The sequence below is a fragment of the Flavobacterium sp. MDT1-60 genome (genome assembly GCF_014844035.1).
Lineage (GTDB): Bacteria > Bacteroidota > Bacteroidia > Flavobacteriales > Flavobacteriaceae > Flavobacterium.
This window is the reverse complement of sequence record NZ_CP062159.1, coordinates 4,440,341-4,498,011: the sequence shown is the minus strand read 5'-3', so window position 1 is coordinate 4,498,011 and position 57,671 is coordinate 4,440,341. Positions and strand designations below refer to the sequence as shown.

The 57,671-nt window shown below is 33.6% G+C and carries 44 protein-coding genes (2 of these 44 running past the window's edge); 25 read left to right on the top strand and 19 right to left on the bottom strand.

Going from position 1 to position 57,671, the window contains the following annotated elements:
- Positions 1 to 81, bottom strand: the beginning of a protein-coding gene (locus IHE43_RS18930) for a DnaJ C-terminal domain-containing protein (RefSeq protein WP_192185347.1). Its footprint begins 840 nt before the window's first position; the window shows 81 of its 921 coding nt (coding positions 1-81); the start codon lies at positions 79 to 81; its stop codon lies off the left edge, out of view.
- 330 nt (positions 82 to 411) lie between these two features.
- Here IHE43_RS18930 and IHE43_RS18925 point away from each other — a divergent pair, with 330 nt between their 5' ends.
- Positions 412 to 1,125, top strand: a complete 714-nt coding sequence (locus tag IHE43_RS18925; RefSeq protein WP_192185346.1) for a hypothetical protein — start codon at positions 412 to 414, stop codon at positions 1,123 to 1,125.
- A 96-nt stretch (positions 1,126 to 1,221) separates the two neighbouring features.
- On the opposite strand, the gene IHE43_RS18920 is transcribed toward IHE43_RS18925, so the two are convergent.
- Positions 1,222 to 1,749 carry a hypothetical protein gene (locus IHE43_RS18920; RefSeq protein WP_192185345.1) on the bottom strand — a complete coding sequence of 176 codons (528 nt, stop codon included), beginning with the start codon at positions 1,747 to 1,749 and terminating at the stop codon, positions 1,222 to 1,224.
- Positions 1,750 to 1,965: 216 nt separating this feature from the next.
- Here IHE43_RS18920 and guaA point away from each other — a divergent pair, with 216 nt between their 5' ends.
- The 4 genes from guaA to IHE43_RS18900 all read left to right on the top strand — a co-directional run bounded on the left by guaA (position 1,966) and on the right by IHE43_RS18900 (position 8,060).
- On the top strand, positions 1,966 to 3,495 hold the full coding sequence (guaA, locus tag IHE43_RS18915; RefSeq protein ID WP_026981989.1) for a glutamine-hydrolyzing GMP synthase: 1,530 nt from the start codon (positions 1,966 to 1,968) through the stop codon (positions 3,493 to 3,495).
- Positions 3,496 to 3,556: 61 nt separating this feature from the next.
- Positions 3,557 to 5,473: a LysM peptidoglycan-binding domain-containing protein gene (locus tag IHE43_RS18910; RefSeq protein WP_192185344.1), complete on the top strand. Its 1,917-nt coding sequence runs from the start codon at positions 3,557 to 3,559 to the stop codon at positions 5,471 to 5,473.
- Positions 5,474 to 5,568: 95 nt separating this feature from the next.
- Entirely contained in the window at positions 5,569 to 7,659 is a 2,091-nt protein-coding gene (locus tag IHE43_RS18905; protein ID WP_192185343.1) for a LysM peptidoglycan-binding domain-containing protein, read from the top strand.
- On the top strand, positions 7,659 to 8,060 hold the full coding sequence (locus IHE43_RS18900; protein ID WP_192185342.1) for an OsmC family protein: 402 nt from the start codon (positions 7,659 to 7,661) through the stop codon (positions 8,058 to 8,060). The genes IHE43_RS18905 and IHE43_RS18900 overlap by 1 nt, the downstream gene beginning before the upstream one ends.
- A gap of 283 nt (positions 8,061 to 8,343) precedes the next feature.
- On the opposite strand, the gene IHE43_RS18895 is transcribed toward IHE43_RS18900, so the two are convergent.
- The 12 genes from IHE43_RS18895 to IHE43_RS18850 form a co-directional block, all read right to left on the bottom strand.
- Positions 8,344 to 10,200 carry a beta-galactosidase family protein gene (locus tag IHE43_RS18895; protein ID WP_192185341.1) on the bottom strand — a complete coding sequence of 619 codons (1,857 nt, stop codon included), beginning with the start codon at positions 10,198 to 10,200 and terminating at the stop codon, positions 8,344 to 8,346.
- A gap of 87 nt (positions 10,201 to 10,287) precedes the next feature.
- On the bottom strand, positions 10,288 to 11,667 hold the full coding sequence (locus tag IHE43_RS18890; protein WP_192185340.1) for a Gfo/Idh/MocA family protein: 1,380 nt from the start codon (positions 11,665 to 11,667) through the stop codon (positions 10,288 to 10,290).
- A gap of 28 nt (positions 11,668 to 11,695) precedes the next feature.
- Positions 11,696 to 13,015: a DUF3472 domain-containing protein gene (locus tag IHE43_RS18885; RefSeq protein WP_192185339.1), complete on the bottom strand. Its 1,320-nt coding sequence runs from the start codon at positions 13,013 to 13,015 to the stop codon at positions 11,696 to 11,698.
- A gap of 150 nt (positions 13,016 to 13,165) precedes the next feature.
- Positions 13,166 to 15,055: a M1 family metallopeptidase gene (locus IHE43_RS18880; RefSeq protein ID WP_225585212.1), complete on the bottom strand. Its 1,890-nt coding sequence runs from the start codon at positions 15,053 to 15,055 to the stop codon at positions 13,166 to 13,168.
- Entirely contained in the window at positions 14,979 to 15,341 is a 363-nt protein-coding gene (locus IHE43_RS23730) for a hypothetical protein (RefSeq protein WP_225585210.1), read from the bottom strand. The genes IHE43_RS18880 and IHE43_RS23730 overlap by 77 nt, the downstream gene beginning before the upstream one ends.
- A gap of 50 nt (positions 15,342 to 15,391) precedes the next feature.
- The gene (locus tag IHE43_RS18875) at positions 15,392 to 18,487 is read right to left on the bottom strand and encodes a DUF5107 domain-containing protein (protein ID WP_192185338.1); all 3,096 of its coding nucleotides are present in this window, start codon (positions 18,485 to 18,487) and stop codon (positions 15,392 to 15,394) included.
- A 227-nt stretch (positions 18,488 to 18,714) separates the two neighbouring features.
- Entirely contained in the window at positions 18,715 to 21,720 is a 3,006-nt protein-coding gene (locus IHE43_RS18870) for a glycoside hydrolase domain-containing protein (RefSeq protein WP_192185337.1), read from the bottom strand.
- Between the two features lie 44 nt (positions 21,721 to 21,764).
- Positions 21,765 to 22,754 carry a c-type cytochrome gene (locus tag IHE43_RS18865; RefSeq protein ID WP_192185336.1) on the bottom strand — a complete coding sequence of 330 codons (990 nt, stop codon included), beginning with the start codon at positions 22,752 to 22,754 and terminating at the stop codon, positions 21,765 to 21,767.
- Between the two features lie 64 nt (positions 22,755 to 22,818).
- Positions 22,819 to 23,982, bottom strand: coding sequence for an aryl-sulfate sulfotransferase (locus tag IHE43_RS18860; protein WP_225585208.1), 1,164 nt, complete (start codon positions 23,980 to 23,982; stop codon positions 22,819 to 22,821).
- 47 nt (positions 23,983 to 24,029) lie between these two features.
- Positions 24,030 to 24,227, bottom strand: a complete 198-nt coding sequence (locus tag IHE43_RS23725) for a hypothetical protein (protein ID WP_225585207.1) — start codon at positions 24,225 to 24,227, stop codon at positions 24,030 to 24,032.
- 98 nt (positions 24,228 to 24,325) lie between these two features.
- On the bottom strand, positions 24,326 to 25,837 hold the full coding sequence (locus tag IHE43_RS18855; RefSeq protein ID WP_192185335.1) for a RagB/SusD family nutrient uptake outer membrane protein: 1,512 nt from the start codon (positions 25,835 to 25,837) through the stop codon (positions 24,326 to 24,328).
- A 37-nt stretch (positions 25,838 to 25,874) separates the two neighbouring features.
- Positions 25,875 to 28,958 carry a TonB-dependent receptor gene (locus IHE43_RS18850; RefSeq protein WP_192185334.1) on the bottom strand — a complete coding sequence of 1,028 codons (3,084 nt, stop codon included), beginning with the start codon at positions 28,956 to 28,958 and terminating at the stop codon, positions 25,875 to 25,877.
- Positions 28,959 to 29,655: 697 nt separating this feature from the next.
- Here IHE43_RS18850 and IHE43_RS18845 point away from each other — a divergent pair.
- Positions 29,656 to 30,294 carry a sugar-binding protein gene (locus IHE43_RS18845; protein WP_192185333.1) on the top strand — a complete coding sequence of 213 codons (639 nt, stop codon included), beginning with the start codon at positions 29,656 to 29,658 and terminating at the stop codon, positions 30,292 to 30,294.
- Between the two features lie 75 nt (positions 30,295 to 30,369).
- Here the strand turns inward: IHE43_RS18845 and IHE43_RS18840 are convergent, their stop codons facing one another.
- Entirely contained in the window at positions 30,370 to 31,410 is a 1,041-nt protein-coding gene (locus IHE43_RS18840; RefSeq protein ID WP_192185332.1) for a LacI family DNA-binding transcriptional regulator, read from the bottom strand.
- Positions 31,411 to 31,642: 232 nt separating this feature from the next.
- Here IHE43_RS18840 and IHE43_RS18835 point away from each other — a divergent pair, with 232 nt between their 5' ends.
- The 9 genes from IHE43_RS18835 to IHE43_RS18795 all read left to right on the top strand — a co-directional run bounded on the left by IHE43_RS18835 (position 31,643) and on the right by IHE43_RS18795 (position 43,205).
- The gene (locus IHE43_RS18835) at positions 31,643 to 32,734 is read left to right on the top strand and encodes a galactokinase family protein (RefSeq protein ID WP_192185331.1); all 1,092 of its coding nucleotides are present in this window, start codon (positions 31,643 to 31,645) and stop codon (positions 32,732 to 32,734) included.
- A 9-nt stretch (positions 32,735 to 32,743) separates the two neighbouring features.
- Positions 32,744 to 33,619 carry a sugar phosphate nucleotidyltransferase gene (locus IHE43_RS18830; RefSeq protein WP_192185330.1) on the top strand — a complete coding sequence of 292 codons (876 nt, stop codon included), beginning with the start codon at positions 32,744 to 32,746 and terminating at the stop codon, positions 33,617 to 33,619.
- 174 nt (positions 33,620 to 33,793) lie between these two features.
- Positions 33,794 to 35,167, top strand: a complete 1,374-nt coding sequence (locus IHE43_RS18825; protein ID WP_192185329.1) for a sugar MFS transporter — start codon at positions 33,794 to 33,796, stop codon at positions 35,165 to 35,167.
- 32 nt (positions 35,168 to 35,199) lie between these two features.
- Positions 35,200 to 37,128: a glucosamine-6-phosphate deaminase gene (gene nagB / locus IHE43_RS18820; RefSeq protein ID WP_192185328.1), complete on the top strand. Its 1,929-nt coding sequence runs from the start codon at positions 35,200 to 35,202 to the stop codon at positions 37,126 to 37,128.
- A 178-nt stretch (positions 37,129 to 37,306) separates the two neighbouring features.
- Positions 37,307 to 37,540 (top strand): DUF3820 family protein, encoded by a 234-nt coding sequence (locus IHE43_RS18815; RefSeq protein WP_192185327.1) that lies wholly within the window; start codon positions 37,307 to 37,309, stop codon positions 37,538 to 37,540.
- 455 nt (positions 37,541 to 37,995) lie between these two features.
- Positions 37,996 to 39,609: a CTP synthase gene (locus IHE43_RS18810; protein WP_192185326.1), complete on the top strand. Its 1,614-nt coding sequence runs from the start codon at positions 37,996 to 37,998 to the stop codon at positions 39,607 to 39,609.
- 83 nt (positions 39,610 to 39,692) lie between these two features.
- Positions 39,693 to 41,603: a membrane protein insertase YidC gene (gene yidC, locus IHE43_RS18805; RefSeq protein ID WP_192185325.1), complete on the top strand. Its 1,911-nt coding sequence runs from the start codon at positions 39,693 to 39,695 to the stop codon at positions 41,601 to 41,603.
- 94 nt (positions 41,604 to 41,697) lie between these two features.
- Entirely contained in the window at positions 41,698 to 42,414 is a 717-nt protein-coding gene (locus IHE43_RS18800; RefSeq protein WP_192185324.1) for a toxin-antitoxin system YwqK family antitoxin, read from the top strand.
- Positions 42,415 to 42,647: 233 nt separating this feature from the next.
- Positions 42,648 to 43,205, top strand: a complete 558-nt coding sequence (locus tag IHE43_RS18795) for a DUF4956 domain-containing protein (RefSeq protein ID WP_192185323.1) — start codon at positions 42,648 to 42,650, stop codon at positions 43,203 to 43,205.
- On the opposite strand, the gene IHE43_RS18790 is transcribed toward IHE43_RS18795, so the two are convergent.
- Positions 43,206 to 45,083, bottom strand: a complete 1,878-nt coding sequence (locus tag IHE43_RS18790; protein ID WP_192185322.1) for a PEP/pyruvate-binding domain-containing protein — start codon at positions 45,081 to 45,083, stop codon at positions 43,206 to 43,208. It abuts the gene before it with no gap.
- 142 nt (positions 45,084 to 45,225) lie between these two features.
- Between IHE43_RS18790 and mnmA the strand changes: the two genes are divergently transcribed.
- From mnmA to IHE43_RS18765, 5 genes are read left to right on the top strand one after another with little or no spacing between them, the layout of a single operon-like run.
- On the top strand, positions 45,226 to 46,413 hold the full coding sequence (gene mnmA, locus IHE43_RS18785; protein ID WP_192185321.1) for a tRNA 2-thiouridine(34) synthase MnmA: 1,188 nt from the start codon (positions 45,226 to 45,228) through the stop codon (positions 46,411 to 46,413).
- A 44-nt stretch (positions 46,414 to 46,457) separates the two neighbouring features.
- Positions 46,458 to 48,065: a S8 family serine peptidase gene (locus IHE43_RS18780; protein WP_192185320.1), complete on the top strand. Its 1,608-nt coding sequence runs from the start codon at positions 46,458 to 46,460 to the stop codon at positions 48,063 to 48,065.
- A gap of 12 nt (positions 48,066 to 48,077) precedes the next feature.
- Positions 48,078 to 49,022, top strand: a complete 945-nt coding sequence (locus IHE43_RS18775; protein WP_192185319.1) for a nitronate monooxygenase family protein — start codon at positions 48,078 to 48,080, stop codon at positions 49,020 to 49,022.
- Between the two features lie 20 nt (positions 49,023 to 49,042).
- Positions 49,043 to 49,453: a hypothetical protein gene (locus IHE43_RS18770; protein WP_192185318.1), complete on the top strand. Its 411-nt coding sequence runs from the start codon at positions 49,043 to 49,045 to the stop codon at positions 49,451 to 49,453.
- 32 nt (positions 49,454 to 49,485) lie between these two features.
- Positions 49,486 to 51,660, top strand: a complete 2,175-nt coding sequence (locus tag IHE43_RS18765; RefSeq protein WP_192185317.1) for a T9SS type B sorting domain-containing protein — start codon at positions 49,486 to 49,488, stop codon at positions 51,658 to 51,660.
- An 84-nt stretch (positions 51,661 to 51,744) separates the two neighbouring features.
- Here IHE43_RS18765 and IHE43_RS18760 read toward each other — a convergent pair whose 3' ends face one another.
- Entirely contained in the window at positions 51,745 to 52,179 is a 435-nt protein-coding gene (locus IHE43_RS18760) for a DUF4268 domain-containing protein (protein WP_192185316.1), read from the bottom strand.
- A 92-nt stretch (positions 52,180 to 52,271) separates the two neighbouring features.
- Here IHE43_RS18760 and IHE43_RS18755 point away from each other — a divergent pair, with 92 nt between their 5' ends.
- Both IHE43_RS18755 and IHE43_RS18750 read left to right on the top strand, forming a co-directional pair.
- The gene (locus IHE43_RS18755; RefSeq protein ID WP_192185315.1) at positions 52,272 to 52,922 is read left to right on the top strand and encodes a CoA pyrophosphatase; all 651 of its coding nucleotides are present in this window, start codon (positions 52,272 to 52,274) and stop codon (positions 52,920 to 52,922) included.
- 125 nt (positions 52,923 to 53,047) lie between these two features.
- On the top strand, positions 53,048 to 53,878 hold the full coding sequence (locus IHE43_RS18750) for a 1-acyl-sn-glycerol-3-phosphate acyltransferase (protein ID WP_192185314.1): 831 nt from the start codon (positions 53,048 to 53,050) through the stop codon (positions 53,876 to 53,878).
- A 100-nt stretch (positions 53,879 to 53,978) separates the two neighbouring features.
- On the opposite strand, the gene IHE43_RS18745 is transcribed toward IHE43_RS18750, so the two are convergent.
- Positions 53,979 to 54,611 carry a hypothetical protein gene (locus tag IHE43_RS18745; RefSeq protein ID WP_192185313.1) on the bottom strand — a complete coding sequence of 211 codons (633 nt, stop codon included), beginning with the start codon at positions 54,609 to 54,611 and terminating at the stop codon, positions 53,979 to 53,981.
- An 8-nt stretch (positions 54,612 to 54,619) separates the two neighbouring features.
- Entirely contained in the window at positions 54,620 to 55,114 is a 495-nt protein-coding gene (locus IHE43_RS18740; protein WP_192185312.1) for an RNA polymerase sigma factor, read from the bottom strand.
- A 428-nt stretch (positions 55,115 to 55,542) separates the two neighbouring features.
- Here IHE43_RS18740 and IHE43_RS18735 point away from each other — a divergent pair, with 428 nt between their 5' ends.
- The 3 genes from IHE43_RS18735 to IHE43_RS18725 all read left to right on the top strand — a co-directional run.
- Positions 55,543 to 56,100 (top strand): Crp/Fnr family transcriptional regulator, encoded by a 558-nt coding sequence (locus IHE43_RS18735; RefSeq protein ID WP_192185311.1) that lies wholly within the window; start codon positions 55,543 to 55,545, stop codon positions 56,098 to 56,100.
- Between the two features lie 138 nt (positions 56,101 to 56,238).
- Positions 56,239 to 57,453 carry a 3-oxoacyl-[acyl-carrier-protein] synthase III C-terminal domain-containing protein gene (locus IHE43_RS18730; protein ID WP_192185310.1) on the top strand — a complete coding sequence of 405 codons (1,215 nt, stop codon included), beginning with the start codon at positions 56,239 to 56,241 and terminating at the stop codon, positions 57,451 to 57,453.
- A gap of 12 nt (positions 57,454 to 57,465) precedes the next feature.
- Positions 57,466 to 57,671, top strand: partial view of an FAD-dependent monooxygenase gene (locus IHE43_RS18725; RefSeq protein ID WP_192185309.1) — the 5' portion only. It continues 1,351 nt past the right edge of the window; only the first 206 of its 1,557 coding nucleotides appear in the window; it begins with the start codon at positions 57,466 to 57,468; the stop codon falls past the right edge of the window.

Below are 57,671 nucleotides of genomic sequence, written 5' to 3'. Positions count from 1 at the left end.
TTTTCGATATGCTTTTTTGATTTCGGCCTCCGTAGCTGATTTTGTAATGTCCAAAATTTTATAGTAGTCGATATAATCCATTTTACAAGTCTTTTAATAAAATTAATTAAAATCTTGAAGTTATGAATAAGTGGTTAATTATCAAAACGATGTAATTATTTTTAAATAAAAAATAACGTATTGTGATTTCAATCAATTGTTTGTCAATGGATGACAGGTCAATTTGGAATTTAGAATTTTTCTTTTGGATATTAATAATGATTTTTGGCAAGTTTTTTGTTTCCAAAAATTAGCCTAATATATTGTTATAAAAGTCTTAAAGTTAAAGTGAGTAATTAAATTATGCTATTTTTGCTTTGCTATGCTATTATTTTATAAAATTATAAAAGCCGATTCGATAAAACTTTTTCAATGAAGCACATTTTATTTTTCATATTATTTTTTACCGTTGTAACAGTATCAGCTCAAACTGAATTTGGTACAAAGTACAAGTCAATTCCGGCTCCAAAATTTAGTGCTAAACCGAAAAAAATTCCCCAGCCTGAAACATTAGATCCTTCCGCTCCAGCAGCAGAGGTACCGAGTATAAAAACTCCAAATGTTTATGATAATAATACTATTACGTCTAAATCTAAATTTCAAATAGGAGAACAAAAAAGCAAATTTACCATGTCTACAGAAACCGATTTTGCCAATCCCGGTGATCGTTATGTAGCTAAAATGGAAAAAGATCTAGATAGAGCCTTGAAAGATGCAGGTCTAAGAGAAGGTAGAGGGACTTTGGTTAAGAAAAATATTTCTTTAGGAGATTTTAAAACCAAATCGAATTATTTTATTGTAAAATTTCGTGATTTCGGAGCTATTGACGGTGATTTAGTGAAAATTTCATCAAATGATCAGGTAATACAATCTCAGCTATTTTTAGATTCTAATTTTAAAGACGTTAAAATTAATCTGGTAAATGGTTTCAATAAATTAGATTTTGAAGCCTTAAATATTGGTTCCTTAGGCGGTAATACTGCTGAAATACAGGTTTATGATGATAAAGGACAATTAGTAACAAATGATTATTGGGATAACTTAGCAGCTGGATTTAAAGCTTCAATAATAGTGACGAAAGAGTAGCTTCGAGGTTAAAAGCAACAAAGGTTCAAAGTTTTTGAAAAACTTTGAACCTTTGTTGTTCTGCACCTTTGTTGCTTTGAACCTTTGTACCTCAGACTAAAACGGATCCGCAGTAACCTTAAACGTCATGTCAGCTTTTACAGTAACATCTTTAGGAAGTGTTTCCTTCAGAGTAACTTGAGTTCTAATTTTATATTTTTCTGCTTTAATGTATTGATCTAATTTTTTATCGGTACAAATCAAATCAATTTTATTTGTTGTAGACATAATATTGTCCTGATAAGCTAATTCTACTTCATCAGAATCTGTTGTTGATATGTACAAATGCACCGATTTTAAAAACGTAAATGTTTTATCCGCAGGATCAGTGATTGATAATTGAAGTGATCTCAATTTTACATCTTTTACAAGACTCGCTTTTGTTTTGTTATTCTCAAATTCAGCCGAAGAATTTGTCGTTACATCGGGCATTATAATTTCCGTAGGCAAATTGATAGGAGAAATACTTTTTATTTTTATTGAAGCTTCATTTGAGATATTAAAAGTTAATAAATCATCAACAGCATCGCAAGAACTTAAAAATAAAGATAAAAAAAGAGAAAGGGCAATAAGTTTTGTTTTCATATTTAATAGGTTTTCCTTAACTACGTTGTTTTTGTAAAAGTGGTTTTTCTTATTTGGGTTCAAAGTAACAAAGAAAAGTTGTGAAATTGCAAATTTCAAAACCTTTTGACCTTTGTTACTCTGAACCTTTGTACCTAAAATTGGAGATGTGAAAAAAAAATATTTTTTTTCACATCTCCAATTTTTCAAATTCGAATATAAAAAGTATTTTTGCGCATGCAACACAACGTACTTATTTTAGATTTCGGATCGCAATATACTCAACTTATTGCGCGTAGAGTTCGCGAATTAAATATATTCTGCGAAATTTTCCCTTACAATCACTTTCCTAGTGATTTATCACCTTATAAAGCAGTAATTTTAGGAGGAAGCCCATTTTCTGTTCGTGCAGAAGACGCTCCACATCCTGATTTATCTCAAATTCGAGGCAAGCTTCCAATGTTAGCAGTTTGTTACGGAGCACAATACTTAGCCCACTTTAGCGGAGGAGAAGTAGCAGCTTCGAACACCAGAGAATATGGTAGAGCTAATTTATCTTATATTAAGGAGAACGAAGTTTTCTTTAACGACGTTTCAGAAAACAGTCAGGTTTGGATGAGCCACAGTGATAGTATCAAAGCTTTGCCAACAAATGCAGTGAAATTAGCAAGCACGCATGACGTAGAATATGCTGCGTATAAAATTGAAGGCGAAACGACTTATGCTATTCAATATCATCCGGAAGTTTTCCATTCTACGGATGGATCAAAAATGCTGAAAAACTTTTTAGTAGATATTGCTGAAGTTCCTCAAAACTTTACACCAAACGCTTTCGTAGAAGAAATGGTGGGAGAATTAAAAGAAAAATTAGGTAACGATAAAGTAGTTTTAGGATTATCCGGAGGAGTTGATTCAACTGTAGCAGCAGTTTTATTACATCAGGCAATTGGTAAAAACTTATACTGTATTTTCGTAAATAACGGTTTACTTCGTAAAAACGAATTCCAAAATGTATTAGATCAATACAAAGGAATGGGATTGAACGTAAAAGGAGTAGATGCAGGAGATCGTTTTCTTGGTGAATTGGCTGGAATCAGTGATCCTGAAACAAAACGTAAAACAATTGGTCGTGTATTTATCGAAGTTTTTGATGATGAATCACATTTGATTGAAGATGTAAAATGGCTGGCTCAGGGAACTATTTATCCTGACGTTATCGAATCGGTTTCTGTAAAAGGACCGTCGGCAACTATTAAATCGCACCACAATGTGGGTGGATTGCCGGATTACATGAAATTAAAAATTGTTGAACCACTTAGAATGTTGTTTAAAGACGAAGTTCGCAGAGTTGGTGCTACTTTAGGAATAGATCCTGAGTTATTAGGAAGACACCCTTTCCCGGGGCCGGGATTATCAATAAGAATTTTAGGAGATATTACTCCGGAGAAAGTTCAGATTTTACAAGATGTGGATGCTGTTTTTATTGACGGATTAAAATCCTGGGGATTATATGATAAAGTTTGGCAGGCTGGAGCAATTTTGCTTCCGGTAAATTCTGTTGGTGTGATGGGCGATGAGCGTACTTATGAAAAAGTAGTGGCGCTTAGAGCTGTAGAATCGACAGATGGTATGACTGCTGACTGGGTTCATTTACCTTATGACTTCTTGATGAAAGTGTCGAATGACATTATAAATAAGGTAAAAGGCGTGAATCGCGTTGTTTATGATATAAGTTCAAAACCACCTGCAACAATTGAGTGGGAATAGTACTATTTTTCAAATTAAGGCGTTACATTTGTAACGCCTTAATTTTTTAAACCTACTATTTATGAGAGAACTTTTAACGATTTCTCTTGTCTTTATTTTGTCTTTTAACAAAATAACTGCACAAGATTCAATTATTGAACACAAAATTCAAAAAGGGGAGACCGCTTATTTTATTGCCCAAAAATATAAGGTTTCTGTTGATGAAATTTACAAACTCAACCCTGAATCACAAAGCGGAATCCAAGACAATCAAGTTCTTAAAATCCCAGTTCACTCCACGGAGAAGCAAAATCAGAAGCAACAAATTACCCACATCGTTGCTGCAAAAGAAACACTTTACGGCATTTCAAAACAATACAAAGTTACCGTTGATGCCATTCAGAATGCAAATCTTGAAATTCTTGCCAACGGGCTTCAAATAGGTCAGGAATTAGTAATTCCTCAAAATCTTGTAGATCTTCCAAAAACAGAAATTACGACATCTTTAAAATTGACACATCAGGTAGTTGCTAAAGAATCGTTGTTCAGTATTGCCAGACAATATAATGTTTCGGTTCAGGATCTTGAAACTCTCAATAAAGAATTACTTCAAAACGGATTACAAATTGGTCAGGTGATTGCCATTCCGAACAAAAGAAAAACATTAGACGGAAGAGTTCGCGTTATTAATCAGGAAACCATTTTTCATGTGGTTGAAGCTAAAGAAACTAAATTTTCAATTGCTAAAAAATATGGAATTTCAATTGATCAGTTAGAATCTCAAAACCCTGAAATTGTAAATGGATTGATAGTTGGTAATAAATTGGCCATCAACACAAAAGAGATTAAACCAACAAACGAAAGCGAAGAATTGATGTTGGCTCTTGCTGAAAAACAAGTTGTGGTTGAAAAAACAAAAGCCAAAACAGTTGAAATTGATGATTTAAAAGACAGATTGGTTGTTCAGAAAGAAATGAATCAGAAAATCATAAAAATCAATGATTTGAAAGTCAATCTGAATGATATGAATGGATCGAAAGATAATTCGGTTGAAAAATTGCGATTGGTTTTAGAAGCGAACAAAAATGTGCAGGATATTTTAATGGCCAAATTAGATTCATTAGTTAATACTATGAATAATGATTTGGTTGATTTGAAAAGGATGGATGTTTTGAATGTTGATGAATCAAAACGACTGGAAAAACAATCGTATGAAAGCATCGGAAAAACAAATGAGTTATCTTCTCAATTAAAAAAGGAATTAGCTGAAAACAGAAAAGCTTATGCCGGTTTAATGAACAAAGTAGAGAAAATTGCTGTTGAAGAAAATCAGGAATACAAGAAGAAAGTCCGCGAAAGTGAAAAGAATAAACCATCAACTTCATTGCAGAAACGTCTTTTTTTAGAAGAACTTAAACATTACAAAATAGAGCAGGAGCAAGGTGATGCACAAAATCAACTTTTGATTGCCAAGATTGATTCGTTAGATACTCAGAAAAAAATCGAAGTAAAAAGACATATTAGTAAAGCTTCATTTTATAGTATGGAAGCCCGACAATTTGATGACAAACTCGCTTTGATAAAATTGAAAAAATATCAGGACGATGCTTTAAAAAATCAAAATAAAACCAATTCCGATGAAGCTTCAAAAGCAATTTCTTTAGAAGAAATGAAAAGAGAATTGAAGGAAAATCCGCTTAAAAATGATAAAACAATAAAAGTAGAAGTTTTTGATAATCTTAAAGAAGTTTCAAATGGCTATTACTTAGTTTTAGGTATATTTACCGATGCGATACCGAGAGATAAGTTTATTATGAAACTTATTGATTCCGGGGATTTTAACGCTAGTTTTTTCTTTAATATAAACAGTCTTTCGTATTATGTTTATTCAGACAGATACCAAAATATGGAAGAAGTTCTATATAAATGCAAGAAAAAAGAGGAAGATGAGTTATATAAAGATATTATTATTGCTAAGACAGAAATTGACCTTAGATAATAATTGGAAAAAAATTAACAAGTGGCCTGAATCTTGCTTGGAACAAAATTAGTATCTTGTTTTTAAATTAAAAATTAAATTGTTTAAGCCATATTATGAAATATTATTTCGCCTTATTATCCCTTGTGTTTTTTATTACTTGTTCTGCGTTTTCTCAGGAAAAAGTGATAAAATATACCGTTTCCAGTGGAGAAACTATTAACCAGATTTCCGTAAAATTTAAGATTACGCCTTATGATATTTATGCATTAAATCCAGATGCAAGAAGTGGAGTGAAACCAAATACGGTTTTATTAATTCCGACGAATGTTAGTAAAGTTGCTGCAAGTAAAACAGAAGCAACTAACGCTAAAACAGCTGCAAATTCAAAAGAAATAATACACGAAGTTCAGCCAAAAGAGACTTTCTACAGTATCGAAAAAAAATACGGTGTTTCTGATGAAGCTTTAAAAGCAGCAAATCCCGGACTTGAAAAAACAGGAGTTCAGATTGGTCAAAAATTAGTAATTCCGGCAAAAGGAAGTGCTCCAAAAGTTAGTTCAGCTTCTGCAAAAAAAACTAAAGAAAAAGGTCCTGAAAAATATGTCTATCATGATGTTGCTGCAAAGGAAACTAAATTTGGAATTGCTAAACAATACGGAATCACAGTTGAAGAATTAGAAAAACGGAATCCAGAAATAATTTCTAGTTTGCTGGTTGGATCTCGATTGACTATAAAAGGAACAGCTCCTAAAACAGAAAATTCAGCACCAGTGACTCATGCTGCCAAACCTGCGGAAACTCCAAAAAAAGTAACTACTTATATGGAGTATCAGGTTAAACCGAAAGAGACTTTTTATAGTTTAGGAAGAACGTTTCATATTACTCAGGAAGAATTAACGGAATTGAATCCTGCACTTTCTGAAGGAGTAAAAGAAGGAATGGTTTTAAAAGTTCCATCAGGATATTTGGCACCGACTCCAATCATTGCACAAGCACAGCCAGTTGAAAAGGCAGTAGAGAAATCAATTGAAAAACCAGTTGAAAATACAGGTGGAGGAGGTATTAAAATTTTAGAAAAGGTAAAATCAGAAACCGTTTCAGCAGATCCGGAAGTGATTGAACTGACCAAAAAGAGAGGACAGACAGAACGTAAAAAAATGGTTTTATTATTGCCATTTAACTTAGCTAAAATGCAAAATGATACGACAAGTGCGGCTAATAGAATTAAAAATGATAAATTTTTGAACATGACTCTGGATTTTTATTCAGGAGCGATGATGGCAATCGATTCGGCTAAAACCTTAAAATTGCCAATTGATGTATCTATTTATGATTCAGGAGAAACTAAAACAGCATCGAATGTTTCGGGTTTAATTGCTCAGAATAAATTGCAGGATGCCAATGCTGTGATTGGACCATTTTATCAAACTAATGCGGAAACAACGGCTAATTCATTAAGCTTGTATAATGTGCCGGTAATTTCACCATTGTCAAAAGATAGTGCGAATCCAATTGATAATTTATATCAGTCTATACCAACAAATGATGTTGTTAGAAACGCTATTTTTGATTATATGCGTGCTAAAAACGGAAATATTGTTGCTGTTGTAGATAAGAAAAAAGAATCTGTAATTAGTTACATCAAACAAAATCAAAAAGGGGTTGTATTTGCTGCTTTAACAGAAACCGGAGGCTTAGATGTAGCTAATCTAAAAAGCCTGCTATTGCCAAACAGAATCAATTACGTGGTAATGGAAACCGGAAATACGGCAATGGTTAAAACAACAATAAAAGCTTTGCTTGATGCGCAAAAATCATGTCAGGTACAATTGGTAATTTTAGAACCAAATAGTACACTTGATACAGATGAAATTAGTTTTGAAAATCTAATTAAACTGAAATTAATGTATCCGTCAGTAACACGTGAAAGTGATGAGGCGAATGTTTTAATTTTTGAAAAAGAGTATCGTCTAAAAAATAAAGTGAATCCAAATACGTATGCAACTCGTGGTTTTGATGTTACTTTTGATACAATGATGCGTTTGGTACAAGGAAAAACCTATCAGGAAACGGCAGATTTAATGACAACAGAACAAGTTGACAATAAATTTCAATATTATAAAAAAGAAGATGGAGGGCACGCCAACAAAGGGGTGTACATTTTACATTACGACTCAGATTTAACTTTAAAAGTAGCAAACTAATGACATCAAAAGTAACCTATTTAGGTGATTTAAGAACAAAATCAATTCATGTGCAATCAGGAAGCGAAATCATTTCAGATGCACCACTAGATAATAACGGAAAAGGCGAAGCGTTTTCCCCAACAGATACTGTAGCCAATGCTTTGGCTAGTTGCATGATGACTATTATGGGAATCAAAGCGCGCGATTTGAATGTAGATTTCATTAATTCGACTGCTGAAGTGACTAAAATAATGAATGCTGAACCAAGACGAATTGGAGCAATTGAAATCGTTTTTGATATGCAAGGTGTTGAAGATGAAAAAAACAGAACAATTTTGGAACGCGCAGCAATGACTTGCCCGGTATTTCTAAGTTTAAGCTCTGAAATTGAAAAGAAAATTACTTTTAACTGGAGTTAATTTTTTTAATAGAATGATAAATAGGCTGTCTCATTTTTTTGAGACAGCCTATTTTATTTTGTATACTAAAGTCCCAAAGGGACGTAATGTTTATAGATTAATTATTTGTGAAGATATAAAGCCTCATAGAGGCGAAATATTATTGGCGTAAAGCCATCCTGAAGCAGCTTATGATAATTAATTTTGTATACTATTAAAATAAAAATATCTCGCTCTGCTAGAGCTTTAATACATTGGAATATTTTATTGACTATAAACATTCCGCTCCTTTGGAGCTATTGTTTTAACCTTTTTCAGGTTTTAAATCTTCGAGAATTGGTGTCGCAATAGTTTTTATTTCCTTTTGAATTTTTTCGTTTTTTTGCTCAAAAACTATAATATTGTTTTTGCCTTTTTTAAGCCAGCATCCGGGCACATAAAGTGTTTGTTGTGGCCCAACGCTCCAGTATCTTCCAATATTGATTCCGTTGATGAAAACAATTCCTTTGCCCCAATCCCGCATATCCAGAAATGTATCTCCTGTTTTATTTAGGCTAAAAGTTCCCTGATATAAAGTTGGTCGGTTTGTTTTTCCTGAATTTTTATAAGACGTCAAATCCGGTTCTTTATTCATTGGTAATTGATACATTTCCCAATTTCCGGTAATAGTTTGTCCGTTGATAATTACGGGACTTATAATTCCTTTATTATTGGCATTAATTTGAGAACCGTAATTGATGCGTCCCATGTTTTCCACAACAATGTCTAAAGTTGCATTAAAAGGAACTTCAATTTCACAATCGTACTTCTTGTAATATCGGTTTAATTCGGCCACCTTTTTTCCGTTTACATATACGATCGCATAATCACGTAATCCGTTCAGTTCTAATTTTCCGCTGATGGGTTGTGTAAATTTTTTGCTGTACCAAACATAACCATCACCTTGATTTAGTTGCTCGAATGTTTGCGGATTATCTTCAATTACCGGATTAATTTTAGCTTTTAAATCTGCTAAATCAACGGACTTGGTTAACGCGATATTGGGAATCGTGATCACAGGTATTTTTGCCGGAACAGCAGGAGTTTCAGGTGTTTTTAATAATTCTCTTAAAGCATTATATTTTGGAGTTGCCCAGCCGGCCTCGCTAATTGGTGCATCATAATCATAAGAGGTCATGTCAGGTTGAATATCGTGTTCTTTGTCATAATTTGCCCCTGAAGTAAAGCCAAAATTAGTACCACCATGAACCATATAATAGTTGAAGGAAACCTGATTGTCCAGGTATTTTTTAGTTTGACGAACGGTTTGTTCGGGTTTTTGTATTGGGAATGGTTCTGCCCAATGATCTAACCATCCCGGATAAAATTCGGCTACCATATAAGGACCTTGGTTGTTATTAAATTGATTTACTACTGCTTTTAATTTTACAACATCATCTTCGCCGTTGGCTGTTGGTAAAGCTCCCGGCAAGGCACCGCCTTCAAAAAGCCAGCTTCCGTCAGAAGTGAAAAACGGAACTTCAAAACCAACATCTTTTAATTGTTGAAAAACAGCCGCACTGTATTTTTTGTGCTCTTCAAGCGAAACATCTTTACGTTGCGCGACATAAGAACCAAATTCGTTTTCACCCTGAACCATAATAATAGGCCCGCCTTTGGTAATTTGTAAAGCTGCAACCTGATTGTACAACTCTGTAAAATAAGCTTTTGTAGCCGTTAAATATGCCGCGTTATTTCCACGAATAACCATATTTGGAACGTTTTGCAAAAACCAGGGATAACCGCCAAACTCCCATTCCGCACAAACGTATGGACCTGGACGAAGAATCACGAATAATCCTTCTTCCTGAGCGGTTTTAATATATTCTGCTAAGTTTTTATTTCCCGTTTTAAAATCCCAAACTCCCGGGCTTACTTCATGATAATTCCAAAATACATAAGTTGCCACTGCATTTAATCCCATCGCTTTCATCATTTGTAAACGATGACGCCAATAAGGCTGTGGAATTCGTGAATAATGCATTTCGCCTGAATGGATTTGTATTGGTTTTCCATTCAATAAAAAATTCCCATCACTTATGGCAAATGTTTGTTTTTGTTGCGCGGATATCGAAGATACAAGGAAGATAGAAAAGAGGAGAGTGATATAAACTTTTTTCATTTTTTTTAAAATTAAGGAGAGGTAAATAAACAAGAGAGCAAGATATGAATTGTGCTCTCTTGTTTCACCTAACTAACCAATAAATATTTATTCTGAAAACTCTAATTTTTGTAATTTGTTCCAGCCACCACGTGTGAAATCCGGAATTTCTACGGGAACGGAACCTTTATCAAGAGAAATTTCGGTTAATGGACCTAAACAAGACCATTCGGCTAAATCGTAAACATCCATATCTAACGGAAGTCCTTTTTGAAGGCAGTGGATCAAACGATAATCCATTACGAAATCCATTCCGCCATGACCACCAACTTTTTTGGCTTGTTCTTCGATATCTTTTACAATAGGATGTTTGTATTTTGCCATTAAAGCTTTTTTTACTTCTTCAGGAACAAAGGAATGTGCACTTAATTTTTCGTGATTCGGCTTAACATCATCACCTAATTCTTTTCCATCCAAAGCATAACCTTCTAACGGATATTTGTTTGCAAAACCTTTTGTTCCGCTCAATTGATACATTCTGCTATAGGGACGCGGAGAAGTTACATCATGCTGAATTTGAATTGTTTTCCCATTTTCGGTACGAATCATGGTCATCGTATGGTCTCCATTTCTGAAATCTTTTATTTCCTGACCTGATTTTTCTTTAATATAAGCAGGGTTTCCAACTGCTTTTGTATCCATAGAAACAAGGAAATTCATTTTATCACCACGATGTATATTCAATGCCTGACACGCTGGCCCCATTCCATGAGTCGCATAAACATCACCGCGGTGTTTGATGTTATAATCCATTCTCCAGTTGTTCCAGTATTCTCCCCAGAATGGCTGTAAACCGTGAATGTAAGACCCTTCAGCATGAAGAATTTCTCCAAATAAACCTTGTTGCGCCATATTTAAAGTTGTTAACTCAAAGAAATCGTACACACAATTTTCAAGCTGCATACAATGTTTTCTTGTTTTTTCAGAAGTATCAATAAGATCCCAAATTTCTTTCATCGTCAATGCGCCCGGAACTTCAATTGCCACATGTTTTCCATCTTTCATAGCCTGAACGCCAATGATAGCATGATGTTTCCAGTCTGTTGCAACGTATACTAAATCAACATTTGGAAGTGTCGTTACTTTTCTCCAGGCATTTTCATCTCCAAAAAATTCCTGTGCTTTTGGAAGTCCCGCTTTGGTTACAATTTCATTTGCCGATTGCGTATTTTTTTCTAACATATCACAAAGTGCTACGATTTCAACTCCCGGAATATGTGTCATTCTTTCTACGGCTCCTGGACCACGCATTCCAAGTCCGATGAAAGCGACACGAACTGTTGGAATTGGTGCTGTAGCTAAACGCAAAACATCTTGCTGACCTTTTGGACGGTTAGGCGTCTTTGTCTTGATCATTTGTGCCGATGCAATCGTCCATCCGAACAGAAGAAAAAAGACTATTGTGAATTTAAAAAGAGTAGTTTTCATAGGTAGCTTTATTTTCGAAATCATTCTTTTACGGTAATTTGGTAAAATCGATTTCTGGTTTTTTATTGTTTAAAGGTCTTGTAAATGTTGTTTTTGGCGTTGTATAATTATTGAAAAAACCTCCGTCTTTTAAATAGAAAGAATTTTTTTCAAGTCCGCCGGCAAAATCCATTCGGTATTCTTTTGCTCCGGTATTGTCTGTTGTAAATCGCGCCGAATTGATCTCAGACCAATTTCCTTTTTCATCGCAAATCCATTGATTATTGAATAAAACCCGACGAGATAAATCGCCTTGTTCGGGAACAAAATTTTCTAAAAAGGAATGAAATCTTTTTAAATAAGTACTCGTTTGAGGGCGACTGAAACTTGCAATTAACAGCCATTTATTCAATTCTGGCGCATAAAGATAGGCAGTATAAGTGGTATAATTATTTCCTTCCGGGATTCCTTTTAATAGAAATTTATAAGTCGTTCCGGCTTTCCAATTGTATTTCAGATAACTTTGACCACCAGAACCTTCGTTTCCGAATTCGCCAGTGTGAACGTTTTTACCTTTTTTTAGTAGTTTAATTTTATGAGAATCAGGAATACTATTTGAATCATCGGTTGAAAACGGGCTCCAAACGGAGAATAAAACTCTTCTTTCGGTTGCTGAGTTTACCTGAATTCCAAAGTAACCTTCGCCAAAACCATTGGCCATAAAATAAGAACCAATTTTGTCCTCGTTTACAGGAATGGTCATTTCATTATAATACCATTCGGCATTTATGTTTTCGGGAACCTGATAATTTAAATGTACCGATGGGCCGCGACGCCCCCAGTGATAAAGATTCCTTTCGTTATTTGGGACATATGATATTTTGCCATCATAATCTGTACTCGAAATAGTAAGGCGATTTATAGATGGAAAACGATCTCCGGTTTTACTGATTCCTTTTATTTTGATGGCAACATAACCTTCCTGGTTGATTTTCCAATTTCCAACAATTATTGCTTTTTTTGAAGTGGTAAATTTTACTTTTTTGATTTCATTCCCAATTGAAAACTCCAATTCTGATTTTCCAAAAACTTCAACAGATTCTTCGACCGTAATTTGAAAAGTTCCAGGTTTTGAAACTCTAAAATAAGCTGTGAAATATTCACTGGAATCTGTCCAGTTTTCAATTCCGTTATCCGTAATGGTATTACTTCCGTCGATATGTTTTGAACTAAAAGTATTTCCCGCCAAAGGAAATGAAATTATCGTTTTCGGATTTTCGACAAGTATTTTTTTAACCGAATCGATACCATTTGAATAGGAAAAAGATCCGAACAAGAAAGCAAGGGATGTGTAAAATAAATTTTTCATTTGCTGAATAATTTGTTTGTTTTTTGAAGGACCTCTCTAATGAACCAAATTAGAGAGGCTTCAAAAACAAACAATTCTAAATAATTAAAACTTTTGAATTTAAATTCACATACTAATTACTAAAGAATATAAAGTTCGGCTATATGCCTGTTATTTGCTTAGCCTTTTAATTAATGGTGTAACGTGTTTTTTTGTGTCTTCATCCAATGATGATAATGCTTTTTCTCCTTCTGCCGGAGCAAATTTTGTCAAACCAATTATGCCTCCTGCAATTACATTGTAAGATTGATTTTTGATGCTTTCCTCCATTAATGCTTTATAAGCTACATCACCTGTAGCAGCCAATTTTATAATCGCATTCGCTCTTGAAATTGTTTTTTTGTCATTTTTAGCAATGTCAAGCAAGGTTTTAATTACTTCCTCTTTGATTTGATTATCCTCCAAATCAATTGCCTTGATACTAAGTACTCGCAAATCATCTTGTTGATCTTTTAATCCGGCTAAAAGGATTAGTTGAGCGTCGTGGCTTTTATCTGTGATAGCATATTTTATCGCTTCAATTCGGTTGTAATACGTTGGAACATTTTTGTATTGATACAAATAATCCGCTATTTTTTTGTTGTCTATAACTTGTCCCACTAAAATTTTATCAGGATCAAGATCTACAAAGGTAGGTTGAGATGGAATGTCAAAACTGAAATGTTGTTCTCTCTGATCAATTAAAATTTCTTTTCTGATTTTTGTTCCATTCACATAATAATCCACTTTTAATGGGAGACTAAACGTCTGAACGGTACTTTCCTGAACTTGTTTTACAGCGATGGTTGCTTTACCATTTATATATCCGTATTCAATATTCAGAATAGGATTTCCGCCCTGATAATACCATTGGTTAAAATACGGACTCCAGTCTTTGCCGGTTACTTCTTCCATCGCCAGACGCAATTGGTGTGTTTCTCCCGATTTATAGGCATTTGTTGTCAAATAATGGTTTAAAGATTTGAAAAACGCTTCGTCACCCATTTGATTTTTGATTGCATATAAAATGATAGAACCTTTTGAATAGCTGATATTGTCAAACATATCATCTTTGTTTTTATAATGAAAACGAGCTAAAACAGGGCTATCTCCATTTTTTTGAGAGCGCAAATAGTTTTGTAATTTTTCATAACGTGATCTGTCTTCGCCATCTTGCCCGGCATCGTGTCCGTGCCAAAGTACTTCTCCAAAAGTGGCAAAAGACTCATTCATGGTTAAATTCGACCAGGATTCAGCGGTAACATAATCTCCAAACCACTGATGAAAAAGTTCGTGGGCAATAGTACTTTCTTGATTGTCATCAAGTAATTCTCTTTCTGTCTTTTGCACATAAGCACCGTGAACCGTTGCCGAAGTGTTTTCCATTGCACCTCCAAAATAATCAGTTACAACAATCTGCGAATACTTTGCCCAGGGATATTCGACTCCCAGCATTTTGCTGTAAAAGTTCATCATATCTGGTGTTTTCCAGAAAATTTGTTTGGCATAAGGTGTATATTTTGGTTCCAAATAATAGCTAACTTCTTTACCGTTATAAGTGTCTTTATATATTTTAAAATCTCCAACGGCCATCATAAATAAATACGGCGCATTTGGCTGGTCCATTTTCCATACATCTGTTCTTGTTCCGTTTTTATTGACTTTTTGAGAAGTTAATTTTCCATTAGAAAGCGTTGTGTACTTTGAATCGACTGTCATTGCGATTTCAGAAGTTGTTTTTTGATTTGGTTTGTCAATGGTAGGAAACCAGGCTGAAGAAGCTTCCGTTTCACCTTGTGTCCAAATTTGTACAGGCTTATCTTCTTTTCCATCAGGGTTTATAAAATACAATCCTTTTGAATCCGTAATAGATTCGCCGCCTTTTGTTTTTAGCTCATTAGGTTTTGCGATGTAATCAATGTAAACAACGTATTTTTCAGTGCTTTTATATTTTTTGTTTAAAGTAATAAAAACCTGTTCGCTGTCCTGAGTGTATTTTAATGGTATAGTTTTTTTTGCCATCAATGATCGCAATTTCTTTGAATTCCATTCCTTTGGCATCTAAAGTAAGCTGATCCGTTTCGTAAAAATGAGGTTTTAAAGTAATCCATTCTTTTCCATATAAATAACGTTTTCCATAATCAAATGAAACGTCTAATTTAGTATGAATCAAATCATGAACTTTTAATGTAGTAACTCTGTAAGTAGTTAATTCGTCTGCTTTTTGATCTGTATTTTGTGCTTCCATTTTTTGACCCATAATGACAACAAGGCTAAAAATGATATATTTTAAAAAGAGCTTTTTCATTTTATAATTTTATAAAGTTTGTTTTTGATGATGATTAAAATGTTTTCAGTTTAAAGTTTTTCTATAATTATAACTTCGCCATCTTTTTCATCTTCAGTTAAATTATTGGATGGTTTTTTAGTGTAAACCGCTAAACACCATTGAACAATTTTATTTGTCGGATATAATTCTGCCTGATGTCTAAGCCATTCTTCTGCTTGTTTTGAAGAAGAGGTTTTTTCGATAGCCCAGGCCGAAACCAATTGATTTGCCGGTAAGAAGTTCATTACTGTATTATCAATTTTTGGATTGAATGCAACGATTTTTTCTAAAGATTTTTTAGCCGTTTCAGTATGGCCAAGACTTGTAAAACATTGATAATCCAGCCAGTTTTCCAGTCTTTCATCGATATTTTCATCGTATGGTTTTCCAACTCCCAGGTTCTCCGGCCATAATTTTGCTTCGCCAATAAATTGAAGTGCTTTTTTATACTGCTTATTTTTCATTTGTGCCAAAGCCTGCATCAGTTTGGCTTCATGATACAATTGTCTTCCACTTGTTGCTCCTTCAAAAGGAAGAATTTTTAGTTTTGTTAAAAAGGCATCCGCTTCAGCGTACTTTTTATTCAGTAAAAGCGTTTTACCATATAACATTCCCACCACATAATTTTCAGTATGATGTTTGTAGAATGGCTCGATAGTAGCCAATGCTTTATCATTTTGTTTTTGGATGATATAATGTTCCGCCAATAATTTTGGATATCTCCAACTTTGAGGATCTAATTTGATTGCCTGTTGAAGGCTTGTAATTACCAATTGAGAATCATCTTTGAATAAGGAAGTTTTTGCAGCATAAAAAGCCGGATCATTTGATTTTGATGCACATTGTAAAAACAATTCTTTTGCTTTTGAAATGTTGTTGCGATTCCATTCGATCAAAGCCAAATGGTATTTTAATTGCCATTGATCATTCGTCTTAATCAGTTTTTCAAGAATTTCGGCCGTTTCACCACGGAAAGGAAAACTAATTCCGGGTTGAATTTTACTTAAATCAACTGCTTTGTTTTCTAAAAATGATTTCCAATATATAATTTCAGCACTTGGAGCCGCCACTGAAAAAACTTTCAAGGCTTCATCCGTACGGCCCAGATGCTGATACCAAATACCTAATTCAAGATAAGTCTGCTCCGGCATTTCATTTTGAATTAATGAAGTGAAATTCAATTTTGAAGCATTTGAATTGTTCCAAAGGAATTTTTCAAAACCAACAAAATGATTTAGAGGATCAACAGCATTAATTTTATCTAAGAGCGAATTTGCTTTTTCAGATTTGTTTTGAAGACGATAGATCACCGCTAATAATTGTAGACCTTCCAGATTATTCTGATTGTTTAACAAGCTTTTTTCAGCATATTCAATTGCTTTCGTCTCATCGTTTTCTGCAAAATAAATTTTACTCAACGCAGTATAGGCCGAACTTCGAAATTCAACACTTGCAGCAGCAATATCAAAACCATCCTTTGCATCCGTTACATTTCCTAAATGAAGATTTGCAAGACCGTAATAATAATTGGCTGCAGGATTATAAGTGTCGATTGATAATGCTTTGCTCGCTGTAGCAACAGCTTCTTTGTATTCCAATTTTCTGATTTGCAACCCAGCCAAATCCGAAAGGACAGGAGCGTAGTTGGGATCTTTTTTAAGACAGGCCGTTAAGAATTCTTCTGCTTTTATATAATCTTTAAAACTGATGTAGCTTTTTCCCTGCAGATATAAGCCGTAAACCGAATTATTATCAAAATCTTTTGGAACTTCTAAAGGTCTGGCCAGATTACCATCTTCAGGAGCTGAATTCCAAACCAGTTTATTATCGCCAAGAACCAGTTTTAATTTGTTTGAATCAACAGAAACGGGAATCGAATCTTTGAATAATTGTAAAGTATTTAAGGTAATTTCTTTAGAATAAACTTTTTTACCATTATCAAAAACTTCTAATTTTTCATTTAATTTTTGAAGAGGAGAAAAATAGATTTTTAACCAGCCATTTTCGTTTTTAACATTGACAGCACCGTAATTATTCGCTTTTACAAAACCTTTAGTTTGTTTTACCGGAAACCAATATTCTGTCCAGGCATCTGTTTGATAAGGTGCAAAAGAGCGTTGTTTAAAAGGCGTTAAATTACTGCCTTCGCTCGCCTGATTAAATAATCTTCCGCTTTGTACTTCAACATATTGTCCATCAGTGTCGGTCAATAATTTTTCCCAGATCATGCCTTGCTGTGACAGCCCCCATATCCATATTTTTTTACCGGGTTTGTCATCGTGATTACCATATCTTCCCATTCCGAAATCTTCGTCATGGTAATAGCCTCCAAAGAAATCATTGTATTTACCAAAAACATGATATGACTTGTAACCGCCAAAATCATTGTTTTTATAAAAGGATAAATCCTTACCGTTTTCTTTGTCAATTGGCCACGAATTATGCTCGCCATTATGTCCAATATAACTTTGTCCCGGGTAGATAAATTGTAAGTTTTGGGATGCCTTAATTCCTGTATTCATCCAGGTATAATAAGGTTGTTCAAATTCAGTTGAGTTGAACCAAAATGAATTCGTTGTAAAATAAGCTTTATCTTTTGGTAAATTGATGTCTAATTTCCATGAAGTACGCGTCAGTAAATCTAATACGCCAATAACGCAGCTGATACTTCCATCTTCTCTGGTTATTATTTTATAATCTACGGGAGTCGCGCAATTTGGCGTGTGGCCGATAATTCCGTAATTCCCTTCAACACCGCCACTTGTCCATGGACCGCGCATAGCGATATCCCTGAATTTGATTACATGATTGTTGTAAATAAAATCTTTTCCGGTTGATTTTTCAACAGCCGACCAGACTTTTCCACCAATTTCAGGAAGAATCATCAGTTTGATATAATCGTTTTCGATTTCAATTACTTTCCATTCTTTTTGAACCGGTTTATCTGTAAAACCATCAAAACGGAAATAAGGATACACTTTTGTATCTGGTTTCGGAATTGGATCAGGATCGGAAAAAGGATACGTGGTAAAGACTTTTTTATATTCCTTAAAGGTTGGTTTATTTTGTGCGGTGACAAAGAGGCTTCCAAAGAGTAAAATAGATAGGAAAGGTTTAAGTTTCATATGGAGAGCTATTTTTTTGAGGTTTTAGATTTTATGAAGTCCCGGCGGGACGTTATATTTATAGAGATAATAGTTTGTTTCAAACGAACCCCATCGGGGTGACATTTATTTGATAATTGAAATTGTAATGCCGCTCCGCTGGAGGCTATAAATATGCCGCTCCGCTGGAGCTTTTTACAAAACCATATAATTTGGCTATAAATATGACGCTCCGCCGGAGCTTTAACTTATTTAATAATTAACAACCATCCTTTTCCTTTACTTACAGGCAATTCGTCTTTTACAGTAAAAGTTTGCGCTGGTTGAAAATTAGCAACTTCAGGAGCCGTTATTGTAGCTTTTGAAGGATCGATTCCCAGTTTTTTCCAGTCGATGCTTAGTTTTACTTTTACATCAGTATCAGCCCAGCTTGCAATTGAAATTAAAGTTGAACCGTTCTTTTTGTAAACAGTAGCCAATACTTTGTCATTATTTGTTCTTACAGGACAGTTTTCACTCCAGTATCCAATCATTTTGGAACCTTTGATTCCGAATGTATCCCATAACTTCCAGATAGGTCTAGGATCGGCATTATGGCTCCAAGGCATTCTGTTTGTCATTCCGTAAACCATTCCTCTCCAAGGATTTCCTCCATCCTGCAGCATTTCGCCCATTAATCCGAAAGGAATTCCGCTTACTTCGGTTAAGAAAAAGTCAGGTTGATTTTTTTCGTAATCAAAATATTCTCCAAACCAAAGTTTATTGATGTATGGAAAGTGTTCCATGTATAAGTTTGCACTGTTGTTAAATCCGTCACTTTTATTGTACTGATTGGCACTGTGTAAATCGATAATTCCCGGATGTCCATCTTTCGTCAAAACTCTTTTGATACGTTTCATCGTGATTCTGTCAAAAGCTACATCATCCAGATAAATACCATCAATACCAACGTTTTGAGTTAACCAGTTCATCCCTTCCACATAATAATTATGCCAACGGTTCATACCGCTATTTACAATGGCAGCATCCTTAATTTCAGGTACAAACCATGCTGCGATATAATCGTCGCCAACATGTTCCTGCAACCATGAGAATCCGCCTCCTTTTCCTGGAGAATAAATTTCATGACCTAAACTTTTCAGGGCAAAAGTTTCATAAGCTTTGTTTGAAACTTCTCTTACTGTATTGTAAATTTTAACTTTTAGTCCTTTTTCATGTGCTTCATCGATATAGGTTTTCATCTTTTTATATTCAATAAAAGGATAATTAATATACGGATTGATCGCATTTGCATGGTGAATATTGACTACTGTCGCACCAGTTTGCGCGATTGAATCGATTGGACTGTATTTATGATAGAATTTAGTATTCCATTGAAAATCTGTATCTATGGTGCGGAAAGGCGTAATCAATAAATTGAAGTTGTAATATAAAACATCTCCTTTTTTCATACTTCTAGCGCCGCTGTACGCATTTACCAAAACTGATTTTTGGTTTGGAGTGATAGAAATTCCACCTTTATTTTCGTTACCCCATGAAGTTGGTAATAATAATGGTTTTTGCAGATAGAAATTAGTGTTTAAAGGACGGCTGTATTTTTCATCTCTTAAAGAAAATTGCAAACCTGAATTTACATTTCCGATCCATGCACCATCCTGGTTTTTATGGGCAACATCCCATTTCCAATCAAAATTTTCAGGACGATTTCCGCCTTTTTGACCTAACCCCATCATGTATTTTGCTGATGAAGATTGCATTGGTAAATGAATATTGATATCAGTAAAAGAAGCATCTTCAAGAGCTGTAATTTTGACAGTATAATGTACAAAACCATCAAATTCAATAGAAGCATTTACATCCATCTGAAGCGATTTCGAAGTAGAAACACTTTCCCAGGCTATAGTTCCTGCTTCTTTTTTAAGGAATTTAACCCCTGTGTTTTTCCATTGAAGCGATTCCTTCCCAGAAGCATCAACAAAATGAAATGCAATTGGAGCACTCAAAATAGCATTGGCTTTTGTACCGATAACAGTCATTTCCGGTGTGAAGAAAGTCTGAATTTGAGCAGGAAAACCATCAGTTCCTAAAATTAATTTTCTTCCTAATAATGAAATTTCAGAACCTTTTACTGTTAAGGGAGTATAAGGCGAAATAACAGTATTTCCCTGAGCTAAAGTCGAGTTTAACCATTTTAGGCGCGTCATTTTTTCAGGACTGTCTATTCCACCATTTTTAGTTACCTCGTTCGTTACTTTTATCTGAAGTGTGATTTCTTTTGATTTTCCGTCAGCAATAACAGTAGCTTTTCCTGTGTAAGTTCCGGCAGCAGCAGTTTCCAGTACGTCAACACCGCACCACATAGCCTGTACTTTTCCTTTTAAAACCGATACAGTAGCAGCAAAAATAGATTGGTCGTAACGGACTCCATCTGTATTGATACAATTGATATTCTTTGCTTCAATTACAGCTCCAGTTTCATTTTTTAAATCTGAAAACTGAACTTTTACATTGCTTAAATTTTCTAAGGCATAAACACCTAATTGAAAAGCTAAATATTCACCTTTCATTGCTGTATCAGCAAAACTATTTTGAACTCCCTTTTGAATCCATCTTTGAGGTAAATCATTTTTCATTCGGATAGAATACAATCTGTCTTCGGGAAAAATTAAAAAGGAATTGCCACTGTTTTTAGCAATGATGTCTTTGGTTTCTGCCGCAGTTGCAATGACCTCCATTGGGTAAAAACTATTAAAAGAATTTACACTCTGAATTTCTGAAACCGTGCAATTGTCTTTTAAATTAGTTTTGATTTTAGATAACCATGCAGCATCAGCTTTATTTTCAGGTTTTGCATAAACTCCTTTAGGATAATTAGCATCTCCTTCATCAATATAAGGCATGTAATAAACGTAATATGTTCCTTTTCCTGAAACTGGCTCAAAGTAAATCGTACCGTTTTCCCTATTTATGTTTTCTGTTTTTGTGTTTGGAATTTCCTTTCCATTCGCGTCCTGAACTATAATTCTTTTAAGTTCCGGGTTTTCATCTCTTCTTCGCCATTCAATAGTAGTTTTGGCAACATTATCTTTTCCGGTAAATTCAACAACAACACGGTGATTCCCTAATAAATTAGGATTCCAGCTGTCGTTGCCATCTGTATATTTTATTTGTGCAGCCAATGGAATACTGAAAATGCAAAGACATATAATCAATATTCGGTTAAGAGTTTGTCTGTTTTTTAGGTTTAGTTTCATTGTAATTTAATATTCAGGTTTAAAAGGTGTAGTTAGTTTGAAATTTAGTATACGGCTTTCCATCCATTTTTTTTCCAGTAAGCAATAATGGGTTTGTAAGGCCCGTATTTGTGTTGTTCTTCGGTAAAATTATCCTGAAAAGGACTATGTGAGTAATCGATAGGTTTACCCATTTTATTAGGATAATCGAATGTTTTTGGGTTTGGTCTTGAATGTATGGCGTCATCATTTACAAAAGCTGCAATATCCAATGCTTGTTGATCTGTTAAATAAGGTTTTCCAATCGTCACTTTATCATAAGGCATATTGCTTTTTAACCATTGTGCCTGTTTGATAACGCGGTGCATGCTTGAACCTGGCTGGTAGCCGTATTCTCCCCAAAGCGGTGGATAAGTATAACCTGATTTATCAGCATTGTATACTCCTTCGCCGTTATTTCCGTGGCAACGGGCACAATTTTCAACAAACAGTGTTTTTCCTCTTTCCGGACTTGCAGCCACATCAGGAAATTCAATTTCTAAGTTTTTAGCTCCTTTAAAATCGCCATCTTTTGGAACAAACTTGCTGATCCATTTAAAGTAAGATAAAAAGGCCACCATTTCGTCACTATCAAGCGGAAGCGGTTTTCCAGAGTGTGGGCGCATAATGCAATTATTTACGCGTTCGGCAAGTGTAAGTACCTTATTTTCTCGTCCACGATATTGTGGATAATTATCGTGTGAAGACATTAAATTGAAGGCATAAGGTTTTGTACCTGCATCCTGATGACAATTGGTACAGTTCATTTTATTGCCTAAATATTTTCCTTTAACACCATTTGGACCAATATAATAAGCTGTTTTTAGCATCAATTCTCTTCCGTAACGTACCGATTCTCCAAATTTATCGTCCGGAATTTTAGATATATCGATCGTAATATAGGAATCATCTTCAGTCGTTTTTTCTGCTAAAGTTTGAGAATTTGAAGTATTGCAGGAATTGAAAACAACAATTGGCAATGCCGAAAAAATACCAATAAGAATTATTTTTTTCATGTCTAAAATTTTTAATCTGATATTCGATATAATAAAATCTAACTTCAGGATTTTATTTTAATTTTTAATTGAGAAGAAAAGGTTTCATATTTTCTTCCGGAATAAACTGCACACGATAAGGCGGAATTTCAGACTCTAAAGCCCAAAGTAAAACTCCTTTTTTATTCGTTAAAACAGTAATATGTCTTTTTGAACAACAAACTAAGATGGCGTCTTTATCGATCATATAAGCACTTCCCATTCTGTCATTGTAAATGTCTTTGGGCAGATTGATATGAAAATCCAGTTTTGCTGTTTTACCTTTTTCATCTAGTTGAAGAGCAAAAACAGATGATTGTTTTTTATCTACACCATTATCAAAGAACATGAGGCTTCCATCTGCGTTAATATGTGCAGCATGAGCCTGAGAAAAATTAGTATCTGCAGCCATTTTCATATTGCCATCTTTTCCTAATTTCCAGATTACTTTTCCGGTTTTTGAATCTACTTTCCAAATCTGACCGTTATTGTAAAATGAAATTAAAAAGTTTCCATCTTTATCATAATTTAAACTGTTGGCATGTGTCCAGTCTTTTTTGGTTTTGAGTAAATTCTTATCTTTCATTGGATCTAAATCATCAAAAACACTCCATTTCCAAAGTTGTTTTCCTTTTTTATCCATAATTAGAATTCCGTCTCCGTTGATGGTATCTTGCTTTTTTCCTCCAATGGAAGTTAAATCGATTATTTTTTGGTCTACAGTAATAGTTACAATTTCGTTAGCCGATTTTTTGATAATTTCATGGTGAATAGTTTGTTTGAAATCGCCTTCACCTTTTTTAATATGGGTTAAAGTGTCACCTTGTAAATTGATTTCCAGGATTTCACTTCCGTAACTTGTTGGTTCGTCATTTTTTCCCAGAATGGAAATAATCGTTTGATCTTTTGTAAAATGAGCGACCTTAAATCCGGCTCCTTCAACAGTATGATACCATCTTAAGTTGCCTTTGTAATCAACAATATAAGCAACTCCCGGTGTTTCTCTTTTTGCTAAAAGCATGAAACCTTTTTTAAAATTTTGAGACAAAAGTTCCGGTTTTGGGCAATTTGCCTTAAAACGCTTTTGAAGCCATTCCGGTAAACTTCTGGACTTAAAATTATAAACTTTACTACTGTCTTTTTGCTGCCCCTGAATAGTAACCAATTGAAAATTATAATTCGTTTCAGGAGTAATATTGCAAAGTACCAAAGAGTGGGAGAGACCTGTTTTTGAAATAGGAGAATTTATTTTGCTTTTTATTCCTTTTTTTCAGCCCAATATTCGGCATATACCTGAACATTGTCACTCGTAGTAACATCGATTTGAATCTTCAATTCGTTGTTGCTATGTGTCCCAATATTGATATTTGTGATACGCGCCTTATTTTTAGAACAACCTGTCAACGCAAGCAATGCAAAAATAAAACTCCCTTTTACTATTATTTTTTTGATCATCTGAAACTCTTTTTATGAAACAGAAAAGTACTTATTTTGTTTAAAAATCAGGAATAGACAGACTCTTTTAACTATCTATTCCTGATTGAAACCTTTTATTATTGTCTGTCAGCGTTACTTAATTTTGGGTTAAGATCAACCTGACTTTGTGGGTATGTGTAATATTTATTTTGAGGTATTTTGATTAATGCAGCTTCACCAACTCTAAGATGATAAGCATTTACCAAAACATCATATTTGTTCATTCTGATCAAATCAGCACGACGTTTTCCTTCATAGAAAAATTCCCATCCTCTTTCCTGCAAAATTGCATCTCTTAAAGTAGCCTGAGTGTAATTAGCTAAAACTAATAATTTAGCATGCGATCTTCCTTTAACCTGATTGATAAGATTGATAGCCTCAGTGGTTGGGCCGCTGATTTCATTTAAAGCTTCAGCTCTGCTTAATAATACATCAGCATAACGAAGAATGTTTACACTATGACCATCATAATAGGTTGTAGTTTCATCATCAGCATATTTTCTTGTCGATACATCTTGCATGTAAAATTCGCCTGCAGGTGGCTCGGCACCCAATGAAGGTGCTTGTTTGTGTAATAGACCATCAACGCCTTTATATTCAGGAAAGAAGCATTCTTTTCTCTCATCTTCATTTCCAAAAGTATTGTAGAAATCCCAGTTTACCGTATAATACTGCCATCTGTTTTGAACAACCGGGTGATCAACTGGTCCAAAGTGGTTTAATAATTCAGTTCCGTTTGTATTGGCATCACTTAAGGAAGAAAAAATATTTTCATTACACCATTTGTTACTTTCTTTAAACAATCCTAAGTAAGAAGGATAAAGGCTGTATTCGTTTAGGTTCATTACCTGTTGTGTAAGCGCAACTACTTTTTGCCAATCGTGACTGCGTAAATATAATTTTGCCATTAAAGTAAGTGCAGCACCTTTTGTGGCGCGTCCTACATCATTAGTACCATAAATAGCATTATTTTTATAATTAACCGGTAATACATCAGCAGCTTCAGTCAATTCTTTAACCAAAAATGCATCAATTTCTTCTACAGATGAAGGCGGAGTCTGATCCAAATAACCTGGATTACCTAAGTTAGCTTCTGTAATTAAAACTACTGGTCCCCATGAATCTGTTAAATCCATATAAGCAGATGCTCTTAAAAATTTGGCTTCAGCTATAAATTGTGCTTTTTCTGCTGCTGTAATTCCAGACATTGGTACAATATTGAAAATAGCACTATTGGCGTTGGCAATCAACTTATACATGGCAAGCCAATCTTCTTTTAGTAATCCATTACTGGAATTCCACGTTCCTAATGACAATTGTCCAGGATCTCCGCCAAATTGGCAATGTCCTAAATCTGTTGCAATATCAGTCAAAGCAAAATGTCGTGTTGCCCAATAAGAGAAGTTATCGGTAACCGAAGGTCCTTTTAATCTGCCGTAAATAGAATTAACGGCTGCCATAGCATCTGACTTTGTTTGATACCCGTTGGTATTCGTCAAACTACTATAGACCGTTGGATCAAGATCCTGGTTGCACGAAAATTGTGCTCCGGCGGTAAGTATAAGTAATAATAATGTATATTTTTTCATTTCAATAAATTTAATGTTACTAAAAAAGCTTTTTAGATTAGTGAATTGCGACTTTTATTCCCAAGATAAATGTTCTTGAAGCCGGGAATGAGTTGAAATCGATTCCTCCTCCTAAATTGTTATTTGAGTGTCCATTTATTTCAGGATCATTTCCAGAATAGTCTGTGATAGTCAATAAATTTTGACCTATAGCATATAATCTGATACTGTCAATAAATTTGGCTTGTTTTAAAACACTTTCCGGAATAGAATATCCGATAGAAACATTTTTAAAACGTAGGTAAGAGGCTTCTTCAACAAATTTTGAATTCACATAACTACCATATTTACTTTTGTAATATCCATCTCTGGGTATATCAGTGTTTTCATTTGTACCAACTACCCAACGATTTAAAGCATCTGTACTTGTAGACGATTCACCAACCATTGCCGTCATATTATATACTGAATAATCAAAAGCGCCCTGGAAAAAGATATTTAGATCAAAATTTCCATATTTAAAATCATTATTAAATCCGGCAATATAATGTGGTATAGAATTACCTAAATAAGTTCTGTCATCAGCAGTGATTTTACCATCTCCGTTAACATCCTCGTATTTTGGATCTCCTGCCACAGATAATGGCTGAGCAGCATAAGTTTCTCCGGTTTTTATTACTCCGGCATATTTATATCCAAAAAGAACTCCCATTTCTTTTCCTGGTTCTAATCTTGTAAATTCCTGTCCGGAAACAGTTCCGCTTGGATTAGAAGTATTGGTACTAATGATTTTAACATTATCAGAAAGAGAAACTATTTCTTGTTTGTTATAAGCAACATTTAAGGAAGTTGTCCAGGTGAATTTATCATTTCTGTAATTAGTACTGCTAATTCCTAGTTCAATTCCCTGGTTTTTGATTACTCCAGAATTAACTCTTTGAGTACTAAAGCCCCACCATCCTCCAACTGGAACATTTAAAAGTGCATCTGTAGTTCTTTTTTCGTAAACATCAATAGTAGCAGAAAGTCGGTCATTAAAGAATCCCATGTCTAAACCGATGTCTGTTTGAGCAGTTTGTTCCCATTTTAAGTTAGGGTTTGCTAAGTTGGCCGGTTCAGTACCAGGAACAAAACTATCAGGAGCAAGTGAAACACCCCAGGAAGTCAATCGGTTCATGTAAGCATAATCTCCAATGCCATCTGCACCTGTAATACCATAACTTGCTCTTAATTTAAGTTCAGAAAAAGTATTTGAATTTTGCATAAACTGCTCATTAGATATTTTCCAGGCTACAGCCCCTGAAGGGAAAATTCCGTATCTGTTGTTTGGTCCAAAACGAGATGAACCGTCTCTTCTTAAAGTAAAAGAAGCTAAGTATTTATCATTGTAAGCATAATTTAACCTTCCAAAATAAGAAGTCAATTTAGTTTCCGTTTTCTCTGTTTCCGGTTTTAAATTAATCGCTGCACCCTGAAGATTGTAATAAGTCAGCAAATCGTTAGAAAAACCTGTACCTGCCGCTTTTACTCTTTCGTAAGTATCTTTTTGATTCGAAGTACCGATCATTGCTGTTATAGCATGTTCGTTAATATTAAATTTATAAGTCAAATATTGCTCTGTACTCCATCTAAAATAAGTTCTGTTTTCCTCAGATCCTGAGCCTTTTAAAGCAGCTCCAGCCACCAATGTACTAGGTGTATATTTTCCCTGAATAACTTCTTGCCATTCAGCACCTGCGCCAAAATGGTAAGTCAGCCCTTTAATAATTTCATAATCTAAGAACATATTTCCGTTTACCAATCTGTTGATTGTGTGATCAGTAGGCTCCAATAAAAGAGCTAAAGCATTGTCCTTTCCTTGATATTTATAGTAAGATCCATCAGCATTATAAATTGGGATAGAAGGTGGAGCAGTCTGAACAGAGAACATTGGTGATAAAATATTATCTCCAAAATCGCTGTTATTTCCTTCGCTTGAAGCACCATAAAAATTAGTACCCATATTTAATTTTTCATTAAATCTTTTCTCACCACCCATTCTCACGCTATATCTTTCAAAATCAGTATTTTCAATGGCTCCGGTTTGTTTGATGTAGTTTCCGGAAAGAAAAAATTTAGATGTTTTATCGCTTCCGCTAAAAGTAAGCGTTCTGTTCAATACTTCTCCTGGGCGCGTTGCTGCGTCAAACCAGTTAGTATTTGCAATTGGAAAACTTGCCGGGAAAACAGGTGGTCTTCCATTTTCTTTTGCAATTGTATTTTGAATATCAGCATATTGTTGCCCGTTTAGCAAAGATGGTTCTTTAATGATGTTTTGAAAACCATCAGAAATCTCTGCTTCAACCTGCATTTTTCCTAGTTTTCCTTTTTTGGTTGTAATTAAAATTACTCCATTTGCTCCTCTCGCACCATAGATAGCGGTAGAAGACGCATCTTTTAATACCTGAATATTTTCGATATCGTTTGGACTAATAGAAGCACCTGTACTTGTAATAAAACCATCAACAACATACAAAGGCGCATTAGAGTTGTTGATTGAGTTTCCTCCTCTAATTACAATTGATGGACTCGTTCCGGGAGCGTAACTGTTTTGTTGTACCTGAACTCCCGAAGCACGTCCTTGTAAAGCTTGTCCAACATTAGAAACGGTACCGCCTAAGTTTAGATTGTCTTTTCCAATTGAACTTACAGAACCGGTAAGATCTTTTTTCTTTGCTTTTCCGTATCCAACAACTACTTCGTCTAATTTTTGCCCTACTTCTTTCATGACAATTTTAAGCGGAGCGCCAGATATTGTAACTTCCTGATCTTCCATACCAATGTAAGTTACAATAAGTTTGGTTGCATTATCCGGTACAGTAATCGCAAAACTTCCATCAACATCAGTTTGAACACCTTTACTAGAGCCTTTAACTGTTACGTTTACACCAGGTAACGGCAGCCCGTTTTGATCTGTTACAGTACCTTTTACAGTTTTTTCAAAAAACAACACAGTATTGTTTTTGTGTGATGTATTTATCGTTGAAGCCGCAGAAGCTTGAAATGTGAAAACTAATAACGAAAGAACGGTTAGTTTGATTTCTTTTCCGGATAAATTGTTAATCCGAAAATCTCTTGGCTTTTTTTGGGTTAATAATTTCATACTTAAAATTGGTTTTGGTTAATGTTTAATTGTTTTTCTTGATTGTAAGTTTTAGATTTCTTTTTTGATTCAGGAATTCATTTTTGTTTTTCAATTTGACTTATTTCCTTTTGAAATATTCACTTCATTTTTTGATCTCAAAACGGGTTATTTTGTCCTTTTTTATTCTTTTTTAAGGCCTCAAAATCAGCTAAAATTTTACTGAATTAACTTAGTTTTAAGATTAATGTCTGACGAAACTATAGATTATATTTTTATAAAACAAGAAAAAACACAAAAAATGTGCTCGAACACACAAAATTTATGTTCTCGAGCACATAAAATTATGCGAAACGTTTTTTTTGACTTAAATGATGTGATTTTTACAATTATTTTTGGAATTAAAGGGACTTCTTTATTTGGTCTTTTTTTATGCGAAATTGCTGTTTAGATGAATTATAATTGATGCTTTTGTAAAATCTTATGAATTTCGCAATACAGGTATTAAATAGATATTAATTAAACAGGATTTTCTTATTGTTTTATTTAGTAAGAAAATCGCTTTTCGATGATTTTATTTTAATTAAGGAAAGGAGATTTTGTTCCTGATTTTTGAACTATATTGGTCATGTTAAAAACGACCTGTTTTCAATTCGGATTTCAGGGCATTTTAAGCTTTTCAAAAATTAGAAAATAATAAAATTTAAAAGTCAAAATTGTGAAAGAATATCAGGTTGTTTTAATTAATGAAAATCAGAAAAAAGATCTCGAAATTTTAGATGTTTCTTTTTGGGGAAAAGCAAATTGTTTAACTGATTTTTCTTCTCCATGGAAAAACGATCCAATGTCAAAAATTGAATTTCGGGCACTTCATGATTTAGAAAATTTCTATTTTAATTTTCAGGTTTTTGATACTGATATTTATATCGATGAAAAAGATGATAGTGTTGATAGTATAGGAAACTCAGATCGGGTAGAACTGTTTTTTAGAGCTAACGATTCTTTAAATCCTTATTATTGCCTTGAAATGGATACTGCAGCCAGAATAATGGATTTTGAGGCAAAGCCAAATAAGGAATTTGATTTTAATTGGAAGTGGCCCAAAGAACATATAGAAGTAAAATCTTCAAAAGGGAAGAATTCTTTTACTGTTGGAGGAACAATCAGTATTGCTTCTTTGAAAGAATTGAATTTAATTCAAAACAATATTATTGAAACCGGAGTTTATAGAGCTAAATTTTCTAAAGATGAAAATCAAAACTATCAGCCTACCTGGATTTCATGGGTAAATCCAAATACACCGGAACCCAATTTTCATATTGCTTCTTCTTTTGGGAAATTTATTTTGATGGAGTAGTTATAATTTGCCAGAAAGCCACTAAGTCACAAAGAAATACAAACTTAGCGCCTTTGTGTCTTTGTAGCAATTTTATTATGATACATAAAAGGAAGCGTTCTCAACATTAATAATATCTATTGGAAGCAAAATCGTTTCCGGTATTTCTTTTCGAAATAAAAAATGCTCCACTAAGGTGCTTACTCCTAAATAAGCCTGTCTCTTTTGATTTTGATGTATTAAAAAATGAACCAATCCCTGATTTAGGAAGTTTACATTTTTCTCAATTAAATCATAACCAATAAGTGCAATCTTTTTATTTTTTAGAGAAGATAAAACGGAGGCAATCTGATAGGCTTTAGAAGTTGTAATGAAAATGCCACGTAAATTTGGGTTTTCTTCTATAAATGCCGGAAACTTAGTTTCAATATTGGAGTATTTTAATTTTAAAGTGGTTAAAGAAAAATCAGACAGTTTTTTTTCATCAAAATAATTTCTAAATCCTTTTTCTTTCTCCTGCATGTGAACCGCATTTTTAAGACTTTCATCAATATGGATTATTGCAATTTGTCCCTCCGTCAGAATCAGGTTCATTAAACTAGCCGCCACACGACCACTTTTGTACAAATCTTGTCCAACAAAACTTTTAATAGACGAAGACTCAACCTGGTTGTTGAAAGTATTCACTATAATTTCCAATTCGTCGTATTGCTTAATAATTTCGAGCGTCTCTTTATGAAATAAAGGAGCAATTAAAACGGCATCTGGCGATCGTTCGATTATTTTAGTATTGGTACTTAAAAACGATTTAGTACTTTCAGGATTAAAAAAATAGGTTTCTATAATAACACTATAGGCTTTAAATTCTGTTATCGCATCCTGAATCCCGTTAACACATGGAAGCCAATAAGGGTCAATTTCAGGATCTGGAAGTAAAACACAAATGCGATAAACTTTAGTATTTTTTAAATTTCGGGCAATTAAGTTGGGTTCATAATTAATGACGTTTAAAACTTCATTGATTTTTTCCAATGCAGCAGGAGAAACCTTTCCTCTATTATGCAAAACACGATCAACAGTTCCTTTAGAAACTCCGGCCATTTTTGCAATATCCTTAATTGTATACTTTTTATCCATATAAGCAAATATAGAAACTTTGATTTAATTATAGTAAAATTTTTTAGGAGAATTGTATTGTGTGCTCGAGAACATTTATTTAGTGTGTTCGAGCACATTTTTTATTTTTTTCTTGTTTTATAAAAATATAATATATAGTTTCGTAGAATCAAAACCGAAATTATAAAATAAATTCATAACCAAATAATGTTGTAATTATTTGAATTACAATGTTTTAATGTAAAATTTTCAAGTGAGAAAAATTACTTCATTAGCCCCGGGCCGAACATGCCTCTTTGGAGATCATCAGGATTATTTAGGATTACCCGTTATAGCCTGTGCTATAAATCGAGATATAAAATTAATTGCTCAGGAAAATCAAACCAAAACGTTTGTTCTTAATATGATTGATATTAATGAAAAACGTGTGATAAATATTGATGCAACTTTCGAAAAATTGGAACCTCGTGATTATTTTGCTTCATCGCTTCGTGTTTTACGCAGACATGGTTGTGTACCAAAAATAGGATACGATATTACTATTACAGGAGATATTCCAATTAATTCGGGAACATCAAGTTCCTCGGCATTATTAATGGCATGGATTCAGTTCTTGATTACGGCCTTTGGAGTTGATGATGAAGTAACTCCAGAATTTATTGCCAAAATAGGATATGCTTCTGAGGTTTTAGAACATGGAGAACCAGGTGGAATGATGGATCATTTTAGTATTGGAGTAGGGAATATTGTGTATATTAATACAAAAGACCCTTTTTCGTATAAAATTATCGGAACCAATTTAAAAGGTTTGATTACCGGAGTTTCAGGTGTTCCTAAAGAAACCATTGGATTAATTGGTGAATTAAAAGGTAATGCTTTGATGGCAATTGATATTGTAAAACAGAATTTTCCAAATTTTGATTTGAATACTTCTGAAATTGAGGATATTGACCGATACAGAAATTGTTTGCCGGATCGATTGATTCCGTTTTTTGAAGCAGCTTTAAAAAATTATCATTATACCAAAGACGCTTTAAAAGAATTTGAAAAACCAGTTTTAGATCTTAAAAAAATTGGTGAATTAATGAATCAGCATCATGAAGTTTTGCGTGATTTACTAAAAATTACAGTGCCAAGAATTGATGATATGATCAACGCAGCTTTACGTGCAGGTGCATACGGAGCGAAAATTGTAGGGTCCGGTGGTGGTGGCAGTATCGTTGTAATTGCTGATCCTGAAAAAGAAAATTTGGTTATCGACGCTATTTTAAAAGCCGGAGCCCTGGAAGCTTATTCGGTTAGCGTAGATCCAGGAGTAAGAATTATTGAAAATATTGAAATTTAAGATATAAATATGCACAACAATTTAGTTATTCTTGCGGGTGGTGCATCCTCTCGTATGAAAAAAGAAGCCATTTTAGATAATTTATCTCCCGAGGAAATTGCACAGGCCAATGAAAGAAGTAAAGGTTTAATTGGCGTTGGAGCAAGCGGAAGACCTTTGCTGGATTATCTTTTATTGAATGCCAAAAAGGCAGGATATGTAAACATCTATATTATTATAGGAGAGCAAGGAGAGTTGTTTAAAGAATTTTATGGGAATCATAATGAAAACAACAATTTTCACGGGCTTAACATCTCATTTGCTGTTCAATACATTCCTGAAGGAAGAGTAAAACCTTTTGGTACTGCTGATGCTTTATTTCAGGCAGTTGAACAATTTCCTGAATTGAATACACAGGAATATTCTGTTTGTAATAGTGATAATTTGTATTCGGCGAAAGCTTTATTGGCACTGAGAGAAACACAAAGCCCAAATGCTTTTATTAGTTATGATCGTGATGCTTTGGAATTTCCGTCTGAAAGAATTTCGCGTTTTGCGATTGCCAAATTAGATCAAAATAATCAATTATTGGATATTTTAGAAAAACCTACAGCTGATGATTTAGAACATTATAAAGATGTAGAAGGAAAGATAAGAGTGAGTATGAATGCCTTCAAATTCAACGGAAGCACTTTGTATACGCATCTTAAAAATTGTCCCGTAAATCCGGAAAGAGATGAAAAAGAATTACCAACGGTGCTTTTAAATTCGGTTAAAGCTAACCCGAATACAACTGTGGGAATTCCGTTTTCTGAGCACGTTCCTGATTTAACGGCCAAGGAAGACATTGCAGATGTAAAAGAATACCTTAAAAAATACTATCCAGTGCTTGACTGGGAAGCTTAGCAAATATTAACAAAAAATTCATATCTATTTTAGGGATAAGTACAACTTATTACATTACTTTTGCATTGCAAAAAAAACGCAAAAATATGCGTAAAAAAGGCAATGCATTAAAAGTGTTGATACTAATTTTAGATTGAAAACCAAAAAATCTATTAACAATCAACCAAAAGTATTATGTCGAACATTGAAAATGTCATACAAGTAGAAAAAAGGAATGCAATTCTTCCGATGGTTATTCTGACCGCATTATTTTTCATTCTCGGATTTGTAACCTGGCTAAACGGACCTTTAATTCCATTTTTTGAATTGGCTTGCGAGCTTTCTTCTTCACAGGCTTACTTTGTAACTTTTGCCTTTTATATTGCTTATTTTGTAATGGCGGTCCCATCATCTTGGGTAATCGAAAAAGTAGGCTACAAAAACGGTATCTCTTTAGGATTATTAATCATCGCTTTAGGCGCATTTATGTTTTATCCAGCAGCAGAAAGCCGTACTTTTTTACTATTTTTGATAGCACTTTTTGTTATGGGAACAGGTTTGGCAATTTTGCAAACGGCTTCAAATCCTTATGTAGTAGTGATTGGCCCGAGAGAAAGTGCAGCAGCCCGAATTAGTGTTTTAGGAATTGCGAATAAATTGGCTGGTTTTGTAGCACCAATTATATTGACTGCATTGGTTTTGTCTAATATGCAGGAGTTTACAGCAGATAAGATCGCGATGCTGGATTCGGTTTCAAAATCAAATGCTTTAAATTCTCTTGCATTACAATTGCAAAGACCTTATCTTTATATGGGATTGATTATTATGGTGTTAGCTTTGTTGGTGAAGCTTTCCCCACTCCCTGAAATTGATTTGGATGAAGAAGGTAATATTTCAAATTTAAGCATTTTCAAACAAATTAAAAATGCATTCAGACGTCCTCAATTGGTTTTGGGAGTGATTACTTTAATGTTGTATTTGGCAGCCGAGGTTTTGGCTGGAGATTCAATTGGAGGCTTCGGAAAACAATTGGGAGTTTATGGAGACGAAGGAAATTTTTATTTAAAATTAACCTCTTTTACCATGTCAGCAATGGTTGTGGGATATATTTTAGGAATAACTTTAATACCAAAATATCTATCACAGGTAACAGCTTTAAAAGGATCTGGAATATTGGGAATCATTTTAGTTTTGGCAATTGTTATTATTTCACCTAAATTGATGATTCAATTACCTGGAATTCCAAATTTGCCAATTGTAATTCTTTTAGTAGCATTACTTGGTTTGGCAAATGCACTTTGCTGGCCAGCAATTTGGCCAATGGCATTAGAAGATTTGGGTGGTTATACTAAAATTGGAAGTGCCATTTTGATTATGGGAATTATTGGTGGTGCTATTTTTCCTTTATTATATGGATTAATCACAGAAACGATAAATACATCAAATATTACAGCAGGAACGCAAGACGCTTCAAGAAGTGGAAATCAGCTTGCGTATTTAATGTTATTGCCATCTTATATAATGATTCTTTTTTATGCTGTAAAAGGTCATAAATACCGAAAATGGTAGAATAAACCAGAGAAATTAAAAAAAACTATATCATGTTAAAAAGTATAATCGACAAAGCAACAGGATTCGAAAAACGATTCGAAAACATCAATACGGTTGTTTTTGAAAATTCTTCTGATGCTTCAAAAGCAGTTGCTCAGGAAATTGCGGCTTTAATTCTATCCAAACAAAAAGAAAATCAGCCTTGCATTTTGGGCCTTGCAACTGGTTCTTCTCCAAAAGGATTGTATGCTGAATTGGTTCGTTTGCATAAAGAAGAAGGATTGAGTTTTAAGAATGTAATCAGCTTTAATCTGGATGAATATTATCCGATGGAACCCAACTCAATTAACAGTTATGTTCGTTTCATGAAAGAATTGCTGTTTGACCATGTCGATATTTTACCGGAGAACTACCACGTCCCAGACGGACTTTTAACAAAAGAACAAATTGCTGATTACTGTCATGATTATGAAGCAAAAATTGAAGCTTTGGGTGGTATTGATTTGCAGATTTTAGGAATTGGAGGAAACGGGCATATCGGTTTTAACGAATCGGGTTCGCTTCAAAACTCAAAAACACGTTTAGTGGCATTGGATCATATTACAAGAGTTGCGGCAAGTAAAGATTTCTTTGGATTGAGCAATACGCCAAGAACAGCCATTACCCTTGGAGTAAAAAAAATCATGGAAGCCAAACAGGTTATTTTACTGGCCTGGGGAGAAGGAAAAGCCAATATTGTAAAAAAATCGGTAGAAGATGAGGTTACGAATCGCGTGCCAGCTTCCTTTTTACAGGAACATAATAATGCGGTTTTTGTTTTGGATAAAGAAGCTTCTTCAAAACTAACCAGAATCAATAAACCATGGCTGGTAGAAAAAGTAGTTTGGACAGATAAATTAACACGTAAAGCAGTTTTAGGATTGGCGCTTCAGCTTAAAAAACCAATTTTAATGCTTACTGATGCTGATTATATCGAACATGGGATGAGTGATTTATTGGCAGATTCAGGTCCGGCTTATGATATCAATATTAAAATCTTCAATAAACTTCAAAATACAATCACAGGCTGGCCGGGCGGAAAACCCAATGCAGACGATTCAAACCGTCCGGAAAGAGCTGAGCCGGCTAAAAAACGTGTTTTGATTTTCAGTCCGCATCCAGATGATGACATTATCAGTATGGGAGGAACCTTCATGCGTTTGCAGGAGCAGGGACATGAAGTGCATGTAGCCTATCAAACCTCTGGAAATATTGCTGTTGCGGATGATGAGGCGTTACGTTTTGCAAGATTCGTAATTGATTACAACGAGAAATTCGGAATCAAAAGTGCCGAGGCGGATAATATTTATCAAAAGGCGGCAACTTTTTTGACCAATAAAAAGAACAGTGAAATTGATATTCCGGAAGTGCGTTATATCAAAGGATTAATCAGAAAAGGAGAAGCAAGAGCAACAAGTCATTTTGTTGGTTTGACAGACGATCAGATTCATTTTATGGAATTGCCTTTTTATGAAACGGGAACAATTGAAAAGAAGCCAATCGGTCCGGAAGATATTCAATTGACAGTGGATTTAATTGAAAAAATCAAACCGCATCAAATCTACGCAGCAGGAGATTTAGCCGATCCACACGGAACACATAAAGTATGTCTGGATGCAATTTTTGAAGCTGTAAAAGTTTTAAAACCAAAATCGTTTATGGACGATTGTTGGTTATGGTTATACCGTGGAGCATGGCAGGAATGGGGAATTGACGAAGTCGAGATGGCAGTACCAATGAGCCCGGATCAGGTTTTGGCAAAACGACACGGAATCTTCAAACACCAGTCTCAAAAAGACGGAGTTGTTTTTCAGGGAACCGATGCAAGGGAATTTTGGCAAAGAGCCGAAGACAGAAATGCAGAAACAGCAGTTTTATACCAACAATTAGGTTTGGCAACTTATGCCGCTATGGAAGCTTTTGTAAGATGGCACTACTAAGTCTCAGTTTTCAGTGTCAGTTAACAGTGAACTCTAAACTGTAAACTGTGACTGCGACTAAAAACTTTGTTTTAATCTGTGGCAAAAAAATAAAAAATAGAATAGCTTTGTACCAACAAGAAGCAGGAAAGGGAATAAATCTATATTCTTTTCTCTTGCTTCTTTCTTCTTAAAAAAAATGGAACAAGACAAAAAACTTCTCATAAAATTAGCACACACCAAAATGCCCTTCGGGAAATACGAAGGACGTTTTTTAATTGACTTACCTGAATATTATGTGGTCTGGTACCAAAATAAGGGCTTTCCTAAAGGAGAATTGGGGCAACAATTGCAATTGATTTATGAGTTAAAACTAAATGGCTTGGAAGAGTTGATTCGGAATATTAAAAAGCAATATCCGAAGCCAAATTAAAATAGTAAGAAAAATCTTTGCTGTTTGATTTTTTTTATTTAAGTTTGACATACAAAAATATTATAATTTTTAAAACAAATTGATACCACAGAATTCAAGCCTGAATTCATAAATGTGTACAAGTCAGTGTTTTTAAATTATAATATTTTTTTTGTGTCAAAATATACCTATTCAAAATATTGCTTATTGTTTAAGAATGTATCTCTATGATTCTCGTTATTTTTGCATACTTGTTCTTTTAATCGAATTGTATTTTGAAAGATTATTTATACGTCAGAATAAAGACATTCTTCAAAAAAATCTCCAATTAAAAGTTAAAATTATCGATTACGAAAGCAACTAATCATTCTGTTTAAAAATTTGCAAATTATCTCATTCTCTTATTGACAAATTATCTAATTAAATTTGTACTTTTGCCAAGTTTTTTACACAACTACAATACAAACAACAACAGAATGAATCAAACAAAATATATTTTTGTTACAGGCGGTGTGACTTCTTCATTAGGAAAAGGAATTATCGCGGCATCTTTAGCAAAATTGTTACAAGGAAGAGGATACCGTACAACTATTCAAAAATTTGACCCGTATATAAATGTAGACCCGGGAACACTAAATCCGTATGAACATGGAGAATGTTATGTAACAGATGATGGTGCTGAAACCGATTTAGATTTAGGTCATTATGAGCGTTTCTTAAACGTTCCTACTTCTCAGGCCAATAACGTTACTACAGGAAGAGTTTATCTTTCAGTTATTGAGAAAGAAAGAAGAGGGGAGTTTTTAGGAAAAACGGTTCAGGTTGTTCCTCATATTACAAACGAAATCAAAGACAGAATGCAATTGCTGGGTAAATCTGGCGATTATGATATTGTTATTACTGAAATTGGTGGAACTGTTGGTGATATTGAATCTTTACCTTATATCGAGTCTGTTCGTCAGTTAGTTTGGGAATTGGGTGAAAATAACGGAATTGTTATTCATTTAACATTGGTTCCTTATTTGGCTGCTGCGGGTGAGTTGAAAACTAAACCAACACAGCACTCTGTAAAAACGTTGATGGAAAGTGGTATCAAAGCTGATATTTTGGTTTGTAGAACAGAGCACGAACTTTCTGATGAGTTACGTAATAAACTAGCATTATTTTGTAATGTAAAAAGAGAAGCCGTAATTCAGTCTATTGATGCTTCAACAATATATGAAGTTCCAAATTTAATGCTTGAAGAAGGATTGGATGTTGTTGCTTTGAAGAAATTAGATTTGCCTAAAAAAGCAGCTCCGGATTTAAAAAACTGGAATACTTTTTTACGCAGATTGAAAAATCCAAAACATACTGTAAATATTGGTTTGATTGGAAAATACGTAGAAATGCAGGATTGTTACAAATCTATTTTAGAGGCGTTTATTCATGCAGGTGCAGCTAATGAAACTAAAGTAAATGTAATTTCTATACATTCTGAGCATATTAATATTGATAATGTTGAAGAAAAATTAAGGCCTCTTGACGGTGTTTTAGTGGCTCCTGGTTTTGGTGAAAGAGGAATTGAAGGAAAAATCGAAGCAGTTCGTTACGCAAGAGAAAATAATATTCCGTTTTTCGGAATTTGTTTAGGAATGCAAATGTCTGTTATCGAATATTCAAGAAATATTTTAGGTTACACTGAAGCGAATTCTACAGAGATGAATGATAAAACAAAATATCCTGTGGTGAATTTGATGGAAGAACAAAAAACAATTACAGACAAAGGTGGAACAATGCGTCTTGGGGCTTGGAAATGTGATATTAAACCAAACTCATTGGCACATAAAATCTACGGTCAAAAAACTATTTCAGAGCGTCACCGTCACCGTTATGAGTACAATAATAAATATAAAGATGAATTACAGAAAGCGGGTTTAATTGCTTCGGGAGTTAATCCTGATACTGGTTTAGTTGAAATTGTTGAGCTTGAAAATCATCCATTTTTCATTGGAGTACAATACCATCCTGAATACAAAAGTACGGTTGCAAATCCGCACCCAATTTTCGTAAACTTTGTGGCTGCTGCAGTTATTGCGCATAAAAAATAATAATTAATATTCTCAAAAGGATGTAACGTTTGAGTCGAACTCATTACTAATAGCCTTTAACGAATAACTTTTTTAAATTAATAATGGAAGAAAAAAAATTTGATCTTAATTCAATCATTGGTTTTGTATTGATATTTGGAATTTTGATTTGGATTATGTACCAAAATCAACCTTCAGATAAGGAAATTGCTGCTGAAAAAGCCAAGAAAGAATTAGTTGCTAAGCAAGAAGCTCAGGCTAAAGTTGATAAAACTAAAACAGCTATTTTACCTGTTGCTGCTGCAACACCTGGTGATACAGTTCAATTGGCAAAATTGCAACAAACTTTAGGTGGTTTTGCTTATTCGGCTACACTTCCTTCTGCAAAAGAAGGTTTTACAACTATTGAAAATGAAAAGATGATACTAAAAATCGCCAACAAAGGTGGTTATATCGTTGAAGCTAAGTTGAAAGAGTTCAAAAGATTTGAGAAAAACTCCGGGCAGTTAATAGAATTAATTAGAGATAATAATTCGAATTTAAATATTCAATTACAAACTACTGATAACAGAACTTTAAATTCTAAGGATTTATATTTTGAACCAACGTTGACTAAAAACGGAGCGGATCAAATCTTAACAATGCGTTTGAAAGCTGGTGCAAATGAATTTTTAGAATATAAATATATCTTAAAAGCAAACGACTACTTAGTTGGTTTTGATGTTCGTTCTCAAGGATTGAATAAAGTTTTAAATTCTTCTAAACCATTAGATTTACAATGGGATTTGAAAAGTTACAGAAACGAGAAAAGTGTTTCTATTGAAAAGAGATATGCTCTCCTAGAATATGAATATGGTGATGAAAAATATAACTATTTAAATACAGGTGTAGGAAAAGAAGATACTCCGGAAAAAGTAAGCTATATCGCTTTTAAACAGCACTTTTTTACTGCTATTTTAGCAACTGATAAGCCATTCGAAAAATCTAAATTGCAATCTGATGATTTAGTTAAAGACGAAGTTATTGATACAACATTTGTGAAGCAGTTTAGAGCAACAGTTCCTTTAGTTTTTTCTAATGGAGAAGTTGATTATAAGATGCACTGGTATTTTGGACCGGCTGATTATAAAACTTTAAAATCTTACGATAAAAACTTCGAAAAAATTATTCCATTAGGCTGGGGAATTTTTGGATGGATTAATAAATGGATTTTTATTCCATTATTTGGATTCTTAAGTTCTACAATTGGATTGTCATTAGGAATTGCAATTATCATCTTTACCATTATTATCAAATTGGCTATGTCGCCAATTACCTATAAGTCATTCTTGTCTCAGGCTAAAATGAAAGTTTTACGTCCTGAAATTACAGAGTTGGGAGAAAAGTTCAAAAAAGACCCAATGAAGAAACAACAGGAAACGATGAAGTTGTATAACAAAGCAGGAGTAAACCCAATGGCAGGATGTATTCCGGCATTGATTCAGCTTCCGTTTATGTATGCATCATTCCAGTTCTTCCCATCAGCTTTTGAGTTAAGACAAAAAAGTTTCCTTTGGGCAGACGATTTATCATCTTTTGATGCTATAGTACAATTGCCATTCAATATTCCATTATATGGAAGTCATATTAGTTTGTTTCCAATTTTGGCAGCAATTGCAATTTTCTTCTATATGAAAATGACATCTGGAGATCAACAGATGGCAGCGCCTCAGCAAGAAGGTATGCCGGATATGGCAAAAATGATGAAAATCATGATTTATGTTTCGCCATTAATGATGTTAATTTTCTTCAATAGTTATGGTGCTGGTTTGAGTTTATACAATTTTATTTCGAACTTAATTACAATCGGAATTATGTTTGTCATCAAAAATTATATTGTGGATACAGATAAAATTCACGCTCAAATTCAGGAGAATAAATTAAAAGAACCTAAAAAACAAAGTAAGTTTCAACAACGTCTTCAAGAGGTAATGGAACAACAAGAGGCTGCAAAAGGTCAAAACAAAAAGAAATAATACAATAAAAAAATCTCGATTTATCGGGATTTTTTTATTTTTATAGTATACTTTATCAAAAGCATTTTCGTTAAAGCTTAAAATTGAATTTAATATGATTTATAAAAAAATAATAATCGGATTACTTTTTTTAAATGCCTTTTTAATTTCGGCGCAAGAAGTCAATAAAGTGGATGCCAACGGAAAAAAAGACGGAGTTTGGAAAGGAACTTACGAACTTTCAAAACGTCCGCGTTATGAAGGGACTTTTAATCACGGAAAAGAAACCGGACTTTTTAAGTTTTTTGATGATACCAAAAAAGGTGATGTTGTGGCAACACGTGATTTCACGGCTAATGATGGCAGTTCTTATACTATTTTTTATGATCAGAATAAGAATAAGGTAAGCGAAGGAAAAGAAGTGGGTAAAGCGCGTGAAGGCGAATGGAAATATTATCACAAATCCTCGAAAGTGGTTATGACGCTTGAAAATTATAAAAACGGAAAGCTGGAAGGTGTAAGATCAGTTTTTTATCCTGATTCTAAAATTGCGGAAGAAATGACGTATAAGAATGGTTTAAAAGATGGAACTTATAAGAAATACGGTCAAAACGCATTGCTTTTAGAACAAAGCACTTATAAAAATAATGAATATAACGGAGAAGCTATTTTCTACGATTCTGACGGTGTCATGGCTTCTAAAGGAAAATTTTTAAACGGAAAGAAAGTCGGGATGTGGCAATTTTACCTGAAAGGGAAATTAACTAAAGAGGTAAATATGAGTGATCCGAAAAGCAATTATAAAGCCGACTCAAAACCTAAAATGGAATAGATTTATAGTAGTCCGCTAAAAGCGGACTTTTTTTTGTCACAACACGAGCACTAGCGAATTGGCGAAGCAATTACACGAATTACACGAATTTTTCTGCATGTTTTAACCAGAGAATAATTAGTGAAAATTCGTGTAATTCGTGGCAACTTTTTTTAAATTCAGTTCGAATTATCAAAAAAGAAAAATTCGTGACAAACTTTTTTCTAAATTTGATTTGCTAATACTTTGAGTAAATGGATTTAAACGAACTTACGGGAAGATTTCTATTATTGTTTTTCTCAATTTTGATTTTGTATTTTTTCTCAAACAGAAAAGATAATGAAACTATAAATCCACTGATGGTTATTGTTGGTCTTTGTACTTTTTCGTTGTGTTATTTATTCACAAAAATCGAAATTGGAGTAGGGATTGGGTTTGGATTGTTTGCTATTTTTTCCATTTTAAGATTCAGGACACAGTCTTTTACTGTAAATGCAATTATTTTCCTCTTTGCAACCATTACACTTTCTATTTTGGATATCATGTATCCCTATGAAAAAATTGAAGTGTTGCTATTTTTCCAATTCATAATTATCGGATTTTACATTTTTGCTTCGATTTTAGTCAATAAAAAAGCTTCAAAATATTTAAATATTGTTGATGTCAAAATTCCTTTGGAAGGTGATTTTTCGCTTGACAATAAAAGGATTCGGCAATCAATTCAACAAAAAATTAATGTTGACGATTTTGAGTTTAAAATCATTCTGATCAATACGGTTTCTAATGAAATAGATTTACAGGTTTTCTATTGATTACTCATTAAAAGGCCTAACCTGTTTGATGTATAAATCACGATTTTCTCCCACAATTTTAAATTCAATATCAACAGGATTTAGCCTGTTTTTTCTCCAATAGCGATTCATTTGAGTTTCGATTTTTTGACTGACAGAATTCAGTCTGATCATTTCTTTTCTACTTAACAAAGGTTCATTATTGTTTAAATTGGAATTTGAAGTATAATCGACATTAAACTCTTCGTCTTTACTTTGGGAGGGTAAGTAATAAGCTGTGAATTGTTCGCATATTTCTCCTTTTTCAGGTTTAACAACTGAATTTTCTCCTTTTTGTATATTAACTGTAATGCCGGGAAAATTTTTCCTAAAGATATTTTGGGTAATGATTACACCATTGGCTATTTCATCTGGAAAAGAACGATGTACCAAAACTCCCATGGCAATACTTTGTTGATCGATCCCAAAAAGTTCTCTTTCGATATAAGATCCTTCATTCCATACACTCGCCCAAACTTGTTTAATTGCCTTTTCGAAGGTTTTTATACTATCACTTAAAATCCCGGTTTTAGAATCGTAAAGACCAGCACCATTAAAATCATCTAAATCTTCAGCGTTTGTAGAAGATCTGAATCTAAAATTTTTAAAAGCAGCATTTTTGAAGGTTTGATTGAGCTTTGTGATTAATTCAGGATTGATAGGCTCTTTTTTAATGGCGTCGCGAATTTTTTTTAATTGATGACTAATCCATACCGTTGAATCTTTATGTTGATTAACCAAAAGTTCATTTATTAAAAGCGAAATTGACTTTTTCTGAATGTGTTGCGTATAGTAATAAAATGGAATGGCATGTGCATCCTCAGGCGTTTTAAAAGAAATTTCTTTTGCAATAGCAATTAGGTAAGCCATATTCTGTGCTTTTGAACCGATAAAATTGACACCTTTTTTGGGAATCGTATTCAAATCAACCAAATCTGTAATGCTGTTGTCAACAACTAATTGTTTCTTTTTTGAAACAGTTTTTTGTGTTATTTTTTTATTGGTTTCTTTTATATAAAAAGTATCAATTTCTATTTTTAATTCTACTTTTTTTGAAATCAATCTTGTGATATTATTGTCTTTGAAAACAGTAGTATAGGCCATAATCGGAATTTTTCTGTTTTTGCCTAAAAGTACCAAATGACTCAATGGTGTTTGAAGTTCATTCACAATAATTCCTCTCACGTCCGGCAAAATATCTGGTGTTCCATCCAAAATTATAATTTCACCAGGGCTTGGTTGAACCTTTTCCAAATCCTCTATTTTGTATTGTTTGAGAATGCCAACAGTACTTCCGGAAACGACTTCCTGATAGATGATATCATTAAAAATGTAATCTGATTTTACACACGGAATTTTGAATTTATTTTGTTGAAACCATTCCATTTTTTCTGGATTATTCAAATAGAATTTTAGACTTGCTCCAATGAAACTGGATTTTAAAATTAAATTATAAAAGTTTTCAATTAACGGAATTGGCATACGATCTGAAGCTGCTAGTTCGAAAATCCATTTTTCAGTTCCTTTGATATGATTCAGGTTTCCTAATAAGTAAGTTCTGTTTTTTTCTGTATCGCTATAATTTTCTTTGTTAAATATATCTACTTCCTTAGCATAACTTAAATAGTTGGTTGCAAAGTCATAATGATGAGAAATTAAAGTACTATTGAAATAATACATTTTTTTAGATTTCAGATCATAAACAATTTTAACAGATTCGATATTTGAAAACTTATCGGATAATGGCTTGCCTTTAAAAGCTTTATATGCTTCATAATTGGGCAAAGAAGCACTGTAGCTTTGTGCGCTTAAAGTGGTTATAGTGAAGAGAAAAATAAAAGTGTAAACAAATTTTCGCATGACATTTTATTGATGAATAAAAGTAATTAAAAAAAACGATAGGTTTTGTCTACTGCGGGATTATATAAACTAATCGAAACTACTGCAAAAATCAAAAATAGGACTTATCTTTGCACCCTTGTAAAAATATAAACGATTTAGAATGAAACGTGTAGTAGTTGGACTTTCTGGTGGAGTAGATTCGAGTGTTGCAGCTTATTTATTGCAACAACAAGGATACGAAGTTATTGGCCTTTTTATGAAGAACTGGCATGATGACTCGGTTACTATTTCTAACGAATGCCCATGGTTAGAGGATAGTAATGATGCTTTATTAGTAGCTGAAAAACTCGGAATACCGTTTCAAACTGTCGATTTAAGCGAAGAATACAAAGAAAAAATCGTTGATTATATGTTCAACGAATACGAAAAAGGGAGAACTCCAAATCCTGATGTACTTTGTAATCGCGAAATCAAATTTGATGTTTTCATGAAAATTGCCTTAAGTCTTGGTGCTGATTATGTAGCAACGGGACATTATTGTCAAAAAAGTGAAATTGAAGTTGATGGAAAATCGGTTTACCAATTAATAGCCGGCGCTGATAACAATAAAGACCAATCGTATTTTTTATGTCAATTGTCGCAAGAACAATTAGCAAAATCATTATTTCCAATTGGTGCCTTAACAAAACCGGAAGTTCGCGAAATCGCTGCCGAAATGGATTTGGTAACGGCTGAAAAGAAAGATTCTCAGGGATTATGTTTTATTGGGAAAGTGCGTTTACCGGAGTTTTTGCAACAAAAATTGCAACCAAAAGAAGGTAAAATTGTTCAGATTGATAAAAATGATCCGATTTACAATGTCGAAAAACCAACAGGTTTATCATTAGAAGAAGATTTGAAATTAGAAGCTCAAAAGCTAAATTATCTTCCAACAATGGGAAAAGTAGTTGGAAAACACCAAGGAGCTCATTATTTTACAATTGGGCAAAGAAAAGGTTTGAACGTTGGAGGAACAACTGATCCTTTATTTATTATTGCGACCAATGTTGAAACTAATACCATTTACACTGGTTTGACAAGTAATCACCCGGGTCTGTTCAAAAAAGCTTTATTTATTGAAAAATCTGAAGTGCATTGGATCCGTACCGATTTGACACTAAAAGTTGGTGAGACTATGGAAGTAATGGCAAGAATTCGTTACCGTCAGCCTCTCCAAAAAGCTACTTTACATCAATTTGAAGATGGAATGTACGTTCGTTTTGATGAACCACAATCTGCTATTACTGAAGGTCAGTTTGTTGCCTGGTATTTCGATAATGAATTAGTTGGTTCGGGAGTAATTTCTTAGCTTTATACTTTTTTACGGAGGTTTTCCTTTTAAAAAAGTAAACTATGAAATACTGTTTCACGTTTCTTTTATTATTTGTTTTTTCTGCGATGTTTTCGCAAGAAGATGCCTGGGTTTATTTTAAAGATAAACCGAGCTCACAACTACTTTTAGATAAACCTTTAGATATGCTTACGCAGCGTTCTTTAGACCGAAGAACGAATCAAAATATTCTTTTAAATACCACTGATGTTCCTGTAGAAAAAAGCTATGTTAGTCAAATAAAAGCGAGTTCAGGAATTACCATCTTGGCAAAGTCAAAATGGCTTAATGCGCTTCATATCCGTGGAACTCAAACTACTATTTTGGCACTTAAATCATTTTCATTTGTTGACAAAGTTGTTTTTGCGAATAGAACTTTAATTGCTACTTCTAAAAAAGTTTCGGACAATAAGGAGACTCAAACAAACGACAAGCTTAAAACGAATATTGACTATGCTTACGGAAGTTCGTTAAGTCAAATTCAAATGCTTAACGGGCAGGCTTTACATAAGCAGAATTATACTGGCGCCGGAAAAATAATTGCTGTTTTAGATGCTGGCTTCCCAGGCGTAAACACAGCGCAGCCTTTTCAAAATTTACAGACTAAAAATCAGATTTTGGGAGGTTATGATTTTGTTAACCGAAATACTAATTTTTATACGGGAGATGATCACGGAACTTTAGTGCTGTCGACTATGGGAGGTTATAAAGAGAATGCCTTAATAGGGACAGCTCCAGATGCTGCCTATTATTTGTTTATAACTGAAAATGATGCTTCTGAAAATCCGGTTGAAGAGTCATTATGGGTTGAAGCTGCAGAAAAAGCCGATAGTTTGGGCGTTGATATTATTACAACTTCTTTAGGTTATTTTACTGGATTTACGAACCCAAACTATAACCATACTTATAGTGATATGAACGGAAGTACCAATTTTATTTCTCGAGGTGCAGAAATCGCTTTTAGTAAAGGAATAATTGTGGTGGCTTCGGCAGGAAATGAAGGCAGAGATGCTGAACCTCATATTGGAGGGCCGGCCGATGCTGTTTCCGTTATTACAGTTGGTTCTGTTGACTCTTCAAAACTAAAATCTAATTTCAGTTCAATTGGCCCGAGTTTCGATGGTCGGATAAAACCGGATGTAATGGCGCAGGGAACTGCTACAGTAGTCTCCGATGCTTCAGGTACTATTGGAACTTCAAATGGAACTTCATTTTCATGTCCGGTAATGGCTGGAATGATTGCCTGTTTATGGCAGGCTTTTCCAACAAAAACAAATAAAGAAATTCGACAAATGCTTTTGGAAATTTCGGATCGATATGCAAATCCAAATAATGATTATGGATATGGAATTCCGAATTTTGGATCTACTTTAGGAGTTGAAAATTTTCAGGTTTCTTCTGATTTTTCAATATTCCCGAATCCAGCTAAAACTTTTGTTTCTTTTTCTTTTTCAAATGAAAATTATAATGCATCAGTTTCAATTTACTCCGTTTTGGGACAAAAATTAATCGAAAAACAAATTACAAATCAAAATCCAATTCTTTCTGTAGAAGCCTTAAATAGTGGACTCTATTTTTATACTTTTGATACCGAAGGTCTGCATAAAACAGGAAAGATAATCAAACAATAACAGCTTTTTTGCATGAATAAAATCACCAAGCTTTTCAATATAAAATATCCAATAATTCAAGGCGGAATGATCTGGAATAGTGGTTATAAACTGGCTTCTGCAGTTAGTAATTCAGGTGGTTTAGGTCTTATAGGTGCCGGTTCCATGTATCCGGAAGTTTTACGCGAGCACATTCAGAAATGTAAAAAAGCGACGGATAAACCATTTGGTGTCAACATTCCGATGTTATATCCAAATCTTGAAGAAATCATAAATATTGTGGTAGAAGAGGGCGTGAAAATCATTTTTACTTCAGCCGGGAATCCTAAAATATGGACTTCTTTTCTTAAGGAAAAAGGAATAACAGTTGTTCATGTGGTAAGCAGCAGTATTTTTGCTTTAAAAGCGCAAGAGGCAGGAGTAGACGCTATTGTTGCAGAAGGTTTTGAGGCTGGTGGACACAACGGGCGTGACGAAACTACTACGCTTACTTTGATTCCGATGGTGAAAGAAAAAATTCAGATTCCGATTATCGCCGCTGGCGGAATTGCAACCGGAAGAGGAATGCTGGCTGCAATGATTTTGGGTGCTGATGGTGTGCAGGTTGGAAGTCGGTTTGCCGCATCAGTGGAATCGTCTGCACACAATAATTTCAAGGAAACGATAGTTAAAGTAAAAGAGGGCGATACGCAATTGACCTTAAAAGAGTTAGCTCCGGTTCGATTGGTAAAGAATAAATTCTATCAGGATGTTCAGGAATTGTATGAAAAATGCCCTTCAAAGGAAGAATTAATCCAGATGTTAGGCCGAGCCAGAGCCAAAAAAGGAATGTTTGAAGGTGACCTTGATGAAGGAGAACTTGAAATTGGACAAATTGCCGGACTCATTCACGAAATTTTGCCGGTTGAACAAATTATTCAACAAATGATGACTGAATTTGAAGCGGCAGCCAAAGAAAAGGCTAAATTTGAGTTTTAATTATCCCCAAGAAATACAATATGAATTCTATACGAACCTACATAATATTACTTTTTTTGGCATTTGGTCTGCAACAGGTTCAAAGTCAGTCTTATCAATTTAAAACTTCAGGATTTAGTGTTTTAGAAAAAAACGAAAGAGGAAAATGGGGCGAATGGTCCAATCTTGATTTAGTGAATTTATCCGTAATTCTGGATACTAATAAACATCGAATCGTAGTTTATTCTCAGGAAATTCAACTTTTTAGTATTTTAGATTATATTGAGCGTGAAGAAAACGATACTGATATTGTTTATTCCTTCATGTGTAAAGACAATGATGGACGGGAATGCAAGTTATCTATTATTACACGTAAAAAGCAAGAATACCGCAAACAGCTTTATATAAATTACGACGATCATATTATTGTTTATAATATGTCTAGTGTGTAGTGAAAAAGCTTTTTGATCTTTTGAAAATAAATATGAAAATAAAAAACTACACTACACTTTTATTATTTTTTATTGTATTATCTGTTTCATCTCAACAATGGAAACAAAATTTTAAAATTGTTGAGCCTGTAAGGATTAGAGATAATAGCTTTGGATTTTCTGTAGTTACTTTTGATGGTTATGCTGCGTATTCAGCAGATCAAGTTAATATTGCAGGTGTAGAAAATGCAGGTAAAATATATATAGCGAAACAAGATTGCGATGGCTGGTCAATTTATCAAGAACTTATTCTTTCAGATGCTATAAATTATTGTGGTTTTGGAACTTTGGTAGTAATGGAAGGAAAAACGCTTGCTGTTGTAGGTTGTGATCCTGCAATAGGGCTTGGAGGAAAAGCAATATATATGTACGAAAGGGATTCGGATGATTTATATAAATTAAAGCAAAAAATAAGCAGATCTGAAAATTTAATTTATGACAATTATGGGACTACTCTGGCAATATCTGGAGATTTTATGGTTGTTGGTGCTTTTTATAATAGTACCGATGGTAATTTTGTTAATTATTTAGAGAATGCTGGTGCTGCGTATATTTATCATAGAAATAGCAATGGAGTTTGGGATTTTGTTCAAAAAATTACTGCAAGTGATAGAGATAGAAGAGATAATTTTGGAAATTCAATTTCTATTTTTGAAAACACTATTGTAGTAGGTGCCGTTGAAGAAGGAATTAATTGGGCGGGAGCGGCGTATGTTTTTGAAAAAAACAACAACTCAAATACTTGGAGGGAAGTTCAAAAATTAACGGCTTACGATTTTAGAGGATTACAGGATAGATTTGGTTCGACGGTTAAAATTTCTAAAGATGACATCGTGATTGCTGCTCCGGGAGAAGATGATTATGATTCATCTCAAAGTGGAGATGGAGGAGGACCATTGACGTTCGCAGGCTCAATTTATATTTTTAGAAAAAACACAAATAATCAATGGTCTGATTTTCAGAAGATAAGAGCTTCTGATGTTTCTGCTGCGATTGGTTTAGGTGGTAAGATAGAAATCTCTAATGATAAAATGGCAGTTGGAGGAGGTGAAAACGTATATGATAATACGGGAGCTTTGTCAAAAGTGTTTGGTCGCGTTTACATGTTTCAAAAAGACAATAATAATAGGTGGAATGAGTACCAGATTGTTCATCCAAATATAAAAAACAATAGTGATATGTTTGGAAGTTCGATTTCTATGTATAAAGATGATTTGCTTGTTGGGGCAGTTTGGGCAGCATTAGATGCAAATGAACAAAATTATATTGGTTATGCTGGAGCTGTATATATATTTAATCCTTATGATTATGTAAATACGCAAAAACCAATATTAAATACTATTCCAGTTTTAACATCTTGTGATGATTTAGGAAATGGTTTTTCTTCAGGTTTTGATATGTCAGGTATTGAGAGTGATTTAGTGCAAAATCCCAGTAATTTTGTCTTCTCGTATAAGGATCAGTTAGGTAATCTTCTTCCATCGCCTTTACCAGCTAATTATGCTAACAAATATCCTTTTAATGAAATAATTAGTGTTAGGGTTGGAAATAAAAATAACCCGAGTTGTTACGAAGAAACTAACATTGAATTAAGTACTAAACCCGGATTTAGTTTAAATACAATTCCGGATTTTAATGAATGTGATTCTGATGGTACGGGGTATACTACATTTAATTTATCTAAAATTAATACCCTTTTAGTCCTGGATCCATTACTTTATAATTTTTCATATTTTGATAAGAATGGAAATGATATTAGCGATAAAATAAATGAAATATATAGGAACTCAACTAGAAATCATGAAGAAATAAAGGTTAGCGTTACAAATGTTAATACGTTATGTACGGTTAATTCTATGATACATTTGAATGTTTCTAATAATAGTTTAGATTGTGAATTAAACGAAGATGAAGATTATGTTATCCCAAAGTTTTTCACTCCAAATGGAGATGGGTACAATGATACCTGGGAAATTACGGGATTAGAATACCAAAACTATAGTATTCATATTTTTGATAGATACGGTAAGCTTTTGAAAACTTTAGGAAAAAATGGCATTTGGGATGGAAATTATAATCAAATACCTTTACCTTCTTCAGATTACTGGTTTCAATTGATGTTAGAAAATGGGATCATAAAGAAAGGGCATTTCTCATTAAAGAGATAAAAAACAAACATGTTTCTAAAAACTTGTCGGGTTTGTTATGGGAAAATCTTAGAGACTTAGATACTCCGAATCTCATAACCTTTCTTACTCAATATCCTTAATAAACTCATCATACTCCAAATAAAACATTTCAAGAGCGTGCATTTTCTCATTAAAAAAATCAAAAATAGCATCCCAATTATTACGATTACTAAAACCAACTCCTTCTTTTTCAACCCAAATTCGGCTAATGGTTTTACCACTTTCTAAAGTATAGTTTTTCTCGTAAACCAAATCAGAAACAAATTCTTCTTCCAGAATATTTTTTAAAGCTTCTATTTTTTCGAAGTAAGCATTTCGTTTTTCATCACTTCTGTGTTCGATATCAATTAAAACCTGTGCTTTTTTATTATCAACAAAAAATTTAAAAGAAAAGTCTTTTATTTTAGTGTCATAAAGAACCCATTTGCGTGGATATTTTTCGGCGAAAGCCACCCAAAATTCTCTTTTTATCTTTTGTGATTCTTCTCTGCTGTACATTTTTATGGGGTTTGGCTCTGGAAAACTTGTGAAACCGCGTTTTCTGGACTATATTTATATTTTATTTGAAAGTACAAAAATAAACTTTGAATATGGATTTTCAAGATTTTTTGCAATATGTTCCTAATTTAATTCCAGTTGAATTACCGGCAAATTTAGCCCATCTAAAAATGGCTCCAAAAGGTCGCCTTGAAGAACTTAGAAATGTTGATTTAAAAACAAAAAATCCAAGAATTGCTGCCGTAATGATGTTGCTTTATCCTAAAAATGATGAAACACATTTGGTTTTAATTGTCAGAAACGCTTATAATGGTGTTCATTCCTCGCAAATTGCTTTTCCAGGAGGAAAATATGAAATTTCAGATGTCAATTTTGAAGAAACAGCTTTGCGCGAAACAGAAGAAGAAGTTGGTGTTTCATTGGAAAAAATTGAAATAATTAAGAAGTTTACACCAGTGTATATTCCGCCAAGTAATTTTTTAGTGCATCCTTTTTTAGGAATTGCAAAAGAAGAACTTTCATTTTATCCTGATCTCAGAGAAGTTGCTGATATAATTGAATTACCTTTATCTGTTTTTTTAGACGATGAAATAATTATGGAAACCACATTGTCAACTTCTTATGCGGTCGATATCCTGGTTCCTGCATTTAATATTCAAAATCATATTGTCTGGGGAGCGACGGCTATGATTTTGAGCGAACTGAGAGAAGTCTTAAAAATAACTTTTGCAGAAAATCTCTAAAGACAATAAAATAACAATTTGATATTCATTATATTACTTACTTCTGGTGAAAATTGCTTAAAACTATCGCTAAAAGAATAATTTTTGTATGTTTGCGACTTAACAAAAAAATACAAGACGTAGCTATGGGATTGTTTAAACGAAATCCTTTTGGACATATATTATTCATCAAGAAATGGTTAATCCGTGTTTTGGGTGCCATGACGCATAGAAGATATAGGGGTTTTAATGAATTACAGATCGAAGGATCTGAAATCATCAAATCTTTGCCAGATACAAACGTATTGTTTATATCAAATCACCAAACGTATTTTGCTGATGTTGTGGCTATGTTTCACGTCTTTAACGCAAGTTTGAGCGGGCGTCAGGATACGATTAAAAATATCGGTTATTTATGGCAACCGAAGATGAACTTGTATTATGTTGCTGCCAAAGAAACAATGAAAGCCGGTTTATTACCACGAATTATGGCTTATGCGGGTGCTATTACAGTTGAAAGAACCTGGCGCGCTAAAGGTGTTGACGTGACTGAAAAAAGAGACGTAAATCCAAATGATACTGAGAATATCAGAATTGCCCTTGCAGATGGTTGGGTAATTACGTTTCCGCAAGGAACTACCAAATCATTCAAACCAGTTCGTAAAGGAACTGCACATATTATTAAGCAGCACAAACCTATTGTTATTCCGATTGTTATTGACGGTTTCCGTCGCTCATTTGATAAAAAGGGATTGCGAACCAAGAAAAAAGGAATTCTGCAATCGTTCATTATCAAAGAACCTCTTGATATTGATTATGAAAACGATACAATTGAAGAAATTGTAGAAAAAGTAGAATACGCAATTGAACAACATCCATCATTTTTAAAAGTTATTCCAGCCGAAGTAATTAAGGCGGAGGAAGAGCTTAACGAAATGAGAAGATGGAGTTATAAGGCCCCGGAAAATGAAAATTAGATTTGTAAATATTGGTTTAGGTTTGATAAGAAAACTTAGAAGTTTTTCTTAAAAACGTAAAACTTTTGTCGGTTTGTCGCTTTGAACCTTTGTTCCTTTCTCATAAATCAATTTTCTTCAGTTCTTTATAATTAGCATATAATCTTCGCAATAGCGTTCCGTAAAGTAAACGGTAAAAACACCAGAAGAGCCCAAAAAAGGCACAGGCAACTAAAAATGCTATTCCGAAAGTTATAACCATAGCTTTACCATTTGCCGCCAATTTTTCTCTTATAAAGACCATGTCCGGATTATATACAAAAGCAACAAAGAAGCTCAATATTGCTATTATAACAATCATTCCTAAATTATACCAAACATAATATTGTACTGTTTTTCGAGTTCGTAAAATGGCACTCATCAAGGATTTGGTGGCCACAGTCGTTGAGATTGTAGTGTAGTTTTTATAGAAAATAAATACGAAAACCAATCCTACTAAATAATTTAGATAAGTCAGGTATTCAAGTGCATTGACAATTTCCGGATGATTTATTTTTTGCATAACATCATCGGTATTGAGAAATAAGTTTGAAAAAGTCCAAAACGAAATTTCCAAAATACTGATTATCAAAATCCACTTCACGATTGAAGATGATTTTTTGTGAATCATTCTGTAGATTTCTTTTTCAGAAATTTGCTCAAAAGAATCCGAGTTCTTTTTCCAGTCTTTTTTTAATAAATCCAGTTCTTTCATAATAATTTTTAAGGATTTAGTATTTTTTTAAGTTTCCCTTTAATTCTGTTCATTTTCACACGTGCATTCACTTCGCTGATTCCTAAGGTCTCGGCTATTTCTTGATAATCTTTGTCTTCTAAATACATAAAAACTAATGCTTTTTCGATGTCATTAAGCTGATAAACTGCTTTATACATCAATTTAATCTGTTCTTCCTCTTCATAATTGTAGTCAACATCTTTTACAAAATGCTGATGACTTTCATATTCTACTGTCGATATAGTTCTTTTGGTTTTTCGATATAAGGTAATGGCGGTATTCAACGCCACACGATACGTCCAGGTCGAAAATTTACTGTCGCCTCGAAATTTTGGATAAGCTTTCCAGAGCTGAATGGTGATTTCCTGAAACAAATCTTTGTGAGCATCTTCGCCGGCAGTATATAATCTACAAATTTTGTGGATTATATTCTGATTTGCCTTCAATTGTGCAACAAATGATTGTTCTAGGTTTTCGGTCATATTGTATTAGTAGTATTCAAAGTATTTTTGTTACATTGGAATTACTATTCCATTAAAAAAAGTTTAGAAATCGGTTGACTAAAAAATTTCTATTTGCTCTGTAGAGTGTTTTTTCTAAGTTATAATAATCAGACGATATTGATTAATAGTCTTTTCCGAAAAGATGTAAGTAAAACTACCATTTTCTGATAAAAAATGCAAAATGATGGATTGTTATTTTCGAGCTGTCACTTTGTGTCTGCATTTTGATGGAGGTATAAATTCTCTAGTGACTTGTAATTTTTTTAACCATCACTTTTAATTGTAAATAAAATACTACTTTTGATGAGTTTGACAGGTTATTGTTTTTTTTAGATTATCGTATCGATAAGAAGGAAAAATATATTAGCTATAAACTTACTGTTGTTTTTAAATATAAATTGATAAATATGCTAACCAGTATACATAATAGCTATCCGAAGTTAGGTGAAGTGATTTCTAATTATAAAGAATTTTGGTTTGAACTAAACTTACCATCAAAAGAGACCGTGTTAAAAGAAGGAACCGTCTCCAATGTATTATATTTTATAATTAAGGGAAGCATGCGTCTTTCTAATAATGATAATGGTACTGAAATCTCAATTCAATTCTTCTTTGAAAATGATTTTGTATCTTCTTTCGAAAGTTTTTTAAAGGACACACCTAGCGTATTTAGTTTAGATACTATTGAAGATACTAGCGTTTTACTAATTAAAAAAGAGCATTGGAAAATTATTATTAATGAAAATTCATGCTTAAAAGAAATGTTTATCGATTTTATTTCAGATAGGTTAGTAAATTATGTAAACCATTTTTTAGAGTACATTAAAGAGAAACCAGAAGTGCGGTATCAAAACTTATTAAAAAACAAACCTTATATTCTACAACGTGTTCCTTTGCAATATATAGCTTCTTATCTCGGAATCACAAAAGTGTCCTTAAGTCGCATTCGCGCTAGAAAGAGTTAAGAAGGATTAGGAAAAAACACTAATAAACAAGGTACTGATTGTTGTTTAGTAATTATTTTTTGTAGGAATTTAATTAACAATTGTTATTTTGTTTAGTGCATAATTGGGTCATATTTGCAAAAAATTAAAACAAAAAATATGAAACAAAATATTATTCTATATAATTTTAAGCCTGTCTTAGTAGGTAAATTATTTGATCAAAAGAAACTTAATAAGTACACTAAATTTCTTTATTATCATTTGCAAAATAAAACTTGTTTATCTGTCGCGGGAGATAATAATAGTACTGTTGATTATGAGTTTGTTTCACATCAAGTAGACAAATATGCTATTTCTCCTGAAAATATTAATCAGCGACAAACTTTACTTTTTGATGAAATAGAGCAATTTATCGAAAATAAAATGGAAGATGCTTCAATTAATGATTATCAACTTCCAAATAATCTAGTAAACAGTTTGAGTGATTTAGGTATCGCTAAAATTGGTAGTAGAATGCAATGGTTTAAAGAAAAAATGGGCTATGTTTTTGATGAATTTTATTCTAAAACTACTATTGCTCCAGAAAATCTGTTGCACGTAACATGTTCTGGTTATGCCTCTCCAAGTGTTGCTCAGGAAGCTGTTATAAAAAGAAATTGGCAAACTTCTCAAGTGACACATTCTTATCAAATGGGATGTTATGGTGCTTTTCCAGCGATTCGTACAGCAAGCAGCTTAGTAAAATCTAGTACGAACAATGGAAGAGTAGATGTTGTGCACACAGAGTTATTGTCGTCGCACTTGAATTTAACAGAACTTTCTGCTTCCAATATTATGATTTGCTCACTCTTTGGCGATGGTTTTATTGGTTATTCGCTCCAGGAAGAGTACTCTTTTATGAATGATGATAGTATCGAAGAAAAAAAAGGATTACGTATTTTGGCATCTCACGAAGTGATCATTCCTGATTCTCTAGAGGATATGTCTTGGGATTTAGGCGAGTATAGTTTTTTAATGACACTCTCTAAAAGAGTTCCAGTTTTTATTCGTAAAAATATTGAATCATTTTTGACTACGCTTTGTAACAAAGCTGACATAAATCTTGAAGAGGAAAAATCCAATATGTATTTTGCGATACATCCTGGAGGACCTAAAATAATTGATTATGTAATTGATGAAATCGGAGTTCTTAAAGAACAAGCACATTCGTCATACGAGATTTTACGTCGACAAGGTAATATGTCTTCAGCAACTATTCCACATATTTTTAATGAGATTATAAATGATTCAAAACTAAAGAGTGGGACAAAAATTGTAGCTATGGCTTTTGGTCCTGGACTTACTGCAACGGCCTTATTAGTTGAGAAGATATAATTTATTTAATTTATGGAAGAAGTATACGATGTTATAATTGCGGGATGTGGCCCAACTGGTGCCACATTCGCAAATTATTTTGGTAAGCAAAATTTAAAGGTTTTAATTTTTGACAAAGAGAAAAACATAATTGATTATCCAAGAGCGGTACATATTGATGAGGATGTTATCAGAATTTTTCAGGAGTTGGGATTGTATGAAGCTATGAAAGAGGATTC

Excerpts from the sequence above, each read along its gene's own strand:
- IHE43_RS18925 (WP_192185346.1), top strand. The coding sequence starts at position 412 with ATGAAGCACATTTTATTTTTCATATTATTTTTTACCGTTGTAACAGTA.
- IHE43_RS18920 (WP_192185345.1), bottom strand. The coding sequence starts at position 1,749 with ATGAAAACAAAACTTATTGCCCTTTCTCTTTTTTTATCTTTATTTTTA.
- guaA (WP_026981989.1), top strand. The coding sequence starts at position 1,966 with ATGCAACACAACGTACTTATTTTAGATTTCGGATCGCAATATACTCAA.
- IHE43_RS18910 (WP_192185344.1), top strand. The coding sequence starts at position 3,557 with ATGAGAGAACTTTTAACGATTTCTCTTGTCTTTATTTTGTCTTTTAAC.
- IHE43_RS18905 (WP_192185343.1), top strand. The coding sequence starts at position 5,569 with ATGAAATATTATTTCGCCTTATTATCCCTTGTGTTTTTTATTACTTGT.
- IHE43_RS18900 (WP_192185342.1), top strand. The coding sequence starts at position 7,659 with ATGACATCAAAAGTAACCTATTTAGGTGATTTAAGAACAAAATCAATT.
- IHE43_RS18895 (WP_192185341.1), bottom strand. The coding sequence starts at position 10,200 with ATGAAAAAAGTTTATATCACTCTCCTCTTTTCTATCTTCCTTGTATCT.
- IHE43_RS18890 (WP_192185340.1), bottom strand. The coding sequence starts at position 11,667 with ATGAAAACTACTCTTTTTAAATTCACAATAGTCTTTTTTCTTCTGTTC.
- IHE43_RS18885 (WP_192185339.1), bottom strand. The coding sequence starts at position 13,015 with ATGAAAAATTTATTTTACACATCCCTTGCTTTCTTGTTCGGATCTTTT.
- IHE43_RS18880 (WP_225585212.1), bottom strand. The coding sequence starts at position 15,055 with ATGGCAAAAAAAACTATACCATTAAAATACACTCAGGACAGCGAACAG.
- IHE43_RS23730 (WP_225585210.1), bottom strand. The coding sequence starts at position 15,341 with ATGAAAAAGCTCTTTTTAAAATATATCATTTTTAGCCTTGTTGTCATT.
- IHE43_RS18875 (WP_192185338.1), bottom strand. The coding sequence starts at position 18,487 with ATGAAACTTAAACCTTTCCTATCTATTTTACTCTTTGGAAGCCTCTTT.
- IHE43_RS18870 (WP_192185337.1), bottom strand. The coding sequence starts at position 21,720 with ATGAAACTAAACCTAAAAAACAGACAAACTCTTAACCGAATATTGATT.
- IHE43_RS18865 (WP_192185336.1), bottom strand. The coding sequence starts at position 22,754 with ATGAAAAAAATAATTCTTATTGGTATTTTTTCGGCATTGCCAATTGTT.
- IHE43_RS23725 (WP_225585207.1), bottom strand. The coding sequence starts at position 24,227 with ATGATCAAAAAAATAATAGTAAAAGGGAGTTTTATTTTTGCATTGCTT.
- IHE43_RS18855 (WP_192185335.1), bottom strand. The coding sequence starts at position 25,837 with ATGAAAAAATATACATTATTATTACTTATACTTACCGCCGGAGCACAA.
- IHE43_RS18850 (WP_192185334.1), bottom strand. The coding sequence starts at position 28,958 with ATGAAATTATTAACCCAAAAAAAGCCAAGAGATTTTCGGATTAACAAT.
- IHE43_RS18840 (WP_192185332.1), bottom strand. The coding sequence starts at position 31,410 with ATGGATAAAAAGTATACAATTAAGGATATTGCAAAAATGGCCGGAGTT.
- IHE43_RS18830 (WP_192185330.1), top strand. The coding sequence starts at position 32,744 with ATGCACAACAATTTAGTTATTCTTGCGGGTGGTGCATCCTCTCGTATG.
- IHE43_RS18825 (WP_192185329.1), top strand. The coding sequence starts at position 33,794 with ATGTCGAACATTGAAAATGTCATACAAGTAGAAAAAAGGAATGCAATT.
- nagB (WP_192185328.1), top strand. The coding sequence starts at position 35,200 with ATGTTAAAAAGTATAATCGACAAAGCAACAGGATTCGAAAAACGATTC.
- IHE43_RS18815 (WP_192185327.1), top strand. The coding sequence starts at position 37,307 with ATGGAACAAGACAAAAAACTTCTCATAAAATTAGCACACACCAAAATG.
- IHE43_RS18810 (WP_192185326.1), top strand. The coding sequence starts at position 37,996 with ATGAATCAAACAAAATATATTTTTGTTACAGGCGGTGTGACTTCTTCA.
- yidC (WP_192185325.1), top strand. The coding sequence starts at position 39,693 with ATGGAAGAAAAAAAATTTGATCTTAATTCAATCATTGGTTTTGTATTG.
- IHE43_RS18800 (WP_192185324.1), top strand. The coding sequence starts at position 41,698 with ATGATTTATAAAAAAATAATAATCGGATTACTTTTTTTAAATGCCTTT.
- IHE43_RS18795 (WP_192185323.1), top strand. The coding sequence starts at position 42,648 with ATGGATTTAAACGAACTTACGGGAAGATTTCTATTATTGTTTTTCTCA.
- IHE43_RS18790 (WP_192185322.1), bottom strand. The coding sequence starts at position 45,083 with ATGCGAAAATTTGTTTACACTTTTATTTTTCTCTTCACTATAACCACT.
- mnmA (WP_192185321.1), top strand. The coding sequence starts at position 45,226 with ATGAAACGTGTAGTAGTTGGACTTTCTGGTGGAGTAGATTCGAGTGTT.
- IHE43_RS18780 (WP_192185320.1), top strand. The coding sequence starts at position 46,458 with ATGAAATACTGTTTCACGTTTCTTTTATTATTTGTTTTTTCTGCGATG.
- IHE43_RS18775 (WP_192185319.1), top strand. The coding sequence starts at position 48,078 with ATGAATAAAATCACCAAGCTTTTCAATATAAAATATCCAATAATTCAA.
- IHE43_RS18770 (WP_192185318.1), top strand. The coding sequence starts at position 49,043 with ATGAATTCTATACGAACCTACATAATATTACTTTTTTTGGCATTTGGT.
- IHE43_RS18765 (WP_192185317.1), top strand. The coding sequence starts at position 49,486 with ATGAAAATAAAAAACTACACTACACTTTTATTATTTTTTATTGTATTA.
- IHE43_RS18760 (WP_192185316.1), bottom strand. The coding sequence starts at position 52,179 with ATGTACAGCAGAGAAGAATCACAAAAGATAAAAAGAGAATTTTGGGTG.
- IHE43_RS18755 (WP_192185315.1), top strand. The coding sequence starts at position 52,272 with ATGGATTTTCAAGATTTTTTGCAATATGTTCCTAATTTAATTCCAGTT.
- IHE43_RS18750 (WP_192185314.1), top strand. The coding sequence starts at position 53,048 with ATGGGATTGTTTAAACGAAATCCTTTTGGACATATATTATTCATCAAG.
- IHE43_RS18745 (WP_192185313.1), bottom strand. The coding sequence starts at position 54,611 with ATGAAAGAACTGGATTTATTAAAAAAAGACTGGAAAAAGAACTCGGAT.
- IHE43_RS18740 (WP_192185312.1), bottom strand. The coding sequence starts at position 55,114 with ATGACCGAAAACCTAGAACAATCATTTGTTGCACAATTGAAGGCAAAT.
- IHE43_RS18735 (WP_192185311.1), top strand. The coding sequence starts at position 55,543 with ATGCTAACCAGTATACATAATAGCTATCCGAAGTTAGGTGAAGTGATT.
- IHE43_RS18730 (WP_192185310.1), top strand. The coding sequence starts at position 56,239 with ATGAAACAAAATATTATTCTATATAATTTTAAGCCTGTCTTAGTAGGT.